The 42,784-nt window shown below is 59.0% G+C and carries 37 protein-coding genes, 6 tRNA genes, 2 rRNA genes and 2 pseudogenes (2 of these 47 cut by a window edge); 27 read left to right on the forward strand and 20 right to left on the reverse strand.

Going from position 1 to position 42,784, the window contains the following annotated elements; genetic code table 11:
* Positions 1-349, forward strand: partial view of an N-acetylglucosamine-binding protein GbpA gene (gbpA, locus tag ACTG2G_RS08355; RefSeq protein WP_421386861.1) — the 3' end only. 1,073 nt of this gene lie to the left of the window's left edge; 349 of the gene's 1,422 nt are visible here — the last part of the coding sequence; its start codon lies off the left edge, out of view; the stop codon is at positions 347-349.
* Between the two features lie 59 nt (positions 350-408).
* Here gbpA and cbl read toward each other — a convergent pair whose 3' ends face one another.
* From cbl to ACTG2G_RS08385, 6 genes are all read right to left on the reverse strand, one after another.
* Entirely contained in the window at positions 409-1,356 is a 948-nt protein-coding gene (gene cbl, locus ACTG2G_RS08360) for an HTH-type transcriptional regulator Cbl (RefSeq protein WP_421386860.1), read from the reverse strand.
* Between the two features lie 123 nt (positions 1,357-1,479).
* The gene (locus ACTG2G_RS08365; protein WP_421386859.1) at positions 1,480-2,547 is read right to left on the reverse strand and encodes a sulfate/molybdate ABC transporter ATP-binding protein; all 1,068 of its coding nucleotides are present in this window, start codon (positions 2,545-2,547) and stop codon (positions 1,480-1,482) included.
* Positions 2,548-2,569: 22 nt separating this feature from the next.
* Positions 2,570-3,460 (reverse strand): sulfate ABC transporter permease subunit CysW, encoded by an 891-nt coding sequence (cysW, locus tag ACTG2G_RS08370; protein ID WP_201986186.1) that lies wholly within the window; start codon positions 3,458-3,460, stop codon positions 2,570-2,572.
* On the reverse strand, positions 3,457-4,296 hold the full coding sequence (gene cysT / locus ACTG2G_RS08375; RefSeq protein WP_040067348.1) for a sulfate ABC transporter permease subunit CysT: 840 nt from the start codon (positions 4,294-4,296) through the stop codon (positions 3,457-3,459). The genes cysW and cysT overlap by 4 nt, the downstream gene beginning before the upstream one ends.
* A 271-nt stretch (positions 4,297-4,567) precedes the next feature.
* Positions 4,568-5,143, reverse strand: coding sequence for an RBBP9/YdeN family alpha/beta hydrolase (locus ACTG2G_RS08380; protein ID WP_421386857.1), 576 nt, complete (start codon positions 5,141-5,143; stop codon positions 4,568-4,570).
* Between the two features lie 56 nt (positions 5,144-5,199).
* Positions 5,200-6,201 carry a sulfate ABC transporter substrate-binding protein gene (locus tag ACTG2G_RS08385; protein ID WP_421386855.1) on the reverse strand — a complete coding sequence of 334 codons (1,002 nt, stop codon included), beginning with the start codon at positions 6,199-6,201 and terminating at the stop codon, positions 5,200-5,202.
* Between the two features lie 217 nt (positions 6,202-6,418).
* On the opposite strand from ACTG2G_RS08385, the gene ACTG2G_RS08390 reads away from it, so the two are divergent.
* The 4 genes from ACTG2G_RS08390 to ACTG2G_RS08405 all read left to right on the forward strand — a co-directional run bounded on the left by ACTG2G_RS08390 (position 6,419) and on the right by ACTG2G_RS08405 (position 9,020).
* Positions 6,419-7,681: an MgtC/SapB family protein gene (locus ACTG2G_RS08390; RefSeq protein WP_421386854.1), complete on the forward strand. Its 1,263-nt coding sequence runs from the start codon at positions 6,419-6,421 to the stop codon at positions 7,679-7,681.
* Between the two features lie 86 nt (positions 7,682-7,767).
* Positions 7,768-8,358, forward strand: a complete 591-nt coding sequence (locus tag ACTG2G_RS08395) for a sugar O-acetyltransferase (RefSeq protein WP_236368327.1) — start codon at positions 7,768-7,770, stop codon at positions 8,356-8,358.
* The gene (locus ACTG2G_RS08400) at positions 8,355-8,693 is read left to right on the forward strand and encodes a DUF1294 domain-containing protein (RefSeq protein ID WP_043850033.1); all 339 of its coding nucleotides are present in this window, start codon (positions 8,355-8,357) and stop codon (positions 8,691-8,693) included. The genes ACTG2G_RS08395 and ACTG2G_RS08400 overlap by 4 nt, the downstream gene beginning before the upstream one ends.
* Positions 8,694-8,807: 114 nt before the next feature.
* Positions 8,808-9,020, forward strand: coding sequence for a hypothetical protein (locus ACTG2G_RS08405; protein ID WP_005348798.1), 213 nt, complete (start codon positions 8,808-8,810; stop codon positions 9,018-9,020).
* A gap of 85 nt (positions 9,021-9,105) precedes the next feature.
* Here ACTG2G_RS08405 and yrfG read toward each other — a convergent pair whose 3' ends face one another.
* A complete protein-coding gene (gene yrfG, locus ACTG2G_RS08410; RefSeq protein WP_307895600.1) occupies positions 9,106-9,786 on the reverse strand; it encodes a GMP/IMP nucleotidase in 681 nt (226 codons plus the stop codon).
* Positions 9,787-9,930: 144 nt separating this feature from the next.
* Here yrfG and nudE point away from each other — a divergent pair, with 144 nt between their 5' ends.
* The 3 genes from nudE to ACTG2G_RS08425 all read left to right on the forward strand — a co-directional run bounded on the left by nudE (position 9,931) and on the right by ACTG2G_RS08425 (position 13,098).
* On the forward strand, positions 9,931-10,539 hold the full coding sequence (gene nudE, locus ACTG2G_RS08415) for an ADP compounds hydrolase NudE (protein ID WP_307895602.1): 609 nt from the start codon (positions 9,931-9,933) through the stop codon (positions 10,537-10,539).
* 37 nt (positions 10,540-10,576) lie between these two features.
* Complete coding sequence (gene cysQ / locus ACTG2G_RS08420) at positions 10,577-11,389, forward strand: 3'(2'),5'-bisphosphate nucleotidase CysQ (RefSeq protein WP_005357849.1); 813 nt, start codon at positions 10,577-10,579, stop codon at positions 11,387-11,389.
* Between the two features lie 437 nt (positions 11,390-11,826).
* Positions 11,827-13,098 carry an aromatic amino acid transport family protein gene (locus ACTG2G_RS08425; RefSeq protein WP_421386851.1) on the forward strand — a complete coding sequence of 424 codons (1,272 nt, stop codon included), beginning with the start codon at positions 11,827-11,829 and terminating at the stop codon, positions 13,096-13,098.
* 75 nt (positions 13,099-13,173) lie between these two features.
* Here ACTG2G_RS08425 and metJ read toward each other — a convergent pair whose 3' ends face one another.
* Positions 13,174-13,497, reverse strand: coding sequence for a met regulon transcriptional regulator MetJ (gene metJ, locus ACTG2G_RS08430; RefSeq protein WP_005340251.1), 324 nt, complete (start codon positions 13,495-13,497; stop codon positions 13,174-13,176).
* Positions 13,498-13,702: 205 nt separating this feature from the next.
* Here metJ and metB point away from each other — a divergent pair, with 205 nt between their 5' ends.
* Both metB and ACTG2G_RS08440 read left to right on the forward strand, forming a co-directional pair.
* Positions 13,703-14,875: a cystathionine gamma-synthase gene (metB, locus tag ACTG2G_RS08435; RefSeq protein WP_376901775.1), complete on the forward strand. Its 1,173-nt coding sequence runs from the start codon at positions 13,703-13,705 to the stop codon at positions 14,873-14,875.
* On the forward strand, positions 14,875-17,331 hold the full coding sequence (locus ACTG2G_RS08440; protein ID WP_429193639.1) for a bifunctional aspartate kinase/homoserine dehydrogenase II: 2,457 nt from the start codon (positions 14,875-14,877) through the stop codon (positions 17,329-17,331). Before metB ends, ACTG2G_RS08440 begins: the two co-directional genes overlap by 1 nt.
* 93 nt (positions 17,332-17,424) lie before the next feature.
* On the opposite strand, the gene ACTG2G_RS08445 is transcribed toward ACTG2G_RS08440, so the two are convergent.
* Positions 17,425-18,690, reverse strand: coding sequence for an inorganic phosphate transporter (locus ACTG2G_RS08445; protein ID WP_005343043.1), 1,266 nt, complete (start codon positions 18,688-18,690; stop codon positions 17,425-17,427).
* Between the two features lie 25 nt (positions 18,691-18,715).
* Positions 18,716-19,396, reverse strand: coding sequence for a TIGR00153 family protein (locus ACTG2G_RS08450; RefSeq protein WP_005340244.1), 681 nt, complete (start codon positions 19,394-19,396; stop codon positions 18,716-18,718).
* A gap of 169 nt (positions 19,397-19,565) precedes the next feature.
* Here ACTG2G_RS08450 and ACTG2G_RS08455 point away from each other — a divergent pair, with 169 nt between their 5' ends.
* On the forward strand, positions 19,566-20,534 hold the full coding sequence (locus ACTG2G_RS08455; RefSeq protein ID WP_307895611.1) for a CYTH domain-containing protein: 969 nt from the start codon (positions 19,566-19,568) through the stop codon (positions 20,532-20,534).
* 91 nt (positions 20,535-20,625) lie between these two features.
* Here the strand turns inward: ACTG2G_RS08455 and dapA are convergent, their stop codons facing one another.
* On the reverse strand, positions 20,626-21,498 hold the full coding sequence (gene dapA / locus ACTG2G_RS08460; RefSeq protein WP_043820620.1) for a 4-hydroxy-tetrahydrodipicolinate synthase: 873 nt from the start codon (positions 21,496-21,498) through the stop codon (positions 20,626-20,628).
* A gap of 280 nt (positions 21,499-21,778) precedes the next feature.
* Between dapA and rsmC the strand changes: the two genes are divergently transcribed.
* The 9 genes from rsmC to ACTG2G_RS08505 all read left to right on the forward strand — a co-directional run bounded on the left by rsmC (position 21,779) and on the right by ACTG2G_RS08505 (position 26,780).
* A complete protein-coding gene (gene rsmC, locus ACTG2G_RS08465) occupies positions 21,779-22,807 on the forward strand; it encodes a 16S rRNA (guanine(1207)-N(2))-methyltransferase RsmC (protein WP_160881011.1) in 1,029 nt (342 codons plus the stop codon).
* Between the two features lie 151 nt (positions 22,808-22,958).
* Positions 22,959-24,176, forward strand: a complete 1,218-nt coding sequence (gene glgC / locus ACTG2G_RS08470) for a glucose-1-phosphate adenylyltransferase (RefSeq protein WP_005340236.1) — start codon at positions 22,959-22,961, stop codon at positions 24,174-24,176.
* Positions 24,166-25,626, forward strand: a complete 1,461-nt coding sequence (gene glgA / locus ACTG2G_RS08475) for a glycogen synthase GlgA (RefSeq protein WP_439985363.1) — start codon at positions 24,166-24,168, stop codon at positions 25,624-25,626. The genes glgC and glgA overlap by 11 nt, the downstream gene beginning before the upstream one ends.
* Before the next feature lie 128 nt (positions 25,627-25,754).
* Positions 25,755-25,840, forward strand: a tRNA-Leu gene (locus ACTG2G_RS08480).
* Between the two features lie 53 nt (positions 25,841-25,893).
* A tRNA-Leu gene (locus ACTG2G_RS08485) sits at positions 25,894-25,979 on the forward strand.
* A gap of 44 nt (positions 25,980-26,023) precedes the next feature.
* Positions 26,024-26,109: transfer RNA gene (locus tag ACTG2G_RS08490), tRNA-Leu, on the forward strand.
* 46 nt (positions 26,110-26,155) lie between these two features.
* Positions 26,156-26,241, forward strand: a tRNA-Leu gene (locus ACTG2G_RS08495).
* 71 nt (positions 26,242-26,312) lie between these two features.
* Positions 26,313-26,398 (forward strand) — tRNA-Leu (locus tag ACTG2G_RS08500).
* Positions 26,399-26,507: 109 nt separating this feature from the next.
* Positions 26,508-26,780 carry a late competence development ComFB family protein gene (locus tag ACTG2G_RS08505; RefSeq protein ID WP_005343036.1) on the forward strand — a complete coding sequence of 91 codons (273 nt, stop codon included), beginning with the start codon at positions 26,508-26,510 and terminating at the stop codon, positions 26,778-26,780.
* On the opposite strand, the gene ACTG2G_RS08510 is transcribed toward ACTG2G_RS08505, so the two are convergent.
* Positions 26,775-26,984, reverse strand: a complete 210-nt coding sequence (locus ACTG2G_RS08510; RefSeq protein WP_005357820.1) for a hypothetical protein — start codon at positions 26,982-26,984, stop codon at positions 26,775-26,777. The two genes, ACTG2G_RS08505 and ACTG2G_RS08510, sit on opposite strands and share 6 nt — an antisense overlap.
* Before the next feature lie 301 nt (positions 26,985-27,285).
* On the opposite strand from ACTG2G_RS08510, the gene nhaC reads away from it, so the two are divergent.
* Positions 27,286-28,695 carry a Na+/H+ antiporter NhaC gene (gene nhaC, locus ACTG2G_RS08515; RefSeq protein WP_047438574.1) on the forward strand — a complete coding sequence of 470 codons (1,410 nt, stop codon included), beginning with the start codon at positions 27,286-27,288 and terminating at the stop codon, positions 28,693-28,695.
* A 138-nt stretch (positions 28,696-28,833) separates the two neighbouring features.
* On the opposite strand, the gene erpA is transcribed toward nhaC, so the two are convergent.
* The 3 genes from erpA to clcA all read right to left on the reverse strand — a co-directional run bounded on the left by erpA (position 28,834) and on the right by clcA (position 31,447).
* Positions 28,834-29,184: an iron-sulfur cluster insertion protein ErpA gene (gene erpA, locus ACTG2G_RS08520; RefSeq protein ID WP_005340225.1), complete on the reverse strand. Its 351-nt coding sequence runs from the start codon at positions 29,182-29,184 to the stop codon at positions 28,834-28,836.
* 87 nt (positions 29,185-29,271) lie between these two features.
* Positions 29,272-29,967 (reverse strand): DUF6776 family protein, encoded by a 696-nt coding sequence (locus ACTG2G_RS08525; RefSeq protein ID WP_005343032.1) that lies wholly within the window; start codon positions 29,965-29,967, stop codon positions 29,272-29,274.
* Between the two features lie 91 nt (positions 29,968-30,058).
* Positions 30,059-31,447 (reverse strand): H(+)/Cl(-) exchange transporter ClcA, encoded by a 1,389-nt coding sequence (clcA, locus tag ACTG2G_RS08530; protein ID WP_439985364.1) that lies wholly within the window; start codon positions 31,445-31,447, stop codon positions 30,059-30,061.
* 244 nt (positions 31,448-31,691) lie between these two features.
* On the opposite strand from clcA, the gene hemL reads away from it, so the two are divergent.
* Both hemL and ACTG2G_RS08540 read left to right on the forward strand, forming a co-directional pair.
* Positions 31,692-32,978: a glutamate-1-semialdehyde 2,1-aminomutase gene (gene hemL / locus ACTG2G_RS08535; protein ID WP_076495780.1), complete on the forward strand. Its 1,287-nt coding sequence runs from the start codon at positions 31,692-31,694 to the stop codon at positions 32,976-32,978.
* A 217-nt stretch (positions 32,979-33,195) separates the two neighbouring features.
* Positions 33,196-34,011, forward strand: coding sequence for a hypothetical protein (locus tag ACTG2G_RS08540; protein WP_245099365.1), 816 nt, complete (start codon positions 33,196-33,198; stop codon positions 34,009-34,011).
* On the opposite strand, the gene ACTG2G_RS08545 is transcribed toward ACTG2G_RS08540, so the two are convergent.
* Together ACTG2G_RS08545 and ACTG2G_RS08550 are read right to left on the reverse strand one after the other, a co-directional pair.
* The gene (locus ACTG2G_RS08545) at positions 33,926-34,828 is read right to left on the reverse strand and encodes a sulfite exporter TauE/SafE family protein (protein ID WP_245099368.1); all 903 of its coding nucleotides are present in this window, start codon (positions 34,826-34,828) and stop codon (positions 33,926-33,928) included. The genes ACTG2G_RS08540 and ACTG2G_RS08545 overlap by 86 nt on opposite strands.
* A gap of 295 nt (positions 34,829-35,123) precedes the next feature.
* Positions 35,124-35,873: a DsbA family protein gene (locus tag ACTG2G_RS08550; RefSeq protein ID WP_042084194.1), complete on the reverse strand. Its 750-nt coding sequence runs from the start codon at positions 35,871-35,873 to the stop codon at positions 35,124-35,126.
* Between the two features lie 197 nt (positions 35,874-36,070).
* Between ACTG2G_RS08550 and ACTG2G_RS08555 the strand changes: the two genes are divergently transcribed.
* The 3 genes and pseudogenes from ACTG2G_RS08555 to ACTG2G_RS08565 form a co-directional block, all read left to right on the forward strand.
* Positions 36,071-36,158: transfer RNA gene (locus ACTG2G_RS08555), tRNA-Ser, on the forward strand.
* Positions 36,159-36,307: 149 nt separating this feature from the next.
* A protein-coding gene (locus tag ACTG2G_RS08560) for an IS1 family transposase (protein WP_270657729.1) occupies positions 36,308-37,002 on the forward strand; the annotation gives its coding sequence in 2 pieces (ribosomal slippage) (positions 36,308-36,554 and positions 36,554-37,002; 696 coding nt in all).
* 259 nt (positions 37,003-37,261) lie between these two features.
* Positions 37,262-37,522, forward strand: a pseudogene (locus tag ACTG2G_RS08565) (transposase); the annotation flags it as partial.
* Positions 37,523-37,762: 240 nt separating this feature from the next.
* Here the strand turns inward: ACTG2G_RS08565 and ACTG2G_RS08570 are convergent.
* Positions 37,763-38,806, reverse strand: coding sequence for an IS110 family transposase (locus tag ACTG2G_RS08570; RefSeq protein ID WP_439985365.1), 1,044 nt, complete (start codon positions 38,804-38,806; stop codon positions 37,763-37,765).
* A gap of 61 nt (positions 38,807-38,867) precedes the next feature.
* Between ACTG2G_RS08570 and ACTG2G_RS08575 the strand changes: the two are divergent.
* A pseudogene (locus ACTG2G_RS08575) lies at positions 38,868-39,766 on the forward strand (IS3 family transposase); the annotation flags it as partial.
* A gap of 353 nt (positions 39,767-40,119) precedes the next feature.
* Here ACTG2G_RS08575 and rrf read toward each other — a convergent pair.
* Together rrf and ACTG2G_RS08585 are read right to left on the reverse strand one after the other, a co-directional pair.
* Positions 40,120-40,234, reverse strand: a 5S ribosomal RNA gene (rrf, locus tag ACTG2G_RS08580).
* A 123-nt stretch (positions 40,235-40,357) separates the two neighbouring features.
* Positions 40,358-42,784, reverse strand: a 23S ribosomal RNA gene (locus tag ACTG2G_RS08585) (it continues 463 nt past the right edge of the window).

The raw sequence follows: 42,784 nt of genomic DNA on the forward strand, positions 1-42,784 counted from the left end.
CGACATCAAGGACAGCAGCCACACCTTCACTATGGCGCTGGAAGGGCTCAAGGCAGGTCACCACCAGCTGGTGATCAAGGCCACCCCGAAAGCTGGCGGCGAGACCATCCAGCAGACCATGGACCTGATGTTCAAGGAGCAGAGCAGCGGCGAATACGACTTCGTCTTCCCGAACTCGCTCAAATCCTATGCCGCCGGCACCAAGGTGCAGCAGCCGAAAAATGGCAAGGTGTATCAGTGCAAGCCCTTCCCCTACAGTGGCTACTGCCAGCAGTGGACCACCACAGCCACCCAGTACGAGCCGGGCATCGGCTCCCACTGGCAGATGGCGTGGGATGAAGTGAAGTAACTCGCCACCGGATAGCAAAAGGGGAGCCATTGGCTCCCCTTCTGCTCTTCTCTTCCGATTCAAATCTGGAAGTCGATGACAGGCTCGCTGCCCATGGCGCGGGCCTGAATATCCGCCAGCGCCAGCTCGGGGTTGCAGAGCTGGATAAACTGCCAGGCAAAGTTGTGCTGGAACTGCCCCTGCTTGAGGCCAATCCAGGCGGTGTGGGGGGCAAACAGATGGCTGCCATCAAGCTGCACCAGCCCCTGATCGCGCTGGGTGTCGAACGCCATGTCGGCCAGTATGCCGACCCCCATCTCCAGCTCGACATAAGTCTTGATGACATCGGAGTCCTGCGCCGTCAGCAGGATCTGCGGCTCGATGCCAGCCGCAGCAAAGGCTTCATCCACCCGCACCCGCCCGGTCAACCCGGCTTGATAGGTGACGATGGGCCAGTTGGCCAGCGCCGCCAGCGTCAGATCCCGCTCGCCAGTAAGCGGATGTTGCTCGGGCACCACGATATTGTGGTGCCAGCGGTAGTAGGGGAATGCCACCACCCCTTCGCTTTTGTCGAGCTGCTCGCTGCTAATGCCGATATCCACCTCGCCGGTCTGCACCAGCCGCACTATCTCCTCCGGGCTGCCCTGACGCAGCTCCAGCTGCACCAGCGGAAACTGCTCGCGAAACGCCTTCACCACCCGCGGAAGGGCATAGCGGGCCTGGGTATGGGTGGTCGCCACCAGCAAGCGGCCCGAGTCGCGGTTGGCAAAGGTGCTGGCCAGTTTGCGGATGTTGTTGGCGTCATTGAGAATGCGCTCGGCAATCACCAGCAGCTCCTTGCCAGGCTCGGTCATACCGAGCAGCCGCTTGCCGTAGCGGATAAAGAGCTCGATACCGAGCTCCTCTTCCAGCTCGCGGATATGGCGACTCACCCCGGATTGCGAGGTAAAAAGGGCGTTGGCCACCTCGGTCAGGTTGTAATCCCGCCGCGCTGCCTCCCGGATAATTCGTAACTGCTGAAAATTCACCTTGTCGCCTCCTGCGAAGAGTGGGCGACACAAGCTACTCGCCCCTCTCATTTTTGTTATTTGGCCTGATCATGCCCCGGCAGAGCGCCTGAGCCGGGCAGCCACACCGCCCGCAACACAGCATCAAATCTGATAGTCGGGATAGAACTGCGCCTGTCTGGCCACCAGCTTCACCCCCTGACCCGGGGCAAACAGTTTGGCCGCCTCCTTGCTCAGCTCCGCCTCGTAGTGGGCCCCTTTGGTTTCGCCATCGCCACGCAGCTCCACCCGAATGCGTGGCCCCATGGGCAGCAGACGGGTGATGGTGGCACGGATCCCGCCCGGCGCATCGGCTGGCAGAATCTCCAGTTCATGGGGACGAACATATGCGATGGCGGCACTGCCGTGGGCCAGATGAGAAGCCGACGGCCCGCCGAGCAGCTGCTCGCCGATGCCGAATCCCTGCTCCGCCACCCGACCGCGGAACTGGTTCACGCTGCCGAGGAAGCTGTGGACGAAGGAGCTGGCGGGCTGGTCGTAGACCTCGGCCGGGGTGCCGATCTGCTCGACCCGTCCGGCGTTCATCAGCACCACCCGATCCGCCACCTCCAGCGCCTCCTCCTGATCGTGGGTGACGAACAGGCTGGTGACATGCAGCTCGTCGTGCAGCTCGCGCAGCCAGCGGCGCAGCTCCTTGCGCACCTGAGCATCAAGGGCGCCGAAGGGCTCGTCCAAGAGCAACACCTTGGGCTGCACCGCCAGCGCGCGGGCCAACGCAACCCGCTGACGCTGACCGCCGGAAAGCTGGGTCGGATAGCGCTCGGACACATGGCTGAGTTGCACCAGATCCAGCAGCTCCTTGACCCGGGCGCGAATGGCCGCCTCGGCCGGGCGCTCGCTGCGCGGTTTAACCCGCAGGCCAAACGCCACGTTCTCGAACACCGTCATGTGGCGAAACAGGGCATAGTGCTGGAACACGAAGCCGACGTTGCGCTCGCGCACATGGAGATCCGAGGCGTCCTCACCGCGGATGATGACGCTGCCACTGTCGGCCTGCTCCAGCCCGGCGATGATCCGCAGCAACGTGGTCTTGCCGCAACCGGAGGGGCCGAGCAGCGCCACCAGCTCACCGTCGTGAAAGTCGAGGTTGATGTCTGCCAGCGCCGCGTACTGATTGAAATGCTTGTTGAGTTGTTGAACCTGAATGCTCATGGCTGCCTCTTTAAAACGGTGATCAGTGAGATTTGGTGGGCTGGGCACGCAGCCGGGCCAACAGGGTTTCACCCAGCAGGGTGAAGATCCCGAACAGAGCCAAGAGGCTTGCCACTGCAAAGGCGGCGCCGGTCTGGTACTCGTTGTAGAGGATCTCGATATGCAGCGGCAGGGTATTGGTCTGGCCGCGAATATGACCGGAAACTACCGACACGGCGCCAAACTCCCCGACCGCACGGGCGGTACAGAGCAGCAGGCCGTACATCAGGCTCCAGCGAATGCCGGGCAGAGTGACGCGCCAGAACATCTGCAGACCGCTCGCCCCCAGCATGATGGCCGCCTCTTCCTCTTCCGGGCCGCGCGCCTCCATCTGGGGCAGCAGCTCGCGCACCACGAAGGGCACGGTGATGAAGGTGGTAGCCAGGATGATCCCCGGGGTGGCGAAAATGATCTTGATGTCGTGCTCGCTCAGCCAGTCACCAAACCAGCCGCGGCTACCGAACATCAACACCAGCATCAGACCGGCGATCACCGGCGACACCGAAAAGGGCAGATCGATGATGGTGATGAGCAGTTGCCGACCGGGAAAGCGGAAACGGGCGATGGCCCAGGCTGCCGCGATCCCGAACAGCAGATTGAGGGGAACGGCGCAGAGCGTCACCAGTGCTGTCAGACCGAGGGCGCTCAGGGCATCCGGCTCGCTGATGGCGTGCCAGAAAAAAGCCAGCCCCGGCGTTAACGCCTGAATAAAGACGGTGGCCAACGGCAGCAGCAACAGGGCGGCAAACCAGCCGAGACCCACCGTGATGAGCAGCCATTTGACCCACTGGGGCTCGCGGATCACGGTCGGAGCCTTGCGCACGGGAGCAACCTCCACAGAGGCCGCCTCAATGGCGATAGCAGATGAACTCATATCCGGCTCCCTCCGATGCGAGACCAGCTCCAGGCCTGCAACTTGTTGATTAGCAGTAACAAAATGAACGAAATCAGCAGCATCACCACTGCGATGGCGGAGGCACCTGCGTAGTCATACTCTTCCAGGTGGCTCATGATCATCAGCGGCGCGATTTCCGAGACCATCGGCAGGTTGCCGGCGATGAAGATGACGGAGCCGTACTCCCCCACCCCACGGGCAAACGCCAGCGCAAAACCGGTGAGCAGGGCAGGCACCAGGGTCGGCCAGAGCACCCGCAGAAAGGTCTGCCAGCGATCGGCGCCGAGGCTGGCGGCCGCCTCCTCTTGCTCGGTTTCAGCCTCCCGCAGCACCGGCTGCAGGGTTCGCACCACAAACGGCAATCCGATAAAGGTGAGTGCGATGACCACCCCGATAGGGTTGTAGGCGAGCTGAATGCCGAGCGGCGCCAGCAACTGGCCGATCCAGCCGTTGGGGGCGAAGATGGCGCACAGGGCGATGCCGGATACAGCGGTCGGCATGGCAAATGGCAGGTCGATCAACGCATCCACCAGTCGACGACCGGGGAAGGTGTAGCGCACCAGGATCCAGGCCAGGATCAGGCCAAACAGGCTGTTGAGCAGCGCCGCGACAAAGGCCGCACCGAAGCTCAGGCGAAAGGAGGCGAGCACCCGGGGTGAACCTATCACCTGCCAGAACTCGGCGGCGGTCAGGTTGTTGATCGCAAACAGCACCAGGGCCGAGAGCGGCAACAGCACCAGCAGGCCCAGATAGAGCAGGCTGAACCCCAAGGTGGGGCCAAAACCGGGCAGGACAGAATAAGAACCAAATCGCATAACACATCCATCTGTTATGAAGAATTTTCGATATGGTGATTCTGCTCACTCCCCTCATCGGCAACAAACACCATTTGCGACTTTGCTAATTACTTTTTTATCTAACAACGGTGGGACAAGGCTTTTAGAGCGATCCAAATAAAAAAAGGTCTTTTATATAAATAAAAGACCTAAGAAATGGAGCAATACGGAGCGGAGCATTCAAAGAACGGGGGCATGGAGTAGCCAGCGAACAGCGCGCTCGCCAACCCTCCAACCACTTCACAGATACCTAGCGAAAGCCCAGTACGACCGGCCGGGGCGATGCGGTCTTGACCGGTGCCACTACCAGCTCACCACGGCGGTAGAGTGCCCCCAGCAAATGCAGCCCCTGATGCCAGTCCCCATGACCTGACTGGGCATTGATATGGCCCGCCTCACCGGCATCGAACAGCGGCACCTGCCACTGACGGCTCCAGTATTCGGCCCGTTCAAAGCTCATCCAGGGATCATTGCGGCTGGCCACCAGCTGGGCCGACACCTGCAGCGGCCCGGCCAAGGCCTCATCCGCAATGCCAAAACGGGCGGGATCGGCGGGCGCCACCAGAAAGATCGAGGCCACCTTCTCCGGCTGCAAGCGGACCGCCGCGATGGCGGTCAGGGCGCCGAAAGAGTGGGCCACCAGATGGACCCGGCTGCGGCGACGTTTCAACTTGCTCGCCAGCTTGGCACTCCAGACCCTGAGGTCCGGCTTGTCCCACGGCAGCCCGGTCATCCGCTGCCATTGGGGAAAATGATCGTGCCAGCGGCTCTGCCAGTGATCCGGCCCACTGTTGTGCAGACCGGGAACCAGGAGGATCTTGTTCATCTTGGTGCTCCTATCGGCTGGCACAGGGGCCAGTTCAGTGATGGATAACGAAGCTATCAACGACCCGGCTGATAGATCTGGTCAAACAGACCACCCTGGGCGAAGTGTTTCTTCTGGGCTTTCTCCCAATCCCCTTCCAGATCCTTGACGGTAAAGAAGGCAAGCTGCGGGAACTGGGCTGCCGTCTCCTTCAGGATCGCCGGGTTGCTGGGGCGATAGTGATGTTTGGCGACGATATGCTGCCCCTCGTCAGAGTAGAGATAATCGAGATAGGCCTTGGCCACCGCTTCGGTACCGTGCTTCTTGGCCACCTTGTCCACCACCGCGACCGGCGGCTCCGCCAGAATGGAGACCGCAGGCACCACCAGCTCGAACTTGTCGCTGGCACCCGCCTGACCAAGCACCAGCAGGGCTTCGTTCTCCCACGCCAGCAGCACATCGCCAAGGCCACGCTCGGTAAAGCTGGTGGTGGCACCGCGAGCGCCTGAGTCCAGCACCTTCACGTTCTTGAATAGATCGCCAACAAACTGCTTGGCCCCCTCTTCACTGCCGCTCTTCTTCAGGGCATAGCCCCAGGCGGCCAGATAGTTCCAGCGTGCCCCGCCGGAGGTCTTGGGGTTGGGAGTCACGATGGCGACATCCTTGCGCACCAGATCATCCCAATCCTTGATCTGCTTGGGATTGCCCTTGCGTACCAGGAACACGATGGTGGAGGTGTAGGGCGCCGCATTGTTGGCCAGCCGGCTCTGCCAGTCGGCGGCAATCAGCCCCTGCTTGGCCACGGCATCGACGTCGTAGGCCAGCGCCAGCGATACCACGTCGGCCTCCAGTCCATCCACCACGGCGCGGGCCTGTTTGCCGGAACCACCGTGAGACTGGCTCACCACCACGTCGTCGCCGGTTTTGGCCTTCCACTCCTTGGCAAAGGCGGCGTTGTACTCCTGAAACAGCTCGCGGGTCGGATCGTAAGAGACGTTGAGCAGGCGGATCTCGGCGGCATTGGCCTGACCAAATGCCAGCAGAGAGAGCAGGGTCAGGGCGGTCATTCGCAGTTTCATGGTGATTCTCCATATCTTGTTGGGTTGAGAACAGCATGCCGTGGAGTTGTTATGCCCAGAAGAAAGAAATAACTCTTTGCTTATCTCTTTTGCTCATATCAACTCAGCCACCCGCACCGGAAGCTGGACGCAGACTCTGTGAGCCATGCCCCTCTGGCCCCTTGCTCGCTGTGCCATCATGGGAACAAGGCAGGCAGATGACGAAAAGGAAGTCGTTATGTGGATCAATGCAGAACCGGTCAACGGAGCCCTGGTCTCGCTGGCCATCGGCCTGATCATCGGGCTGGAGCGGGGCTGGCAGGTGCGCCAGCTGGGGGATAACCAGCGCATCGCCGGGATGCGTACCTACGGCCTCATCGGCCTGCTCGGCGGGGTGTGCGGTTTGCTGCTGCCCACCCTGGGCCCCTGGCTGCCGCTGCTCGGCCTGCTGGCGGTGGTGATCGGCTGCGGCCTCTCGGTCTGGCTGGCCCTGCGCTGGCAGGGGGAGTTCGGCCTCACCAGCTCGGTCGCCATGCTGCTCACCTATCTGCTGGGGCTGATGTCGGTGCTGCTCAGCCCGAGCGAAGCGGTGGCCTGCGCCGTGCTGGCCGCCCTGCTGATGGGTTTGAAGGGACAGATCCAGCAGGGGATGCTGTTTCTCAGCGAGACCGAGTTTCACGCCACCCTGCGCTTTCTGCTTATCTCGCTGGTGCTGTTGCCGGTGCTGCCCAACGAGGAGATGGGGCCCCTCGATGCCTTCAATCCCTTCAAGATCTGGCTGATGGTGGTGGTGATCGCCGGCATCTCGTTTTGTGGCCACTTCGCGGTGCGGCTGCTCGGTACTCGCGCCGGACTGGTGCTCACCAGCATACTGGCGGGATTGGCCTCCTCCACCGCCCTCACCCTGCAGTTTGCCCGCCTCAACAAGGAACAAGGAGGGCTGGAGCGACTGCTGGCCACCGGCATCCTGCTGGCAGGGGCCACCATGTGGCTGCGGCTGCTGGTACTGGTGCTGCTGATTCACAGCGAACTGGCGATGCGCCTCGCCGCCCCGCTCGTATTGCTGGCGGCCACGGTGTACGGCTTTGCCTTCTGGTTCTGGCGTCAGCGCGAGGAGCTGACCGACAGCCCGGTAAAACCGGAAACCAGCAACCCGCTCGATCTTGCCACCGCCATCAAGTTCGGCCTGCTGCTGGCGCTGATCGGCTTTATGGCAACTCTGCTGCAAGACAAGGTGGGCAACTCCGGGGTCTATCTGCTGTCGCTGGTGTCGGGGATCACCGATGTGGACGCCATCACGCTGTCGCTCTCCCAGCTCTCCCACAAGGAGCTGGCGCTGGAGGTGGCGGCCCGCGGCATCCTGCTAGCCGGGCTGGTCAACTCGCTGGTGAAGGGGCTGCTGGCCCTCGGTATCGGCGGTCGCAGTCTGGGACTGCGGGTGTTGCTCCCCTACTTCGTCTCGGCCCTGCTGATCCTGCCCCTCGTCTGGCCCGCAGGTTGACGAGGATCACCTGCAACAAGTGACAGACTGACGGCGCCCCTGACAGTCACGTATACTGCCCCCTCTTGCAGCATGAGGAGGTAGCAATGGCGAGCGACTGGGACAAGGTACTGGCAGGCGGGGCACTGGATAGCCAGAGCGAGGAGATAGCGAACGACCGGATCCGTGGTCAGGCGCTGCTGGCCAAGCTCAACGGTTCATCGGCGGGCGATGGCCCTCTGCGCCAGCAGATCTGCCGCGAACTGTTTGGCCACTGCCCCGACTCCTGCTGGATCAGCACGCCGTTTACCTGCGAATTCGGCCGCAACATCCATATCGGCGATAAGACCTTCTTCAACTTCAACGTCACCATTCTCGACGTGGGCGAAGTGCACATCGGCAGCCATGTGCTACTGGCCCCCAACGTGCAGATCTACACCGCCACCCACACCATGAACTATCTGGAGCGACGCAACTGGACCGCCTACAACAAGCCGGTGCGGATCGGTGACGACTGCTGGATTGGCGGCGGCGCCATCATCTGCCCCGGCGTCACCATAGGGCCGCGCTCCATCATAGGTGCCGGCGCCGTGGTGACCCGCGACATCCCGGCCGACTCGGTGGCGGTGGGCAATCCGGCCAGGGTGATCCGCACCCTCAAGCAGGATGAGGAGCGCTGCTGGGAGCTGGCCCAATGATGGCGCTGGCGCTGCTGCCACTGGGCTGGACCCTCTGGCTCGGCCTCGACAGCCAGCAGTGGTGGCCACTGGCCGCACTGCTGACCATGAGTCTGCTGACGCTGGCGGCCTACGCCTGGGACAAGCGGCAGGCGGTGCGGGGCGAGTGGCGCATTCCCGAATCCCGTCTCCATCTGCTGGAGCTGTGCGGCGGCTGGCCGGGCGCACTGGTGGCCCGCCAGTGGCTACGTCACAAGACCCAGAAGCGCAGCTACCGGCTGGTCTTCTGGTTTATCGTGCTGCTGCACCTCACCCTATGGGCGCTCTGGGTCGGGCGGCCACTCTGGCAGCAATAGCCAACTGCATCACAAAGGCTAAAAGGGCCCCATTGCGGCCAATTGGCGGCTGTGAGAAAACAGAACGGATCCCATCAGCGTTTTCGCCGTCTATAGACGACAAGGAGTCGTGACATGACCATGTGGACAGGCATAGTCCTGATCGTATTTATCAGCGTATTGTTCGGATATCTCGGCAAACGGGCCCGCTATCAGATGGGGGATGCCCGCATCACCGACCGCCTCGGCAAGCAGGATCTGGTCATTCGGGAGCTGCAAGAGCGGGTCGCCAATCTGGAGGCGATCGTCATCGAAGAGGAGAAGCGGCGCCCGTTTCGGGAGCTGTGATTTTTCGCCATCAGGCGTCAGATAACCAAAATTCAAATCAAAGAAAGAGGGCTGCACGATGCAGCCCTCTGTCGTTTCAGCAGATTCAGATCGCCAGCGGCAGCAACTCCGCATAATCGCGGATCGCCGGAAAAGCGGTGATGCTCTGCTCCGGCTTGCAGCTGTCCGGATTCTGGATCGCCAGCTGGTAGCCTATGCCATAGTCGGCGGCAGCCCGCAGGATCCGCTCGCTGTCATCCACAAACAGGGTGCGGGCCGGATCGAACGCCAGCCGCTGTGCCAGCGCCTGCCAGCAGTGCTGGCTCTCCTTCGACCAGCCCAGCTCGTGGGTACTCACCATCAGATCCAGATGGTTGCTTAGTCCCAGCTGCGCATCCTTCACCGACAGACTGGCGGGGTGGGCATTGGTAAAGAGCACCAGCTGCTTGCCCGCGGCGCGCAGCTCGGCCAGAAAGGGGATGGCGTGGGGACGCCACTGGATCTTCGCCAGCAGCTCCTGCTTGAGGGCACGAATATCGAGCCCCAGGGTCTCGCTCCAGTAATCCACGCAGTACCAGTTGAGGGTGCCGTTGACGGCGTGATAGTGGACGTCGATCTGCGCTTTGGCTTCATCCAGCGGCAGCCCGAGCCGCTCGGCGTAACGCTCCGGTACCAGCTGCTGCCAGAGGTGGTTGTCAAAATGCAGATCGATCAGGGTGCCATCCATATCGAGCAAAACGGTGTCTATCTGGTGCCAGGGCAAGGTGGTAGCGCGGGAGTGTGGCATCGGGCCTCTTGATCGCGGATCTCGGAAAACGGGGCGGCAGTATAACGGATTTTTCCTCTCCCTTTCCCCTCCCTGCCCCGTGGTGTTCGGTGTGGGAGTCGTTTACTCTTGAAGCACGATTTTTTAACGAGCAGCCAGCGTCCGATGAGCGACCCCCACAAGAGCAAACCCGAGCACATCTCAGCCGACCAACTGGATCACCCCAAGAGCAAGCCGGAGATCCTCAAGGCAGAGATAGTGGCCGAGAGCCGACTGTTCAGAGTGGAGTCCCTCCACCTCAAATTCTCCAACGGCGAGGAGCGGGTCTACGAGCGGATGCGCGGCGGCAATCGTGGCGCCGTCATGGTGGTGCCGCTGTTCGATGCCCACACCCTGCTGCTGGTGCGCGAATATGCCGCAGGCACCCACACCTACGAGCTGGGCTTCCCTAAAGGGCTGATCGACCCGGGCGAAGATGCCTTCGAGGCGGGCAACCGGGAGCTGATGGAGGAGGCGGGCTTTGGCGCCAACAGCCTGACCCTGCTCAAGCAGGTGTCGCTGGCGCCGGGTTACTTCTCCAGCCGGATGGACATTTTACTGGCGCGGGATCTCTTCCCCGAGCAGCGGATCGGCGACGAACCGGAACCGCTGGAGGTGATCCCCTGGCCGCTGAACCGGATCGACGAATTGCTGGCGCGACCCGACTTCACCGAGTCGCGCAGCATCAGTGCCCTGCTCTTGGCCCAAAAGTGGCTGGCCGAGCAGGCAGAGTAGCCCGCAGACGGGCAGTTAACAGACAGAGGATAACGAGATGCAGGAGTTGTTGGCCTGGGTGCCGGGGGTCAAGGAGATTGCCCGCGAAGCCGGAAGGATCCTTCACGACATCTATCACGGCGGTCAGTTCGAGCGTCAGCTGAAGGAGGATGCCACCCCGGTCACCAGTGCCGATCTTGCTGCCGATGCCTACCTCAAACAGGCGCTGTCGGCGCTCACCCCCCATGTGCCGGTGCTGACCGAAGAGGCGGCCGACATCCCCTTCAGCCAGCGATCCAACTGGCGGCAGTACTGGCTGGTGGATCCCCTCGACGGCACCGGCGAATTTATCGCAGGTAGCGGCGATTTCGCCACCCTGATCGCCCTGGTGCGGGACAATGTGCCGGTGCTCGGGGTCATCTACGCCCCCGAGTCCAACGTGCTCTACTGGGCGGTGCGCGGCTACGGCGCCTTCAAGGAGGTGAATGGCGAGGTACTGCCCATCAGCGCCATGCATCACGAGCATGACCAGCCCGACTCACTGGTGGTGGCTATCAGCCGCCGCCAGAAGCTGGAGAACCTCACCCGCCGCCTCAACCCGGCCATCAACTACGAGCTGATCCCGCTTGGTTCCAGCTCCCTCAAATCCTGTCTGGTGGCGGAAGGTGCAGCCGATTGCTACGTAAGGCTCGGCCCCACCGGCGAGTGGGACACCGCCGCCGCCCAGTGCATCGTCGAGGCGGCTGGTGGCCGCATCCTCAGCCTGGCGTTGCAGCCGCTCAGTTACAACGAAACCGAGTCGCTGGAGAACCCTGACTTTATCGTGATGGGGGATCCGGATCTCGCCTGGGGTAACATTCTGGCCCACTAGGCGGATAGAGCTAGCATCACACCAGACAAGCAGGCGGCCCGATGGCCGCCTGCTTTTTCAGGGAAGTTGCCCCGGGTGATGGCCGGTGTGATCCGCTGGTCAAGGCGCTCTTGAACAGCGTGATACGCTGGCAAAGCGGCAAAATGATAGTGAAACATCACAATCGGTCGGCGAGAAATGGTGCGATTTTTCACGTAATTCTGAAAACACCTAATTAGCCAAAATAAAAAAATGATAGTAGATCAAATTTTGGTTTTATATTTCACAAAAATCACCAATATCAGTTTTGTTTCATTCTGTGAACCAGATTCCATTCCCAATCTCGCTGGCTAAACCCCGCAATGGCAGTGATATGTTTCAGTCTCGCTTTTTGAGAATTAAATCCCGATAAACCACAATGAACTCAGATTAAAACACTAACAAAAAGTGAATTAGTAATGAGTTTATCTGTAGAGGCTACCAAGGAGCTATCCGGTTCCTGCTCCACCACGTCCAGCACCACCCGCTGGCGCCGTCACGACACCCACTGGGTCATCAGTCTGTTTGGCACCGCCGTTGGCGCAGGCATCCTGTTCCTGCCCATCAATCTGGGTCTGGGCGGGATCTGGCCTCTCGTCATCGTCGCGGTACTGGCAGGCCCCATGACCTTCCTGGCCCACCGCGGGCTGGCGCGCTTCGTGCTCTCATCGTCACGCCCCCACGCCGACTTCACTGAAGTGGCGGAGGAGCATTTCGGCAAGATGGCCGGTCGCCTCATCTCGGCGCTCTACTTCCTCTCCATCTTCCCGATCCTGCTCATCTACGGGGTCGGGCTGACCAATACGGTAGAGAGCTTTATGGTCAACCAGCTCGGCATGGCGGCTCCGGATCGGGTGATGCTCTCCGGCGTACTGGTATTCGCTATGATCGCCGTGATGCTGGCGGGTGAGAAAGCGATGCTGCGCGCCTTCGCCTTTATGGTCTATCCGCTGGCGGCCATTCTGGCGGCCCTCTCCTGCTACCTGATCCCTCAGTGGCAATGGCCGGAAGTGACGGCGTTTGAGGGGGTCAGCTTCCTCAACACCGTCTGGCTGGCGCTGCCGGTCACCGTGTTCGCCTTCAGCCACGCCGCCGCCATCTCCGGCTTTGCCAACGTGCAGCGTCGTGAATATGGCGAGCAGGCGGAAGCCAAGAGCGGCCTGATCCTGCGCAACACCACAGTAATGCTGGTGGGCTTCGTGCTCTTCTTCGTTTTCTCCTGCGTGCTGAGCCTCTCGCCAGCCCAGCTGGCTGAAGCCAAGGCCCAGAACGTCTCTGTGCTCTCCTATCTCGCCAACATCACAGACAACCCGGTGATCGTGACTCTGGGGCCGCTCATAGCCTTTATCGCCATCAGCTCCTCCTTCCTCGGCCACTTCCTCGGTGCCCGCGAAAGCCTGAAAAGCCTGATCGCCAAGCCCACCGGTCTGCCGCTGGCCAAGGCGGACAAACTGGGTATCGCCCTGATGTTCTTCGCCATCTGGGGTGCCGCCGTCATCAACCCGGGCATTCTGGGGCTGATGGAGACCCTCTCCGGCCCGGTTATCGCCATGATCCTGTTCATCATGCCGGTTATTGCCATCTACAAGGTGGATGCGCTGGCCCGCTTCCGTCACGGCTGGACCAACGGCTTTATCCTGCTGACCGGTTCGCTGGCGGTATCGGCGCTGATCTTCAGCCTGTTGAAATAATCACAGCCCCGTAAACGGGGCGGCTGAAACGACAAGAGGCGACCCTAGGGTCGCCTCTTGTGCATGGCAAATCGCTTACTCTTTGTCGAAATCTTCGATCTCTTTGCCCAGCGCTTCCATGATGGCGCGCGCTTCGGCCGGGACACTGTCCGGTTGATCCTTGCGCAAGTCTTCGTCGCAAGGGAGCGGCTGGCCGGTGAAAGCGTGCAGGAAGGCTTCACAGAGCAGCTCGCTGTTGGTCGCATGACGCAGGTTGTTCACCTGACGGCGGGTGCGCTCATCGGTCAACACTTTCAACACCTTGAGCGGGATCGAGACGGTAATCTTCTTGACCTGTTCGCTCTTCTTACCGTGTTCCGCGTAGGGGCTGACGTAGTCGCCGTTCCACTCTGTTCCCATGACTCACCTGTTCTCATTTAGCCGTGAGCGCGGATTTTAACCCTTAAGGAAATTAATGGCAATCCAACAGCAAAGCCATTTAGACGTCTGGAAGTGTTGACGGCTTTTTTAAGCTGGCGTAGTGTGGTTGTCCATGAGCCCGCAATGGCGGGATGGCGCGTGGCAGCAAGATGCCGGCGTGTGAAGAGACATCAAGGAGAGTGATATGACCCACAAGGCCACCCTGGCGGTTCGCACCGGGATTGAGACAGACCAGCAGCACGGTGCCGTGGTGCCCCCCATCTACCTCTCCAGCAACTACACCTTTGCCGACTTTGGCGAGCCCCGTCAATACGATTATGCCCGCTCAGGCAATCCAACCCGTACCAATCTGGCGGACGCGCTGGCGGCGCTGGAAGGGGGCGCAGGCGCCGTGGTTACCGGCACCGGCATGGGGGCCGTCCATCTGGTCACCACTGCACTGCTCAAGGCTGGAGATCTGCTGATCGCCCCCCACGACTGCTACGGCGGCACCTGGCGCCTGTTTGAGTATCTGGCGGCCAAGGGCCACTACCGGGTGCAGTTTGTCGATCAGGGTGACGAGGCCGCACTGGCCGCCGCACTGGCGCAAAAGCCTGCGCTGGTATGGGTCGAGACCCCTTCCAACCCGTTGCTGCGGGTGGTGGATATCAACGCCATCGCCAGCGCCGCCCACGAGGTGGGTGCACAGGTGGTAGTGGACAACACCTTCCTCTCCCCCCTGTTGCAACAGCCGCTCGCACTTGGTGCCGACGTGGTGGTGCACTCCACCACCAAGTACATCAACGGTCACTCCGACGTGGTGGGCGGAGTGGCGATCGCCAAGGAGGCCGCACTGGCCGAGTCGCTGGTGTGGTGGGCCAACTGTCTGGGACTCACCTCCGGGGCGTTCGACTCCTACCTCACCCTGCGCGGCCTGCGCACTCTGGCACCCAGATTGCGCACCCATCAGGAGAACACCGACCGCATCCTCGCCTTCCTGCAACAGCAGCCGCTGGTGAAACGCATCTATCACCCCAGCCTGCCGAGCCATCCAGGCCACGATATTGCGCGCCGTCAACAGTCCGGCTTCGGCGCCATGCTAAGTTTTGAACTCGATTGCAGCGAGACAGGCATTCGCGCCTTCCTCGCGGCCCTCACCCTCTTCTCGGTGGCCGAGTCCCTCGGCGGGGTAGAGAGTCTGGTGGCCCATCCAGCCAGCATGACTCACAGGGCCATGACCCCGGTCGCGCAGCAGGCAGCAGGCATCAGCGCCCAACTGCTGCGGTTGTCGGTCGGTATTGAACACGGTGAAGACCTGGTGGCCGATCTGGCTCAGGCTTTTGAACAGGCGCAGCAGGCAGAACAGGTAGCGAAGTAATGGAACAGCAGCAACAAGGAGAGATCGCGGTGGCAGCAGAAGCAGGATTGAAGCGACGTCACGTCCACAAATTTGGTGGCAGCAGTCTGGCGGATCCGGTCTGTTATCGCCGGGTCGCCAGTATCGTTGAACAACAGGTGGGCGGGGATGAACTGATCGTGGTCTCCGCCGCCGGCAAGACCACCAACCGGCTGATCCAGCTGGTGGAGCTGGCCGAAGCGGGGGACGAAGCCGCCGGTGAAGCCATCTCGGCCCTGCAGGCCTATCAGCAGAGCCTGATCGACGGCCTGCTGGAGGGTGAACTGCAGCTCGATCTGAGCAAGCTGCTGGCCGACGACATGCAGCTGATAGCCAAAACGCTTGAAGGGCAGTTTGATCGCTTCGCCCGCAACGGCCTGCTCGCTTTTGGCGAAGTGTGGTCGGCGCGCCTACTGGCGGCCCTGCTCACCAGCCGAGGCGACAAGGCTATCTGGCTCGATGCCCGCAGTTTCCTGCGCGCCGAGGATGGCGCTCTGGTCAAGGTGGATACCGCGCTTTCCAGCGAGCTGCTCAAGGCGCGACTGGCGGAGCATGCCGGTCGCATCGTGGTAACCGGCTTTATCGCTGCCGACATGGAGGGGCGCTCCCTGCTGCTCGGTCGCAACGGCTCCGACTACAGCGCCAGCCTGTTGGCGTTGCTGGCGGATGGTGAATCCACCACCATCTGGAGCGACGTGGCCGGGGTCTACAGCGCCGACCCGCGCCGGGTGAAGGAGGCGCGTCTGCTGGAGCGCCTGAGCCTCGCGGAAGCCAACGAGCTGGCCCGCCTTGGCTCTTCGGTATTGCACTCGCGCACCCTGCAACCTGTGGCCGACAGCCGCCAGCGCCTCACCCTGCGCTGCAGCTACAACCCGGATGAGGGCTGCACCCATATCCTGCGCCGCGCCCCCCGCTCCGGTGGCGCCCGCATCGTCTCCTCGGTGGATCAAATCGCCCTCATCGAGTTGAAGGTGCTGCCGCAGACCAACTATGAGCAGACGGTGGCCACCATCGAGGCCCATCTGGCCCGTCACCGCCTCAACCCGCTCACCCTGCAGCGCCAGCCGGATCGCCGGATCCTGCGCCTCGCCTACACCCTCGAGGTGGCACAAGGCGCCTTCGAGCTGCTGCGCGACTTCCAGCTGCAAGGGAGCTTCACCGGCCTAATCCAGAAAGAGGGGTTCAGTCTGGTGGCGCTGGTCGGCGCCGGTGTCACCGACAACGCGGAGCAGTGTCATCGCTTCTATCAGCTGCTGGCAGATCAACCGCTGGAGTTCGTACAGGTGGCCCGAGATGGCCTGAGTCTGGTGGCCGTGCTGCGTCAGGTAGTGCTGGAGCCGCTGCTCATCGCCCTCCACAGCGCCCTGTTCAGCCGCCCGACCCGGGTCGGACTGGTGGTGTTCGGCAAGGGCAATATCGGCGGCCACTGGCTGAGCCTCTACGCCCGTGAAAAGGCACGGCTGGAACATGAGCTCAATCTGGCGCTCACCCTCTACGGGGTGTTCAGCTCGGAAGGAGGCCTGCTCGATGAAGAGGGGCTCAACCCCCTCAAGGTACAGGACAACTTCAATCCTAAGCCGCTGATCTGGCCGGAGTTGCTCTCCCAGCTTGAACAGCACGGCTTCGATGCGCTGGTTGCGCTGGACATGACCGCCAGCGAAACGGTGAGCCGCTACTACCCGGATTTTGCCCAGCTCGGCATTCACATCATCGCCGCCAACAAGTTTGCCGGTGCCGCCGACAGCGAGTTCTACCAGCGCATCAAACAGACCTGTCGCGACCACCAGGTGCAGTGGCGCTACAACGCCACCGTGGGCGCCGGGCTGCCAATCCAGTCCAGCATCCAGATGCTGCGCCAGAGCGGCGACCGCATTCAGGGGGTCTCCGGCATCTTCTCCGGCACCCTCTCCTGGCTGTTCCAGCAGTATGACGGCACCCGCCCCTTCTCCGAGTTGGTGGACGAGGCGTGGCAGCACGGCCTGACCGAACCGGATCCCCGCGAGGATCTCTCCGGTCAGGACGTGCGGCGCAAGCTGCTTATTCTGGCGCGGGAAGCAGGCTTTGAGCTCGACTCCGCCGATATCGAGCTGGAGAATCTGGTGCCCGTCCCGCTGCGCAAGGTGACAGCCGATCAGTTCATGGACAGACTGAAAGAGCTGGATGGCCCGATCCAGACCGCCTTCGAAGGGGCCAAGCGCCTCGGCAAGGTGCTGCGCTACGTGGCCCGCTTCGAGCATGACGGCAAGGCGCGGGTCGGACTGGAGGCGCTGGAGCCCCACCACCCGTTTGCCAACCTCTTGCCGTGCGACAACATCTTCGCCATCGAGAGCGACAGTTACCGCACCAACCCGCTGGTGATCCAGGGGCCGGGGGCGGGCCGGGAAGTGACCGCCGCCGCTATCCAGTACGATCTGTGGCAGATCTGCGCCAGCCTCTAAGGGAAATATGCAAAGGGAGCAGCACCTCAGCTCCCGCGCACAATAAAAAAGCCCGAGTCGATGACTCGGGCTTTTTGCTGAATGCCGCTTCGATTAGGAGAAGCAGGCCTGCAGCACGTAGAAGATGGCGATAGCCAGAATGGCACCGGCAGGCAGGGTGATGATCCAGGAGACCACGATGTTGCGCAGAACACCCAGATTCAGCGCCGCAATACCGCGCGCCAGACCGACACCCATCACAGCACCGACCAGGGTCTGGGTGGTGGAGATGGGTAGACCGGTACCGGAGGCAATCACCACGGTCGCGGCAGTGGCCAGCTGGGCAGCAAAACCACGGCTCGGGGTCAGGTGAGTGATGCCGGTACCGACCGTCGCCATCACCTTCTCGCCCATGGTCGCCAGACCGATCACGATACCGATACCGCCCAGCGGCAGGATCCACCAGGCAATGGCTGCCTGACTGGAAATCTCGCCACCGGAAGCCACGATAGAGGCCACCGCAGAGAGCGGGCCAATGGCGTTGGCCACGTCGTTGGAGCCGTGGGCAAAGGCCATGGCACAGGCGGTGATCACCATCAGGATGCCGAACACCTTCTCCACGTTGGCGAAGTGCATCTTGCTGTCATCCTGCGGGTTGTACTTCTGGCCGCGAATGTAGATCCAGCCGGCAAACGCCACTGCGATGGAGATGGCGATGGAGAGCAGAATGCCCTCGCCATCGCTCAGGTGCAGACCGACGTGGGTCAGCCCCTTCTTGATGGTCACCAGACAGATCACCAGCGCAGTCAGGAACATGTAGAACGGCACATAGCGCTTGGCGTTGTTCAGGGGATCATCGGTGTTGAAGATAAGCTTCTGCACGCTGATGAACATGAAGTAGGCGATGACACCTGAGATGGCCGGGGTGATGACCCAGGAGCCGACGATGCCGCCAAACTTGCTCCACTGCACCGCTTCCGGGCCAATGCTCACCACCGCAAAACCGACGATGGCGCCGATGATGGAGTGAGTGGTGGAAACAGGCCAGCCGAAGTAGGAGGCGAGGATCAACCAGGCGCCAGCCGCCAGCAGGGAGGCGATCATGCCGAGTACCAGCAGGTCCGGGCTATCGACAAACGCATTGCTGTCGATGATGCCGTTACGGATGGTGGCCGTCACTTCGCCACCGGCCAGATAGGCACCGGCAAATTCGAAGATCATGGCAATGATGATCGCCTGACGGATGGTCAGGGATTTGGTGCCGACCGATGTTCCCATGGCGTTGGCCACGTCATTCGCGCCAATGCCCCAAGCCATCAAAAAGCCGAACAAGGCCGCCACGAGCACCAGAGTGGTGCCGTAATTCGCGATAATGTCCATTAATAGTGTTTACCCAGTCAGTCGATTACGAACGAGCCAGCATCAGTTCCAGACGGGCGCCTACGCGCTCGGCCTGATCTGCCAGGTCACCTACCCATTCGAGGATCTTGTAAAGGAACATCACATCGATCGGATTGTAATTGTGCTCAACCGCTTGCAGCTGTTGGCGCAGTCCGATCTGCATGGTGTCTGTATCGTCCTCGATCAGATCCAGCTGGTGGATCATCTCGGCAACCATTTCCACTTCCCGTCCTTTGAAGCCGGTCTCGAGCAGCTCGTCGAGCTCCCCGATCGCTTTCTCGGCCTGAGCGGTCGCATCAATACAACGTTTGAGGTAAGCCATGAAATCCGTCCGCATTTCAGCGGGGAATTCCATGCGACGGCCAAGCATGCGGCCGGAGATATCCTTGGCACGGTTGGCAATCTTGTCTTGCTGGGTCAACAGCTCCAGCAGGTCGGTACGTGCAACCGGCAGGAACAGGCCGCGAGGCAGTTTCAGACGGATTTCACGCTTGAGGGTATCTGCCTCTTTTTCCAGCTGGGCGATCTGCTGCCGGATCTTCTCGGCATCTTCCCAACGGTCTTCGGCAACGGCGTCAAAGAAAGGAACCAACTGCTGGGAGCACTGGTGAACCTTGACGATATGCTTCTGCAGCGGCTTGATGGGGGACTTGGCAAAAAGCCCCAAAATAGTATTTACTGGCATGGCCAAACCTGTGTCGGTGAAAAAACACTCGATACGATTTTATGAGGCGCGCATGGTAACCGAACTGCGCCCTCAATTAAACCGCGAATTAATCTAGTCGTCTCGCGGGCATTATATCCCCGCGACCCGAATCCTGCCCCCCAAAGTTGCCTGCCAGCCCGGAATGACTATGCAAACTGAGATCGAGATAAAGTTTTTTGTCGCCCGCGACATTCAACCCGAGTTATCCAACCTGCTGAATTCTCTTGAGATTAAAGAATCATCACAACAGCAGCTCGGCAACGTCTATTTCGATACGCCGACCCTGGCTCTGCGCCAGCTGGAGATGGGGTTGCGCATTCGCCGCTGCGACACCTTCGCCGAGCAGACCATCAAATGCCGCGGCCAGGTGGTGGGCGGCCTGCACGCCAGACCCGAGTACAACGCCCCCGTGAGCGGCGATCTGCCGACCCTCTCGGCCTTTCCCGATGAGATTTGGCCGACCCTGAGCGAGCGTGACCACATTCAGCAGCAGCTGGTCGCCCAATTTCGTACCGACTTCCTGCGCCGCCACTGGCTGATCGCCTTCGAGGGGGCCGAGATTGAGCTGGCCTGGGATCAGGGAGAGATTGTCGGCAGTCAGGGCAGCACCACCATCAACGAGCTGGAACTGGAGCTCAAATCAGGCGCGACCGCGGCGCTGTTTGCACTGGCCCAACGCCTCGCCAGGATCGGCGGGCTGCGCCTTGGCGCCCAATCCAAGGCCCAGCGCGGCTATCGACTGGCTGGTCTTGGCAAACCGCTGGCCCTGCAGGCACTGGTCGAACATGAAGGTATGGATGGCATAACGGGGGTAAGCGAGGGGCTGCGTCACTGGCAGCATCACGAGCAGCTCTGGCTGGAGCATCCTCAGGATAAAGGCATTCAACAGCAGGCACTCGCGGCCCTGTGCCAAGGGATCGATCTGGTCGCCCGCAGTGCGGCCGCGCTGCCACAACCAGTGCTCTGGCTACCCGCCCTGACCAACCTGCAAGCCCATCTGCAAGCCCAGCCGGACGAGCATGACGAGTGGCCTGCCGAGCTGGCTGATCTCTTCCTCTATCCGGCGTATGTCGAGTTGCAGCTGGCCATCGCCGCCTGGCTGCATCACGCAGCCTGAGCGTGGCCATACCGTTACTAAAGGTCGGAAATAAAGACCGGAAACAAAAGCCGAAAACAAAACGGGTGAGCCTTGGCTCACCCGTTTTGCACTACAGCAGGTTGAGCTGCTGCATGGCGCTGCGAATGCGCTCGCGGGTCGCTTCTGACAGCGGCATCACCGGCAGGCGGCACTCCTCGCTGCAGAAACCGAGCAGGGAAGCGGCATATTTGGCACCAGCCGGGCTCGGCTCGGCAAACATCGCCTGATGGAGCGGAATGAGCTTGTCTTGCAGCTCACGCGCTTCTTGCCACTTGCCCGCCAGCGTGAGGTTCTGCACCTCGGCCACCAGCTTGGGCGCCACGTTGGCGGTCACAGAGATACAGCCCTGACCGCCGCCGATGTTGTAAGCAACCGCAGTGGCATCTTCACCGGAGAGCCAGGCGAAGGGCTTTTTGATCAGCTGGCGCTCGGTCCAGGGGCGCGCCAAGTCGCCGGTGGCATCTTTCACCCCGGCAATGCGCGGCAGCTCGGCCAGACGGGCCAGGGTCGCGGGTTGCACGTCAACGATGGCGCGCGGCGGGATGTTGTAGACGATGATCGGCTTGGCGGTGGCATCGTGTACCGCCTTGAAGTGGTGGTAGAGCCCCTCCTGATTGGGACGGTTGTAGTAACCGGCTACATGCAGGGTGGCATCAGCCCCCACCCGCTCTGCATGGAGGGTGTACTCGATAGCTTCGACCGGATTGTTGGAACCGGCCCCGGCAATCACCGGAATGCGACCTGCGACCTGCTTGACCACCAGCTCCACCACCCGGCAGTGCTCGTCATGGGTCAGGGTCGGACTTTCCCCCGTGGTGCCCACCGGCACAATGCCGTGAGTGCCCTGTTCGATATGCCACTCCACCAGACGCAGCAGCGCCTCTTCATCCAGCTTTCCCTGTCGAAACGGGGTGATCAACGCAACGATTGAACCTTGAAACATGGGATCTCCTTCTCCTAAATGACGCGCATATGGCAATAAAAAACCCCGGTACGATGTGCGCAACCGGGGTTTGAAGCTTCTCAGGGATGAGAGGTTACGCGCGAACGTCGGCAGGCCCGAATTTCAGGCTTTTTTTGTGCTTTCGTTTCAACCCGTTGAACCGCATTTCGTCATCTCTGGTCAAAAAATGGTGTCTGGGCATATTTCGGGAACACGGCATAAATGTCAAGGCGAAAGGGGCTATGTATAATGGCCGCCCAAAATTGCGTGGAGAGACCCGATGAGCAGCCCTATCAGTGCCGTCAGCCAGATGCTGGAACGAAACCAAGCCCTCTTTGTCGGCAAGCGGCTACTTGTCTGCGGCGCGCTGGAGGATGACTACCCCCGCCAGCTGGCGAGCCTGGCCCGGACCCTGACCGTCTTTACCACCGATTACTGCTACTACCGCAGCCAGCAGGCCGCCCTCGGCGAGGCTATCCTGTTCGACCACCAGCTCGGTGGCGCCCCCCGCTTCGATGCCCTGTTGCTGCTGATGCCCAAGGCCAAGGCCGAGGCACAATATCTGCTGGCCATGATGACCCCCTTGCTGGAAGAGGGTGCCGATCTGTTCCTCGCTGGCGAAAACCGCGGCGGCATCAATGGCGCCGACAAGCTGCTGGCCCCCTATAGCGAACAGCCGATCAAGCGCGATTCAGCGCGCCGCTGCTCCCTCTATCACGGTGAGCTGAGCAAGCCGGTTGAACCTTTCAATCTGGATAGCTGGTTTGGCCGCTATCAGTGCAAGGCGGGTGATACCGAGCTGACCGTGCTGGCGCTGCCCGGCGTCTTCAGTGCCGCCGAGCTGGATCTCGGCACCCAGATGCTACTGGCCGCCGTGCCGCCGATGACGGGCGAATTGCTCGATTTCGGTTGTGGCGCCGGGGTGATTGGGTCTGTGCTGGCCAAGCGCAATCCGGATCTGCGGGTCAACATGGTGGATATCAGCGCACTGGCACTCGAATCGAGCCGCCGCACCCTGGCGATCAACGGTCTGCAGGGCAAGGTCACCGCTTCCGATGTCTATTCGGATGTCTCCACCCGTTTCCAGCACATCGTCTCCAACCCGCCATTCCATGCGGGTCTCAAAACCTTCTATGCGGCAACCGAGCAGTTCCTGGCCAAGGCGCCGGCATTTTTGCTGCCAAATGGTTCGCTGACCATTGTTGCCAACGCCTTCTTGCGCTACCAGCCTATACTGGAGACACACTTCAAACGGACTGAAGTGATCAGCAGTGATGCCAAATTCAAGGTCTATCTGAGCAAAATGTAAATAAGTGTAAGCAGCACAATAAAACAGCTAGAGAGCGCCATCCGGCATCTGATAAGGTATTAAGCACACGATAAAAACCACCCCTTTAGGGGTGTTTTTATACCGAACATTGAAAACCTTTTCATGTTGTTAATTCAGGGAGAGAAATACGATGGCAGGCATTTTGACCATGATCCTGGCTGGTGGCGAAGGTACTCGCCTACAGCCTCTGACCACCACCCGCAGCAAGCCTTCCGTCCCCTTCGGTGGCAGCTACCGGCTGATCGACTTTGTCCTCAACAACTTCGTCAACGCCGACTTTCTGCGCATCTATGTACTGACCCAATTCAAATCCCAGTCCCTCTACCTGCATATGAAGAAGGGCTGGAATATCGTCGGCATCACCGACCGCTTTATCGATCCCATCCCGGCCCAGATGCGGATGGGCAAACGCTGGTATGACGGCACCGCCGACGCCATTTACCAGAACCTAGGCTTTATCGAGCGGGCCGAACCGGATCACGTCTGCATCTTCGGCTCCGACCACATCTACAAGATGGATGTGAGCCAGATGGTCACCTTCCACAAGCAGAAGAACGCCGCCATGACGGTCGCGGCACTTCGCATGCCCATCGAAGAAGCGAGCGCCTTCGGGGTGATCGAGGTCGATACCGAAGGGCGGATGATCGGCTTTCAGGAAAAACCAAAGCAGCCCAAGCACATTCCCGGCGATCCGACCCAGGCGCTGGTCTCCATGGGCAACTACATCTTCGAGACCGATGCCCTCTGCCGCGAGTTGAAGCGGGATGCCGCCGAGGAGAACTCCAGCCACGACTTTGGCAAGGATGTGATCCCGAGCCTCTACCCACGTGCCCCCGTCTATGTCTATGACTACAGCACCAACGTCATCCCCGGCGAGAAACCGCACGTCTACTGGCGGGATGTGGGCACCCTCGACTCTTATTGGCAAGCGCACATGGACCTGGTGGCCGACAATCCCCCCTTCTCCCTCTATAACCGCAAGTGGCCCCTGCACACCCACTATCCGGCGCTGCCACCTGCTACCTTCATCGACAGCGACGAGTGCAAGGTGAAGATCGCCAACTCCCTGATCTCCGCCGGTTGCTTCATTCAGGGCAGCCAGATCCAGCGATCCATCCTCGGTTTCCGCTGCAATATCGGCGCGTGCAGCCATATCAGTGAGTCCGTGCTGCTGGGGGATGTGAAGATTGGTGAAGGGTGCTCCATCCGGCGCGCGATTATAGATAAAAATGTTGAAATTGCGCCCGGCACCGTTATCGGTGAAAATCTGGACCACGATAGAGAGCGATTTACCGTATCCGAAGGCGGTATCGTGGTGGTACCTAAGGGAGCAAGAGTTGGCTATTAACCCACTGAAAATCCTGTTTGTTGCCTCGGAAGTTGAGGGGCTGGTCAAGACCGGGGGCCTGGCAGATGTCGCCAGAGCCCTGCCGATGTACCTGGCCCAGAAGGGGCATGATGTCAGGATCATGCTCCCCTTCTACAAGACGATAAAGCGACGGGATGAGGCCAGACTGGTGGCGTCACGCTGGTTGCCAACCCACCCCGGGCTGCCTGATATCGGTTATCGCATCTACCAGATGGAGCTGGATGGCGTCTGCGTCTATCTGCTCGACTGCCCGCAATATTTCGATCGTCCCCAGCTCTACGCCGAAAACAATCAGGCCTATCCGGATAATGGCGAGCGCTTTGCCTTCTTCTCGGCCGCGGCCCTCCATGCCTGCGAGCAGCTCGGCTTTGCCCCTGATATCGCCCACTGCAATGACTGGCACACCGGCCTGCTGCCACTGCTGCTGAAAACCCGTCACGCCCACAACCCCTTCTTCCAGCAGACCCGCAGCGTAATTAGCATTCACAATGCGGCGTTTCAGGGGGTGTTTGGCCGCGAGCAGTTCTGGGCCATGCCCGAGATCGCCGACTACGAACGCCGCATCAACTACGACTACGGCCACGTCAATCTGCTCAAATGCGGGGTGCTCTACGCCGACAAGATCAATGCGGTCAGCCCCAACTATGCCCAGGAGCTGCTGACTCACCTCGGCGCCCACGGCATGGCGCATATCTTCCAGCAGCGGGCGGCGGATCTCTGCGGCATACTCAACGGCTGCGACTACAAGGACTGGGATCCTGAGTTCGACGAATTCCTGCCTGCGACCTACAGCATCGACAACATGGCTGGCAAACAGATCTGCAAAGAGAACCTGCAACAGGAAGCGGGGCTGGCCGTGGCGGACTTGCCCATCTACGGCATGGTTTGCCGCCTGACCGAGCAAAAGGGCGTTCCCCTGCTGCTCCCTGCGCTGGAGAAATTCCTCCACCATCAGGTACAAGTGGTGATCGTCGGCTCTGGCGATCCTGCGCTCGCCACGCAACTGCAAACCATGGCCCGGGATTATCCGGGCAAGCTCGCCTTCATCAACACCTATGACGATCGGCTGGCTCATCTGGTCGAAGCCGGTGCCGACTTTTTCCTGATGCCCTCGCTGTTCGAGCCTTGCGGCCTCAACCAGATGTACAGTCTCGCCTATGGCACCCTGCCACTGGTGCGGGCCGTGGGTGGTCTGAAAGATACCGTGGTGGATTGGGATGCCGATCCCGAGCATGCCACCGGCTTCTGCTTCAACGATCCGACTGCCGCTATCCTGCTCGATACCATGCGCCGCAGCCTGCTCTATTTCCTGCAGGACAAAGAGCGTTTTACCAAGGTACAGCGCAATGCCATGAGCACCCGCTTCAACTGGCCTGACTCGGTCACCCAGTATGAACGGATGTATCAGAGCGCATTGGGCCGTTACTGAACGCCAAACGTCAGCTGATTGCTGAAGTTTTGTACCCTTGGCGCCACTTTGGGCGTCAACAGCGAAAAAAGTCCCCTTTGGCTGTTGACGCTCCCCCAAAACTCTATAGAATCCCCCTCCGCAGTGATGCGAAGGTGGCGGAATTGGTAGACGCGCTAGCTTCAGGTGTTAGTGTCCCACGGATGTGAGGGTTCGAGTCCCTCTCTTCGCACCAATACTGCCATGCTGATTCAGCAGCATGTAAATCCAACTAGAAAACCCGAATGTGCGAAGGTGGCGGAATTGGTAGACGCGCTAGCTTCAGGTGTTAGTGCCCCCCGGGTGTGAGGGTTCGAGTCCCTCTCTTCGCACCATGCTTCTCCAGACAGCATGTAAATCAAAACTGGTAACACAATGTGCGAAGGTGGCGGAATTGGTAGACGCGCTAGCTTCAGGTGTTAGTGTCCCACGGATGTGAGGGTTCGAGTCCCTCTCTTCGCACCATGCTTTATCCAGACAGCATGTAAATCCAGACTGGAAACCCGAATGTGCGAAGGTGGCGGAATTGGTAGACGCGCTAGCTTCAGGTGTTAGTGCCCCCCGGGTGTGAGGGTTCGAGTCCCTCTCTTCGCACCATGCTTCTGACATGTAAAAACAGAGCAATGCGCTCCAACCGCATTTAAAAACCAGCTGGAGAAAATCAGTGTGCGAAGGTGGCGGAATTGGTAGACGCGCTAGCTTCAGGTGTTAGTGTCCCACGGATGTGAGGGTTCGAGTCCCTCTCTTCGCACCATTCATTACGCAAAAGGCCCATCACGAAAGTGATGGGCCTTTTGTTTTTACTCCTTGTTATGGCTATGCTTTTGACGACTCACCGCTCATCGTCATGCCAAGGAACGCATATGATACTGGATACCGACATTCACAACTTTTACGAACATCTGGTGCTCAAGGAGATTGAGAAACAGGGGCTGCAGCAAAAGCTCAACAGCGATCAGATGGCCGACCTCTGCTGCCTCACCCTCAACCAGCTTCCGGCCCACTATATTCGCCACAATGTCGACATGATCTACTTCCTGACCGACGCCAAGCGCACCGAAATGGAAAAGCTGGTGGTCGAATCGCTCAAGGTGGCACAGCAGAAGATCAAGCAGGCTCCCGTCAAAAGCTCATAACCAGGGCTGCTGCCAGAGCAGGGTAACGATACCGGTCAACCCGGCCACTGGCAGCAAGATCAAGGCGGGCCGCAATCCGGGCTCCAGCATCACCCAGGCAGCCAGCAGAAAACCGGCACTCCAGGTGCCGTACTCTTTATCCTGACCCCATGCGAGTACGGCCACCGCCACCAGCAACATCATACCCCGCAATATCCAGCGCATTGTTTTCTCCCCAATCAACAATTGATAATAATTATCATCTTCATCTACTGGGGATGCAAGTGGCGTCACGAGCAAGCTTCGTATGTGGCCCTTTGTGTCAACAGGCCGCTCAAAAACGGGTTATGAGATCAACTAATTTGTGATTTTTTCAATCAAATGTGCATTTTTGCCAATTTGATGGGGCTTTAACCCGCCGGGTTTGTGGTAGATTGCGGCCTCTTTTTGGGTTGCCCCCTCGGGATCGATGTATCCACAGGACGAGAGGGAGTGACCTTGGCGAGCAAGAGTTTAGGAAGTATCTATGCAAAACCAACAAAACCACATCCGACTACCGGGCATGGCACAGGTATTTGCCTGTCTGGCCATTTTCCTGGCCCTGGCATTCTCGTTCACCAGCGTGCTCGATCTGCCGATCCAGCTGGCGTTGTTCATCGCCTGGTTCGTCATCATGGGGCTTGGCATCAAACTTGGCCACGATTACAAATCCCTGGAGCAGGCTGCCGTTGACGGCGTTGCCAAGGGAATGGGGGCCATCCTGATCCTGGTCTCCGTCGGTGCCCTGGTCGGCACCTGGATTGCCGGCGGCATTGTTCCCAGCATCATCTATTTCGGCCTCAAGGTGATCCATCCGTCCATCTTCCTGCTGGCAACCTTGATCATCTGCTCCCTGACCTCGCTGGCCACCGGCACCTCCTGGGGCTCTGCTGCCACGGCCGGCATCGCCATGATGGGGATCGGCCACAGCCTCGGCGTGCCTGCGCCACTGGTAGCCGGTGCCGTGCTCTCCGGCGTCTACTTCGGTGACAAGCTCTCTCCGCTCTCCGACTCAGTAGTGCTGGCTTCGACCATGTCCAACGTCGACGTGGTGGAGCATATCAAGGGGATGCTGCCGATCAGCCTGCTCTCCTATGTCATCACCGCCGTGCTATTCACCGTGGTGGGCATGCAGTATTCGGGCAACGTCAGCCTGGAGCAGGTCAATCTGGTGATGGAGGCTCTCGACAACCAGTTCAATATCACCCCGCTGGCCATAGTGCCGGTGGTGCTGGTGCTGGGCCTGTTGGCCAATCGCAAGCCCGCCTTCCCGGTGATCAGCTTCGGTGCCCTGCTGGGCCTGATCTGGGCCATCGCCTTCCAGGGCATGGATCCGGTCAAGGCGATGCACTCGGCTTATAGTCCTTTTGCCATCACCTCCGGCATCGATTTTATCGACAACATTCTAGGTCGCGGCGGCATGGAGTCCATGCTGGGCTCGGTTGCGGTCATCATCTTCGGTCTCGGGTTTGGCGGCCTGCTGGAGAAGGTCGGTATTCTGGAAGTGATCGCCAGCGCCTTCGAGAAGCGCATCAACAGCGTCGGCAGCCTGACCAGCCACACCATCGGCACCGCGTTTCTGGCCAACGTGTTTGGCTCGGCAATGTATGTGTCGCTGATCCTGACCCCCAAGATCATGGCCAAGAACTACGACCGACTGGGACTGGCGCGCAAGAACCTCTCTCGCAACGCCGAGTTTGGCGGCACCCTCACCTGCGGCATGGTGCCCTGGAGCGACAACGGCATCTTCATGGCCGGGGTTCTGGGGGTGGCAACCCTAGACTACCTGCCCTACATGTGGCTGAGCTTCACCTGCATCATTGTGACCATCACCCTCGCCTACATGGGCAAGGCAGTGAACCGGGTCCCGCTGGTCGCGGCGGCAAGCTCCCGCTAAGCCATCCTGCAAACAACAAAGGCGCCATCGAGGCGCCTTTGTTGTTTCAGAGAAATGCTGTTTGATGGAGCTAACTGATCACCACAAACAAAAACAGCCCTCGTTGCCGAGAGCCGTTTCATCAGACCGATATGCCGATCAGATGGAGAAGCTGGAGCCACAGCCACAGGTCGTGGTGGCATTGGGGTTGGTCACGGTAAAGCGTGAACCCTCCAGGCCCTCGGTGTAATCCACACTGCCGCCAACCAGATATTGCAGGCTCATGGGATCGATCACCATGGTGACGCCATTCTTCTCGACTACGGTGTCCCCGTCGTTGATCTTCTCATCAAAGGTAAAGCCATACTGGAAACCGGAGCAGCCCCCACCCGTGATGTATACCCGCAGCTTCAGCTCGGGATTCTCTTCCTCGGTGATCAGGTTCTTCACCTTGTTGGCCGCCGCATCCGTCATCTGGATGGGCAGCGGGGCTTCTGCTACTGCACTCATTACTGACCTCACAACCATTAGATCCACAAACATGGAAACCGCGAAATTATCCAATACCCGACCATTCAGTTCAAGTATTCACCACGTTTAACCGGCCGCGGGAACCGGAGCAGGCGGTGCGGCGACCAGCGGCTTGATCACCTCACCCCACTCAACCAGCAGCTCTTGCGCCGGTTGCCTGCCATCCTTGTTGATGGTGACACGGATCCGATCCGGCACAAAGCCTTCCGGCAACTGCCAATTCCCTTCCAGCAGCTGGAAATAACGCAGGGCATAGCGCCACTCGCTCACCTTCATCCCGAGATCGCGACCGGTTAGCGTCTTCGGCTTGTCGGCCAGGCTCCCCTCTACCCGGATCTGCACCTGACCACGGAACAGCTCCCGCTTCTTGGCAGGCTGGGTCAGGGCGAGACGATAGTGGTAGCGACCGGGAATGCTGGTCTCCTGCAAGGTCAGGTTGTCGATCACCACCCCCACCTGTTCGCCGGTGGGGCGCATGATCCGCTCGAAAAAGGCCAGCTGGCGCTTGAGCTCCTGCACCTGCGCCTCCTGACTCTTCAGGGTGGTCTGCAACTGCTCAAAGGCCGCTTTCTGGGTCGCCAGCTGGGTATCTTTCACCCCCAATTCGGTCTTGAGCTGGCCGATGGCCTTGCCCTGACGATCCAGCGTCTCCTGCTGTACCACCAACAGACTGCTCTGAGCCAGCTCCTGACGGTTCCCGACAAAGTAACCGATGAGCCCGCCAACGGCTAACACGACCAATAACTTCAATAGATTGGACATAGCCCCTCATCCCGTTATCACGCCATTTACGGCAGCGCCTCTCCCTTCACTATACCGCCCGGACCGAGGTTACAGGCGATAAAGGGAAAAATTAACTGGCCGTGGCGCTGCCATCACCCCGCTTTTGACGCGCGGCGAGCCGTAAAGTTCGCTCCAGGATCTGGGAATAGATGGGCCGGCCACCCAGCCACTGGGCAACCAGAGTCGCCCCGACCGTGGTGATCATCATCGGCAGGATCAGCTGATAGTTGTCGGTCATCTCGGTGACCAGCACGATACCGGTGATGGGGGCACGCACGGTGGCAGCAAACAGCGCCCCCATTCCGGCGATAGCAAAGGCGCCGGGCTCGATGCCAAGCTCCGGAAAAGCCGCATGAAACAGATGGCCGAACACCACGCCAAACAGAGTGCCCAACGCCAGGGTCGGCGCAAACACCCCGCCCGGGGCACCGGAGCAGAAGCAGATGAGGGTCGCAACCAACCGCACCGAGAAGATGAGGAACAGGGTCGCCATCGCATACTCATCCCCCATCAGGTGAGGAATAAGCTCGGTGCCGCCCCCCGTCACCGAGGGGGCAAACAGCGACAGCACACCGAACGTTCCGGCGACCAGCATGCCGATGGCCACAAAACGGTGGCGCTTGTTCTGGTGCAGCGCCAGATAGCCATCCTGACAGGCCAGCACCAGCTTGTTGAAGACAAAACCGAGCACCCCGAAGGTGGCCCCCATAAAGAGGAACAGCCAGAGCGCCTTGAGGGCTGGCGCATCGTAGTGGGGCAGAGTGATCACCGCCCCCTGCCCCTTCATGTTTTGCAGCATCAGGGTAGCCATGATGGCGGAGATGCCCACCGCCTTGATAGCCAGGAAGGAGTAGCGAAACTGCGGTCGCATCTCCTCCATCACGAACAGGATGCCTGCCAACGGCGCATTGAAGGCTGCCGCCAGACCGCCCGCCGCACCGGCGGCCAACAGGGCATGACCATGCTCCTTGGGCAACCGGAAGATATCCGCCACCATCTTGCCGAGGTTGCCACCGATCTGCACCGAGGGCCCCTCCCTCCCCAGCACCATGCCGGAGCTCAGGGTGCAGATGCCACCGAAGAACTTGACCGGCAACACCCGCCACCACCGCACCGGGCGCAGATCGTCCATCGCCCCCTCGATCTCGGGAATGCCGGAACCACCCGCTTCCGGGGCAAAGGTATGAGTGAGGAAGTAGCCGACAAATCCCAGCAAGGCGCTGAAGCCAAAGCCAAGCAGACCGAGCTGCCACCAGGGACGGTCTGCCAGCAAATCGATACGTTGTTCTGCCAGCCAGTGGACACCCGATTCGAACAGACCGCACACCAGTCCGGCCAGGGTGCCGACCAACGCTGCCAGCAGCAGCACCAGCAAGGGCATCTTGTCTTGCCGGATAATGCGGGAAAGCGGCCCCCGCAAAGAGGTATCGGCTTCAGAGGAGAGAGCTTGTTGCGCCATCTTGTTACACCAACTTGGAAACACCATATCGTAAGCTAGCTGAGATCAGGATCACCCGGCGCGTTGCTCGGCTGCCCAGGGCTGGGGCTTTCTGCTATAGTCGGCCCGTTAAATTTTTGTCACGGGAGCAGACCGAGAGTCCGGGTGGCGAGAGCGCAAAGCATACTCCTGATGCCCCTACCTGCCGAGTCTCGATCGACTGCTTTCTCCCGCGTGACGACCAAAATCCCATTAAGGATGATCCATGTCAAAATCAGATCAGCTGTTTGAACAGGCCCGCCAGACCATTCCGGGTGGCGTCAACTCACCGGTCCGCGCCTTCAATGGGGTCGGCGGTACACCCCGCTTCATCGATCACGCCGATGGCGCCTACCTCTATGACGTGGATGGCCAGGCCTATGTGGATTACATCGGTTCCTGGGGCCCCATGCTGCTGGGCCACAACCACCCGGCTATCAAGGCCGCCGTCATCAAGGCGGTGGAAAAAGGGCTGAGCTACGGCGCGCCGACCGAGATCGAAGTGCTGATGGCCGAGAAAGTACGTCAGATCGTCCCCTCCATGGAGCAGGTGCGGATGGTCAACTCCGGCACCGAAGCGACCATGAGCGCCATCCGGCTGGCCCGTGGCTACACCGGCCGCGACAAGATCGTCAAATTCGAAGGCTGCTACCACGGCCACGCCGACTCCCTGCTGGTCAAGGCCGGTTCCGGCGCCCTGACCCTGGGTCAGCCCAACAGCCCGGGCGTACCGGCTGATTTCGCCAAGCACACCCTGACCTGTGTGTTCAACGATCTGGATTCGGTGCGTGAAGCCTTCACTCAGTACGGCAGCGAGATCGCCTGTATCATCGTCGAGCCGGTCGCAGGCAACATGAACTGCATCCCGCCGGTCCCCGGCTTCCTGGAAGGGCTGCGCGCCATCTGTGACGAGTTCGGTGCCCTGCTGATCCTGGACGAGGTGATGACTGGCTTCCGCGTCTCCTTACGTGGTGCTCAGGGTCACTACAACATCGACCCGGATCTCACCACCCTTGGCAAGATCATCGGTGCCGGCATGCCTGTTGGCGCCTTCGGCGGCAAGAAGAAGGTGATGCAGCACATCGCCCCGACCGGCCCTGTCTATCAGGCGGGAACTCTCTCCGGTAACCCGGTAGCCATGGCTGCCGGTCTGACCATGCTGGATCTGCTGCTGGAGCCGGGTCTCTATGAGCAGCTGAGCGCCAAGACTGCGCGGGTTGCAGAAGGGCTGAAAGCGGCCGCAGCCAAACACGGTATCCCGCTCGCCATCAACTATGTGGGCGGCATGTTCGGCTTCTTCTTCACCGAAGAGAACGAAATCACCCGCTATGAGCAGGTCACTCGCTGCGATATGGAACGCTTCAAGCGCTTCTACCATCTCATGCTGGAAGAGGGCGTCTATCTGGCGCCGAGCGCCTACGAGGCGGGCTTCCTGTCATTGGCTCACGGCGACAAGGAGATCGAACATACCCTGGCTGCCGCAGAGCGCAGCTTCGCCAAGCTGGCTGGCTAAATCGCCGCTGGTTGTCGCAAAGGGCCCGTCATGGGCCCTTTTCTATTGCAGTGCCTTCATCACCAGACAGGGCATCGATACGCCCATTTCTGGTGCATTCCCTCTTCGTCACTCACCAATTTGTCATCCTCTGGTGCAACTTGCCCTGCCATCCCTGTCATAAAGCAGGCACACTATTTGCACATTCACCACAAGAGCCCACGTCACCGAGGTCCATATGGCAGAGATGAGCCCCATCGATGTGCTGCGGCGCTATCAGGAGTATCAGGAGGAGTTGACCCCGCTACTGCAGGGGCTGCTCAGCGCCCCCCTTGTCTCGCTCAAGGGGTATCCCTTTGTCGTCAGCATTGACCACTATCAGGGGCCGATGTGCATCCAGCCTGCGGCACCGGCCGCCCATAACCGGTTGCACCTTATCGTGCAGGGGCAAGGACGGGAGATCACCGTCTGTCTGAATCAGCTGATTGGCTGGTTGATGGGGGACAGGGAGCGCCGCCGCGCCATGCCCTGGTTCAAGGCGGTCTATGTAGTGCTCAGCATGGCGCTGTTTCTCATCGTCGCTACCCTGATCTGGCACGGGCTGGAGCAGCTCTACCAGCTATTGTGCGGCGAGCAGCAGAACCAGCTCGGCGCCTTTAGCGCCATCATCTTCCTGACGCTGGCACTGGCGGTGTTCGATCTGGGCAAGACCATTCTGGAAGAGGAGGTACTGCTGCATAAGGATATCTTCCGCCACAGCGCCATTCGCCGCACCATCACCCGCTTTATCGCTGCCATTCTGATCGCGGTCTCCATCGAGGGGCTGTTGCTGCTGTTCAAAGGCTCGCTCGGCCAGAGCGAGCTGCTCTGGCCAGCGGTCGGAGTGATGGGGTGTGCGGTGGGTTTGCTGCTGGCGCTTGGCCTCTATGTTTTTCTGGGGGCCAAGGCCGAAGCGGCACTGGTACAGGCTAGCCTACGCTCTCCACCGCCAGTTGCACAGGGGAGCGACGCGCCGCCCGCCAGGAGGCGTACATGGTCCAGGAGGTATAAATGACGATAAAGGCAACCAGCCACTTCAGCATCTCCATATCCATGGATTTGACCAGCATGGCGGCCAGCACCACACCGATGGGGCCGAAGATGGCCACCGCCAGCACGGCTTTGGCATCAAACGCCCCTTTGCGGATAAAGGTGCCTGCGGAGAAAACGCTAAGCACGGCGGTGGAGCCCATCATGATGGGAAACGCCGCCAGCGGATTCATCCCCAGCAGATAAACCAGTGTCATGCAGGGGGCAAACAAGCCGATACCGACATTCATCAACACTCCGAAGATGAAGTTGCCGAGCAAGGCGATCGCCAACTGGTAGCCGCTGAGCCCCATCGCATCTCCACCAACGGGGAAAAGACCCAGCAGACCGGCAAAGATAAGCCCTGCGACGATCAGTAAGGAGATAGCCATCACCAACCGGATGGTCTGCCGATCAAATGAGGCCACATGGCGAGCCCCCCAAGCTGCGCCTGCGGCGGCGGCCATCATCATGCTGATCAGCGTCAGCGGTTCCACTGCTACTGCGCCGACGAAGATCAGCGACTGAGTCACGGTCGGCAGCACACACTGCCCATTGAGGGTACCCGGCAGCACCCGGTCATCGATCAGCTTGAACTGCTTGTAGCAGGCGGTCTTTACCGCAAAGCTGCCCACCCCTAGGGTATCGAGGAAGTTGGCAACCCCACCGATCAACGCCACCGGCCAGAAGGGGGTCGCCTCAAAGGATCCACTCTGCTTCTTCCGCCAGCAGGCTTGCACCAGCATAAAGATGAATACGAGGCCTCCGGCTATAAAAACCAGCCGTAAAATATCAACTAACATAGGGGTTTCTCCTGCAACGGGCGGCGATTCTAAGGCAAGCAGCAGAAAAAATCTTGACCGGAATTAAGCAATGCTCACGACACACCTCTGCGAGGCGAAAAATTTATCAATAGACTCCGAACGACTCTGCTAATACTTGTTACTGAGGCCAACAGGCCGGGTCCTGAGCACGTTGTTATGGTCCTTTCGCGACGACCACTTGTGCCAAAGGACATAATAAAAAAGAGGGCCGGTAGTGATACCGACCCTCTTTCTGTATCTGGCCGGGGCGCTGGGCCTCGACCATGACAACTGCTTATTGAATGCTCTTGCCGGCACGCACGTCCTTGATAAACCCCTTCAGGCTGGCCAGATCACGGGGGGCACCGCGCAGGATCTGATCACCGATGATGAAGGCCGGAGTACCGGAGATACCGAGCGCTTCAGCCAGCGCACGGTTGGTACCGAGGTTCTGGTCAATGCTGCCATCCTTGATCTTGGCCTCCACCTTGCTCCAGTCAACACCGGCCGCCACAGCCAACTGCTTGACCTGTGCTTCATCAGCGAGCGGGCCCTGATGGGTATAGAGCTTTTCGTGGAACGCCTGGTACTTGTCAGGCTGACCCAGCTGGACCGCCAGCGCAGCACGGGCGGCGAAGTAGGAGGACTCGCTCAGAATGGGGAACTGCTTGTAGATGTAACGGATATCTTTATCTTCCGCCATCAGCTGCTTGACCAGCGGATGGGCCCGTTTGCAGTAACCGCAGTTGTAATCGAAAAACTCCACAATGGTCAGCGACGCCTTCGGATTCCCCATCTCGGGATCCTGATTGGCATAAAGCTGCTTGGAGTGAGCCTTGATCAGCGCCTTGTCACTCTCGGCCTGCTGGCTCTCCTGCTTGGCACGCAGGGCATTGGACATCTCGACCAGGATCTCGGGGTTCTTGACCAGATAGTCGCGAACGATTTGCTCGACATCGCTTTTGGTCAGCTCGCTTGCATGTACCGGCGTCGCCAGCAGGGTCACACCAGCCAGCGCGCAAAACAGGGCATTTTTAATAGTCATAACGTTATCTTGCAGAGGATATGATAGAGGCCACTATAGTGGTTGAGTCTTTTTTCAAGTCAAGTTATCTGGCCAAAAAAGCGCTTGATACGCTCTGATTGCCACTTTTTCATGTCGTTTAGCGCAATTAACCAGCAATCGAACCGGACGGGGATTTACAAGCCGGATCAGCATGGTAATATTCGCCGCACTGCTGCGGAGGGGTGGCAGAGCGGCTGAATGCACCGGTCTTGAAAACCGGCGATGGGCGACCATCCGTGGGTTCAAATCCCACCTCCTCCGCCATTCATACCGAGCCCATGCAACCATGTTGCGTGGGCTTTTTGTTTGCCTGCAATTTGCCACTCCTCATAGATCTCAACACATTAGTCTTCTTGGTGATGCATCCGATCGGTTGAGTTGATATGATGAACTCTTTTGAGACCGACAGCTTCATGGCATCCATCACCGTTCACTGCCCTCGCTGCAACTCTGACCACGTATATCGCCATGGGAAGACCCCTGCCGGCCATGTTCGCTATCGTTGCCCCGTCTGTCCGCACGTGTTTCAGCTCACCTACACCTATGAAGCCCGCAAGCCTGGCGTCAAAGACAAGATTGTTGATATGGCGTTCAACGGCTCAGGTGTTCGTGATACTGCTCGCGTCCTCAAGATTGGCATCAACACAGTCATACGCACCCTAAAAAACTCACCCCAAGGCAAGTAACCTCCGAAAAGGTGGTGCTCGATGACGTGGCACTTATCTGTGAACTTGATGAGCAATGGGCCTATGTTGGCAACAAACAGCATCGACATTGGCTTTGGTATGCTTTTGATACCAAGAGAAAACGAGTCGTGGCATATACCTTTGGCCCACGCAACGATGAGACATGCCGTCGGTTGCTGAGCCTGCTTTCTCCGTTCCAGATAGGCTTTATCACCAGTGATGATTGGGGAAGCTATGCCAGAGAGGTGCCGAGCGAGATGCATCTGACCGGGAAGATATTCACCCAGCGTATCGAGCGTAACAACCTGACGCTCAGAATGCGCATCAAGCGATTGGCTCGCAAGACCATCTGCTTCTCTCGTTCCGTTGAGCTCCACGAGAAAGTGATTGGTGCCTTTATAGAAAGACACCATTTCAACTGATTGGAGTCATTACCGTCTTCTTCAACTCCTTTCTTGATCTTCTCACCTGCGGGCTAAATAGCTGCCACAAGCCCTCCTATCAACATCGAACCTCTGCGTTCCTGCGCGTTTCCCTTCCCAATTCCTTATTACCCCAAACAACAAGGACCCAAAGCAGCAACCACTGCGCCTACGTGTTAGCACAGCCAACATGTAGTGGTCTAATCATCCCGGACACCATTTTAGGTGGTACAGTCGCCACCATGACCTGAGGTGTTCAATGACAAGACTACGTCGCTCATTTACTGCCGAATTCAAACTAGAAGCCGCATCCCTGGTGCTCGACCAGGGATATTCAGTCCCCGAAGCCAGCCGTTCACTGGACGTTGGTGAAACCGTACTGCACCGCTGGGTTCAGCAGCTTCAATCCGAACGCTGTGGTACAACCCCAATCAGCAAAGCATTGACTCCGGAGCAGCGGAAAATTCAGGAGCTGGAAGCCCGTATCAACCGGCTCGAACGTGAAAAGGATATACTAAAAAATGTATGATCTGCTCCTTATCTGCAAGCTTCAACTGATTTCCAGAAGTCGTTTGCGTCAATGTATCCGGCCTGTCTGTGAGCCGTTTTCCGGCTCTGGCCTTGATGGGATCCGCACGTCATCGTCCTAATAAAGCTACCAGTCACGAGAGACTGCTTTTTTAGCCAGGCTGCAACGTCGTGGGGTAAACGCTTCTTTCATCTGTTTTGGGCTCGCAAAACCGGGTATGAGTTCTATCAGTTAAACGGCTGAACTCGTGTTGGGATACGGTTGGTAATCCCTGCCGGATGTCAGCACTTTCCAGCAAATTCGCATTATCTTGTTGGCCAGGGCGATAAGTACCACATGGTGGTGATGGCCGACCTCTAGCCTGGCGACCCATTCGCCTAACGATGATTTGTCACGCTTCATGTGAATTTTCAGCGCTTTGGCGCCCTGAATAACCATTTGCCTTAAATAGCTATTGCCACGCTTACTGATCCCGCCGAGCGAAGATTTGCCGCCCGTTGAATATTGCCTGGGGACCAGCCCTAACCAGGCTGACAGGTCGCGGGCTTTCTTGAATTGTGAGCCATTGCCAATTGTGGCAATCAACGCGGTTGAGACAATTGGTCCAATGCCGGGGACGGTACTGATTTTTTGGCACAAACTCGATATGCTCGAGGCTTGTCCGAGCATGAGGCTCATGTCATCAATCTGAATATCCAGCTGTTGCCACCGTTCTCTCAGACGCAATACCAGAGCGCGGATAAAGTCAGGCAAGCCATGCTCGGCATCTTCAAGGATCGTCGGCAGAGAGCGCTCGAAGACTTTTCTGCCGACTGGCACGGTGAGCCCATATTCCAGCAGCAACGCTCGCATCTGATTGACAGTGGCGGTTCGTTCGACGATGAAACGCTGACGGACGCGATGAGTCGCCTGCAATGCCAACTGTTCATGAGATTTCAACGGGACACAGCGCATAGTGCCTCTGCTACCAGCCTCGGCAATGGCGGTGGCATCGTTGAAGTCATTCTTGTTCGATTTGAGGTAGGGCTTAACAAATTGAGCGGGAATAATCTTGGGCTCGAACCCCGCCTGTTGGAACAGGCGTCCCCAGTATTGCGAACCAGGACATGCCTCGAAGGCAACCCGACAGGGTGGAGTCGTACTGATGAACTGTTTCAGTTGTGAACGAGTGAGCTTTTGCTTGGTCAATACATGCCCCATGCGATCCATCGCCACCAGGTGAAACCAGTTTTTGCCTAAATCGATCCCGTAAATGTAAATCTGCGCTTGAGTCATGATGAGCCTCCTTGATGCTGGCTCCAGCATAGCGGGGTAGATGGAGCAGACCATCCCATTAGGCTACTGCTCTCTTGATGGCGGACGAGTTCACACGTACGCGCTGATAGACCGATTAGGGAGCAAGCCCCCATCACCCTGGTCTGCTGCGCTTTCGATGTTCCCACCTCCTGTTTTTACGATTATCTGGCTCGCAGGCGGACGATTAACCGTGAGCGTATGCAGCAGCGCTGTGAGTTGCGCCGTTTGTTCAAAGAAAGCCGGAACTCAGCGGGCAGCCGTGCCTTGATGTCGATGATGCGGGAGTTGGGGTATCAGATTGGCAGATTCAAAGTACCTAACCTGATGAAGGAAGCCGAGCTGGCATCCAAACAGCCGGGCGCACACCGCTATAAGGTGGCACAGTCTGAACGACCGGACATTCCCAATCTGCTGGCCCGAGAATTTGATGTCCAGCAACCCAATCAGGTGTGGTGTGGCGATATCACCTACGTCAGGGCCGGTGGTCGCTGGCATTACCTGGCAGCGGTGCTTGACCTGCACACCCGGCGGGTCGTGGGCTGTGCGATGTCTGATAAGCCTGATGCAGAATTGGCAATCAAAGCACTGGAGATGGCTTATCAGCAGCGGGGTTGCCCATCCGGTGTGCTATTTCACTCCGACCAGGGCAGCCAATATGGCAGCCGGGCATTTCGGCAACGACTGTGGCGCTATCGCATGACCCAGAGCATGAGTCGGCGTGGCAACTGCTGGGATAACGCCCCGATGGAACGGTTGTTCAGAAGCCTGAAGTCAGAGTGGCTCCCGGCTATGGGATATATGAGCTTGCGAGAGGCGAAACGAGATATCAGTTATTACCTGATGGATTACTACAATTGGCGGCGTCCACATCAACACAATGACGGGATACCGCCAGCACAAGCCGAAGATCGGCCTAACCAAGTGTCCGGATTTAGTTGACCACTACAACACACTCTCTGGCATAACGTCAGTGGGCGACTAACAAAATCATGGACAAACAGAGGGCTCAAAAAGAAAGACTTCAGCTAACACAGGACGCAGATGCCCAGGAAAGATCGCAAGCCAGGCGAGCATACGATTCGTGGGTCATGACTACGCCAGAGCCGCCATACAGAGCGACAGCGGTTCAAGAGTACCAAGCGGAACATCAGGCTATTTGTGGAACCAGAAAGCAGCGGCGAGTAACAATAAGAACAGAGGAAAGGAGATAGGACCGATCAAAAATCAGGCTACCTTCTGAGTTTCAGGTAATAAAAAACCCCGCTCGATGAGCGGGGTTTCTTGTATTGGGTGCCTGGCAGTGTCCTACTCTCGCATGGCGAATGCCACACTACCATCGGCGCTACCGCGTTTCACTTCTGAGTTCGGCATGGGATCAGGTGGTTCCACGGCGCTATGGCCGCCAGGCAAATTCTTAATCTAGAAAGCTGACGTGAGTAGTGATGTTTCGCTTGGCTTGTCACTATCACTGAATTTTGAGTAGTTCGCTTGGTATTTGCTACAAGCCTTAGAACACTTCTTGGGTGTTGTATGGTTAAGCCTCACGGGTAATTAGTATGGGTTAGCTCAACACGTCGCCGCGCTTACACACCCCACCTATCAACGTTGTGGTCTCCAACGGCCCTTTAGGACCCTCAAGGGGTCAGGGATGACTCATCTCAGGGCTCGCTTCCCGCTTAGATGCTTTCAGCGGTTATCGATTCCGAACTTAGCTACCGGGCAGTGCCACTGGCGTGACAACCCGAACACCAGAGGTTCGTTCACTCCGGTCCTCTCGTACTAGGAGCAACTCCCTTCAATCATCCAACGCCCACGGCAGATAGGGACCGAACTGTCTCACGACGTTCTGAACCCAGCTCGCGTACCACTTTAAATGGCGAACAGCCATACCCTTGGGACCGACTTCAGCCCCAGGATGTGATGAGCCGACATCGAGGTGCCAAACACCGCCGTCGATATGAACTCTTGGGCGGTATCAGCCTGTTATCCCCGGAGTACCTTTTATCCGTTGAGCGATGGCCCTTCCATTCAGAACCACCGGATCACTATGACCTACTTTCGTACCTGCTCGACCTGTCCGTCTCGCAGTTAAGCTGGCTTATGCCATTGCACTAACCTCCTGATGTCCGACCAGGATTAGCCAACCTTCGTGCTCCTCCGTTACTCTTTGGGAGGAGACCGCCCCAGTCAAACTACCCACCAGGCACTGTCCGCGAGCCCGATTCAGGGCCCTGCGTTAGAACATCAAACATACAAGGGTGGTATTTCAAGGACGGCTCCAGCGCAACTGGCGTCACGCCTTCAAAGCCTCCCACCTATCCTACACATGTAGGTTCAATGTTCAGTGCCAAGCTGTAGTAAAGGTTCACGGGGTCTTTCCGTCTAGCCGCGGGTACACCGCATCTTCACGGCGAATTCGATTTCACTGAGTCTCGGGTGGAGACAGCATGGCCATGGTTACACCATTCGTGCAGGTCGGAACTTACCCGACAAGGAATTTCGCTACCTTAGGACCGTTATAGTTACGGCCGCCGTTTACCGGGGCTTCGATCAAGAGCTTCGCTTGCGCTAACCCCATCAATTAACCTTCCGGCACCGGGCAGGTGTCACACCCTATACGTCCACTTTCGTGTTTGCAGAGTGCTGTGTTTTTGATAAACAGTCCCAGCCATCTGGTCACTGCGACTCCCAACTGCTCCATCCGCAAGGGACTTCACTGTCAGGAGCGAACCTTCTCCCGAAGTTACGGTTCTATTTTGCCTAGTTCCTTCACCCGAGTTCTCTCAAGCGCCTTGGTATTCTCTACCCGACCACCTGTGTCGGTTTGGGGTACGATGACTTGTAATCTGAAGCTTAGAGGCTTTTCCTGGAAGCAGGGCATCAATGGCTTCCACACCGTAGTGTGTTCGTCTCGTGTCTCAGTGTTGTGTCTCCGGATTTGCCTAGAAACACCACCTACGCACTTTCACCAGGACAACCGTCGCCTGGCCCACCTAGCCTTCTCCGTCCCCCCATCGCAATTACAAGTCGTGCAGGAATATTAACCTGCTTCCCATCGACTACGCCTTTCGGCCTCGCCTTAGGGGTCGACTCACCCTGCCCCGATTAACGTTGGACAGGAACCCTTGGTCTTCCGGCGAGGAGGCTTTTCACCCCCTTTATCGTTACTTACGTCAGCATTCGCACTTCTGATATCTCCAGCATACCTCTCGATACACCTTCGCAGACTTACAGAACGCTCCCCTACCACTCACACATAAGTGTGAATCCGCGGCTTCGGTGCCTGGTTTGAGCCCCGTTACATCTTCCGCGCAGGCCGACTCGACTAGTGAGCTATTACGCTTTCTTTAAATGATGGCTGCTTCTAAGCCAACATCCTAGCTGTCTGAGCCTTCCCACATCGTTTCCCACTTAACCAGAACTTTGGGACCTTAGCCGGCGGTCTGGGTTGTTTCCCTCTTCACGACGGACGTTAGCACCCGCCGTGTGTCTCCCGGATATTACTTACTGGTATTCGGAGTTTGCATGGGGTTGGTAAGTCGGGATGACCCCCTAGCCCAAACAGTGCTCTACCCCCAGTAGTATTCGTCCGAGGCGCTACCTAAATAGCTTTCGGGGAGAACCAGCTATCTCCGAGTTTGATTGGCCTTTCACCCCCAGCCACAGGTCATCCCCTAACTTTGCAACGTTAGTGGGTTCGGTCCTCCAGTTGATGTTACTCAACCTTCAACCTGCCCATGGCTAGATCACCCGGTTTCGGGTCTACACCTTGCAACTAGACGCCCAGTTAAGACTCGGTTTCCCTACGGCTCCCCTATACGGTTAACCTCGCTACAAAATGTAAGTCGCTGACCCATTATACAAAAGGTACGCAGTCACCCCGAAGGGCTCCCACTGCTTGTACGTACACGGTTTCAGGTTCTATTTCACTCCCCTCACAGGGGTTCTTTTCGCCTT

It is taken from the genome of Aeromonas sp. 55A (assembly GCF_051919665.1).
GTDB classification, from domain to species: domain Bacteria; phylum Pseudomonadota; class Gammaproteobacteria; order Enterobacterales; family Aeromonadaceae; genus Aeromonas; species Aeromonas veronii.

What these genes read in the sequence shown, in the direction of transcription:
- ACTG2G_RS08365 (WP_421386859.1), bottom strand. Translation starts at nt 2,547, where the DNA reads ATGAGCATTCAGGTTCAACAACTCAACAAGCATTTCAATCAGTACGCG.
- cysW (WP_201986186.1), bottom strand. Translation starts at nt 3,460, where the DNA reads ATGAGTTCATCTGCTATCGCCATTGAGGCGGCCTCTGTGGAGGTTGCT.
- cysT (WP_040067348.1), bottom strand. Translation starts at nt 4,296, where the DNA reads ATGCGATTTGGTTCTTATTCTGTCCTGCCCGGTTTTGGCCCCACCTTG.
- ACTG2G_RS08380 (WP_421386857.1), bottom strand. Translation starts at nt 5,143, where the DNA reads ATGAACAAGATCCTCCTGGTTCCCGGTCTGCACAACAGTGGGCCGGAT.
- ACTG2G_RS08385 (WP_421386855.1), bottom strand. Translation starts at nt 6,201, where the DNA reads ATGAAACTGCGAATGACCGCCCTGACCCTGCTCTCTCTGCTGGCATTT.
- ACTG2G_RS08390 (WP_421386854.1), top strand. Translation starts at nt 6,419, where the DNA reads ATGTGGATCAATGCAGAACCGGTCAACGGAGCCCTGGTCTCGCTGGCC.
- ACTG2G_RS08395 (WP_236368327.1), top strand. Translation starts at nt 7,768, where the DNA reads ATGGCGAGCGACTGGGACAAGGTACTGGCAGGCGGGGCACTGGATAGC.
- ACTG2G_RS08400 (WP_043850033.1), top strand. Translation starts at nt 8,355, where the DNA reads ATGATGGCGCTGGCGCTGCTGCCACTGGGCTGGACCCTCTGGCTCGGC.
- ACTG2G_RS08405 (WP_005348798.1), top strand. Translation starts at nt 8,808, where the DNA reads ATGACCATGTGGACAGGCATAGTCCTGATCGTATTTATCAGCGTATTG.
- yrfG (WP_307895600.1), bottom strand. Translation starts at nt 9,786, where the DNA reads ATGCCACACTCCCGCGCTACCACCTTGCCCTGGCACCAGATAGACACC.
- nudE (WP_307895602.1), top strand. Translation starts at nt 9,931, where the DNA reads ATGAGCGACCCCCACAAGAGCAAACCCGAGCACATCTCAGCCGACCAA.
- cysQ (WP_005357849.1), top strand. Translation starts at nt 10,577, where the DNA reads ATGCAGGAGTTGTTGGCCTGGGTGCCGGGGGTCAAGGAGATTGCCCGC.
- ACTG2G_RS08425 (WP_421386851.1), top strand. Translation starts at nt 11,827, where the DNA reads ATGAGTTTATCTGTAGAGGCTACCAAGGAGCTATCCGGTTCCTGCTCC.
- metJ (WP_005340251.1), bottom strand. Translation starts at nt 13,497, where the DNA reads ATGGGAACAGAGTGGAACGGCGACTACGTCAGCCCCTACGCGGAACAC.
- metB (WP_376901775.1), top strand. Translation starts at nt 13,703, where the DNA reads ATGACCCACAAGGCCACCCTGGCGGTTCGCACCGGGATTGAGACAGAC.
- ACTG2G_RS08440 (WP_429193639.1), top strand. Translation starts at nt 14,875, where the DNA reads ATGGAACAGCAGCAACAAGGAGAGATCGCGGTGGCAGCAGAAGCAGGA.
- ACTG2G_RS08445 (WP_005343043.1), bottom strand. Translation starts at nt 18,690, where the DNA reads ATGGACATTATCGCGAATTACGGCACCACTCTGGTGCTCGTGGCGGCC.
- ACTG2G_RS08450 (WP_005340244.1), bottom strand. Translation starts at nt 19,396, where the DNA reads ATGCCAGTAAATACTATTTTGGGGCTTTTTGCCAAGTCCCCCATCAAG.
- ACTG2G_RS08455 (WP_307895611.1), top strand. Translation starts at nt 19,566, where the DNA reads ATGCAAACTGAGATCGAGATAAAGTTTTTTGTCGCCCGCGACATTCAA.
- dapA (WP_043820620.1), bottom strand. Translation starts at nt 21,498, where the DNA reads ATGTTTCAAGGTTCAATCGTTGCGTTGATCACCCCGTTTCGACAGGGA.
- rsmC (WP_160881011.1), top strand. Translation starts at nt 21,779, where the DNA reads ATGAGCAGCCCTATCAGTGCCGTCAGCCAGATGCTGGAACGAAACCAA.
- glgC (WP_005340236.1), top strand. Translation starts at nt 22,959, where the DNA reads ATGGCAGGCATTTTGACCATGATCCTGGCTGGTGGCGAAGGTACTCGC.
- ACTG2G_RS08505 (WP_005343036.1), top strand. Translation starts at nt 26,508, where the DNA reads ATGATACTGGATACCGACATTCACAACTTTTACGAACATCTGGTGCTC.
- ACTG2G_RS08510 (WP_005357820.1), bottom strand. Translation starts at nt 26,984, where the DNA reads ATGCGCTGGATATTGCGGGGTATGATGTTGCTGGTGGCGGTGGCCGTA.
- nhaC (WP_047438574.1), top strand. Translation starts at nt 27,286, where the DNA reads ATGCAAAACCAACAAAACCACATCCGACTACCGGGCATGGCACAGGTA.
- erpA (WP_005340225.1), bottom strand. Translation starts at nt 29,184, where the DNA reads ATGAGTGCAGTAGCAGAAGCCCCGCTGCCCATCCAGATGACGGATGCG.
- ACTG2G_RS08525 (WP_005343032.1), bottom strand. Translation starts at nt 29,967, where the DNA reads ATGTCCAATCTATTGAAGTTATTGGTCGTGTTAGCCGTTGGCGGGCTC.
- clcA (WP_439985364.1), bottom strand. Translation starts at nt 31,447, where the DNA reads ATGGCGCAACAAGCTCTCTCCTCTGAAGCCGATACCTCTTTGCGGGGG.
- hemL (WP_076495780.1), top strand. Translation starts at nt 31,692, where the DNA reads ATGTCAAAATCAGATCAGCTGTTTGAACAGGCCCGCCAGACCATTCCG.
- ACTG2G_RS08540 (WP_245099365.1), top strand. Translation starts at nt 33,196, where the DNA reads ATGGCAGAGATGAGCCCCATCGATGTGCTGCGGCGCTATCAGGAGTAT.
- ACTG2G_RS08545 (WP_245099368.1), bottom strand. Translation starts at nt 34,828, where the DNA reads ATGTTAGTTGATATTTTACGGCTGGTTTTTATAGCCGGAGGCCTCGTA.
- ACTG2G_RS08550 (WP_042084194.1), bottom strand. Translation starts at nt 35,873, where the DNA reads ATGACTATTAAAAATGCCCTGTTTTGCGCGCTGGCTGGTGTGACCCTG.
- ACTG2G_RS08570 (WP_439985365.1), bottom strand. Translation starts at nt 38,806, where the DNA reads ATGACTCAAGCGCAGATTTACATTTACGGGATCGATTTAGGCAAAAAC.